General features: G+C 52.7%; 65 protein-coding genes and 1 rRNA gene. 12 read left to right on the top strand and 54 right to left on the bottom strand.

What is annotated here, in order from left to right; genetic code table 11:
• Window positions 1-228: ribosomal RNA gene (locus NWP14_RS17765) — 16S ribosomal RNA — on the bottom strand; the annotation flags it as partial.
• Window positions 229-701: 473 nt separating this feature from the next.
• Between NWP14_RS17765 and NWP14_RS17760 the strand changes: the two genes are divergently transcribed.
• Complete coding sequence (locus tag NWP14_RS17760) at window positions 702-1,256, top strand: gamma carbonic anhydrase family protein (RefSeq protein ID WP_045854074.1); 555 nt, start codon at window positions 702-704, stop codon at window positions 1,254-1,256.
• On the opposite strand, the gene NWP14_RS17755 is transcribed toward NWP14_RS17760, so the two are convergent.
• The 6 genes from NWP14_RS17755 to dprA are packed head-to-tail and all read right to left on the bottom strand — an operon-like array spanning window position 1,232 to window position 5,023.
• Window positions 1,232-1,489, bottom strand: a complete 258-nt coding sequence (locus tag NWP14_RS17755) for a DUF1488 domain-containing protein (protein ID WP_095105689.1) — start codon at window positions 1,487-1,489, stop codon at window positions 1,232-1,234. The genes NWP14_RS17760 and NWP14_RS17755 overlap by 25 nt on opposite strands.
• Window positions 1,486-2,304 (bottom strand): shikimate dehydrogenase, encoded by an 819-nt coding sequence (gene aroE / locus NWP14_RS17750; protein WP_095105690.1) that lies wholly within the window; start codon window positions 2,302-2,304, stop codon window positions 1,486-1,488. Before aroE ends, NWP14_RS17755 begins: the two co-directional genes overlap by 4 nt.
• A gap of 3 nt (window positions 2,305-2,307) precedes the next feature.
• Complete coding sequence (gene tsaC / locus NWP14_RS17745) at window positions 2,308-2,880, bottom strand: L-threonylcarbamoyladenylate synthase type 1 TsaC (RefSeq protein ID WP_375215744.1); 573 nt, start codon at window positions 2,878-2,880, stop codon at window positions 2,308-2,310.
• Window positions 2,873-3,427: a topoisomerase DNA-binding C4 zinc finger domain-containing protein gene (locus NWP14_RS17740; protein ID WP_331833427.1), complete on the bottom strand. Its 555-nt coding sequence runs from the start codon at window positions 3,425-3,427 to the stop codon at window positions 2,873-2,875. The genes tsaC and NWP14_RS17740 overlap by 8 nt, the downstream gene beginning before the upstream one ends.
• A 26-nt stretch (window positions 3,428-3,453) precedes the next feature.
• Entirely contained in the window at window positions 3,454-3,927 is a 474-nt protein-coding gene (smg, locus tag NWP14_RS17735; RefSeq protein WP_041142952.1) for a DUF494 family protein Smg, read from the bottom strand.
• Window positions 3,899-5,023: a DNA-protecting protein DprA gene (gene dprA, locus NWP14_RS17730; RefSeq protein WP_375215743.1), complete on the bottom strand. Its 1,125-nt coding sequence runs from the start codon at window positions 5,021-5,023 to the stop codon at window positions 3,899-3,901. Before dprA ends, smg begins: the two co-directional genes overlap by 29 nt.
• Before the next feature lie 129 nt (window positions 5,024-5,152).
• Between dprA and def the strand changes: the two genes are divergently transcribed.
• From def to mscL, 5 genes are all read left to right on the top strand, one after another.
• Window positions 5,153-5,662, top strand: coding sequence for a peptide deformylase (def, locus tag NWP14_RS17725; RefSeq protein ID WP_041142954.1), 510 nt, complete (start codon window positions 5,153-5,155; stop codon window positions 5,660-5,662).
• 14 nt (window positions 5,663-5,676) lie between these two features.
• Entirely contained in the window at window positions 5,677-6,624 is a 948-nt protein-coding gene (fmt, locus tag NWP14_RS17720; RefSeq protein WP_095105695.1) for a methionyl-tRNA formyltransferase, read from the top strand.
• A gap of 52 nt (window positions 6,625-6,676) precedes the next feature.
• A complete protein-coding gene (rsmB, locus tag NWP14_RS17715; RefSeq protein WP_375215742.1) occupies window positions 6,677-7,972 on the top strand; it encodes a 16S rRNA (cytosine(967)-C(5))-methyltransferase RsmB in 1,296 nt (431 codons plus the stop codon).
• Between the two features lie 13 nt (window positions 7,973-7,985).
• Complete coding sequence (gene trkA / locus NWP14_RS17710) at window positions 7,986-9,362, top strand: Trk system potassium transporter TrkA (RefSeq protein ID WP_041142957.1); 1,377 nt, start codon at window positions 7,986-7,988, stop codon at window positions 9,360-9,362.
• A 144-nt stretch (window positions 9,363-9,506) separates the two neighbouring features.
• Window positions 9,507-9,920, top strand: coding sequence for a large-conductance mechanosensitive channel protein MscL (gene mscL / locus NWP14_RS17705; protein ID WP_095105701.1), 414 nt, complete (start codon window positions 9,507-9,509; stop codon window positions 9,918-9,920).
• Here mscL and NWP14_RS17700 read toward each other — a convergent pair whose 3' ends face one another.
• The 31 genes from NWP14_RS17700 to rpsJ all read right to left on the bottom strand — a co-directional run bounded on the left by NWP14_RS17700 (window position 9,921) and on the right by rpsJ (window position 24,748).
• Window positions 9,921-10,136: an alternative ribosome-rescue factor A gene (locus tag NWP14_RS17700; RefSeq protein WP_095105708.1), complete on the bottom strand. Its 216-nt coding sequence runs from the start codon at window positions 10,134-10,136 to the stop codon at window positions 9,921-9,923.
• Between the two features lie 57 nt (window positions 10,137-10,193).
• Window positions 10,194-10,619 carry a Zn(2+)-responsive transcriptional regulator gene (gene zntR / locus NWP14_RS17695; RefSeq protein WP_095105714.1) on the bottom strand — a complete coding sequence of 142 codons (426 nt, stop codon included), beginning with the start codon at window positions 10,617-10,619 and terminating at the stop codon, window positions 10,194-10,196.
• A 2-nt stretch (window positions 10,620-10,621) separates the two neighbouring features.
• Window positions 10,622-10,990 (bottom strand): DUF1992 domain-containing protein, encoded by a 369-nt coding sequence (locus tag NWP14_RS17690; protein ID WP_095105720.1) that lies wholly within the window; start codon window positions 10,988-10,990, stop codon window positions 10,622-10,624.
• Between the two features lie 107 nt (window positions 10,991-11,097).
• Window positions 11,098-11,484, bottom strand: a complete 387-nt coding sequence (rplQ, locus tag NWP14_RS17685; protein ID WP_002919206.1) for a 50S ribosomal protein L17 — start codon at window positions 11,482-11,484, stop codon at window positions 11,098-11,100.
• Between the two features lie 40 nt (window positions 11,485-11,524).
• A complete protein-coding gene (locus tag NWP14_RS17680) occupies window positions 11,525-12,514 on the bottom strand; it encodes a DNA-directed RNA polymerase subunit alpha (protein WP_002919219.1) in 990 nt (329 codons plus the stop codon).
• Between the two features lie 25 nt (window positions 12,515-12,539).
• The gene (rpsD, locus tag NWP14_RS17675; protein WP_004868345.1) at window positions 12,540-13,160 is read right to left on the bottom strand and encodes a 30S ribosomal protein S4; all 621 of its coding nucleotides are present in this window, start codon (window positions 13,158-13,160) and stop codon (window positions 12,540-12,542) included.
• A gap of 33 nt (window positions 13,161-13,193) precedes the next feature.
• Window positions 13,194-13,583, bottom strand: coding sequence for a 30S ribosomal protein S11 (gene rpsK / locus NWP14_RS17670; RefSeq protein WP_004138423.1), 390 nt, complete (start codon window positions 13,581-13,583; stop codon window positions 13,194-13,196).
• Between the two features lie 16 nt (window positions 13,584-13,599).
• Entirely contained in the window at window positions 13,600-13,956 is a 357-nt protein-coding gene (gene rpsM, locus NWP14_RS17665; RefSeq protein ID WP_004106333.1) for a 30S ribosomal protein S13, read from the bottom strand.
• 146 nt (window positions 13,957-14,102) lie between these two features.
• Window positions 14,103-14,219 (bottom strand): 50S ribosomal protein L36, encoded by a 117-nt coding sequence (gene rpmJ, locus NWP14_RS17660; protein WP_000868187.1) that lies wholly within the window; start codon window positions 14,217-14,219, stop codon window positions 14,103-14,105.
• A 31-nt stretch (window positions 14,220-14,250) separates the two neighbouring features.
• Window positions 14,251-15,582: a preprotein translocase subunit SecY gene (secY, locus tag NWP14_RS17655; protein WP_041142963.1), complete on the bottom strand. Its 1,332-nt coding sequence runs from the start codon at window positions 15,580-15,582 to the stop codon at window positions 14,251-14,253.
• A gap of 7 nt (window positions 15,583-15,589) precedes the next feature.
• Window positions 15,590-16,024, bottom strand: a complete 435-nt coding sequence (gene rplO, locus NWP14_RS17650) for a 50S ribosomal protein L15 (protein WP_041142964.1) — start codon at window positions 16,022-16,024, stop codon at window positions 15,590-15,592.
• A gap of 3 nt (window positions 16,025-16,027) precedes the next feature.
• On the bottom strand, window positions 16,028-16,207 hold the full coding sequence (gene rpmD / locus NWP14_RS17645) for a 50S ribosomal protein L30 (protein ID WP_001140434.1): 180 nt from the start codon (window positions 16,205-16,207) through the stop codon (window positions 16,028-16,030).
• A gap of 3 nt (window positions 16,208-16,210) precedes the next feature.
• The gene (gene rpsE / locus NWP14_RS17640; protein WP_004106339.1) at window positions 16,211-16,714 is read right to left on the bottom strand and encodes a 30S ribosomal protein S5; all 504 of its coding nucleotides are present in this window, start codon (window positions 16,712-16,714) and stop codon (window positions 16,211-16,213) included.
• A 14-nt stretch (window positions 16,715-16,728) separates the two neighbouring features.
• Window positions 16,729-17,082 (bottom strand): 50S ribosomal protein L18, encoded by a 354-nt coding sequence (rplR, locus tag NWP14_RS17635; RefSeq protein ID WP_000358960.1) that lies wholly within the window; start codon window positions 17,080-17,082, stop codon window positions 16,729-16,731.
• 9 nt (window positions 17,083-17,091) lie between these two features.
• Complete coding sequence (gene rplF, locus NWP14_RS17630) at window positions 17,092-17,625, bottom strand: 50S ribosomal protein L6 (RefSeq protein WP_041142965.1); 534 nt, start codon at window positions 17,623-17,625, stop codon at window positions 17,092-17,094.
• A gap of 12 nt (window positions 17,626-17,637) precedes the next feature.
• Window positions 17,638-18,030: a 30S ribosomal protein S8 gene (rpsH, locus tag NWP14_RS17625; protein WP_004106343.1), complete on the bottom strand. Its 393-nt coding sequence runs from the start codon at window positions 18,028-18,030 to the stop codon at window positions 17,638-17,640.
• Window positions 18,031-18,063: 33 nt separating this feature from the next.
• Complete coding sequence (rpsN, locus tag NWP14_RS17620) at window positions 18,064-18,369, bottom strand: 30S ribosomal protein S14 (RefSeq protein ID WP_002919667.1); 306 nt, start codon at window positions 18,367-18,369, stop codon at window positions 18,064-18,066.
• 14 nt (window positions 18,370-18,383) lie between these two features.
• Window positions 18,384-18,923: a 50S ribosomal protein L5 gene (gene rplE, locus NWP14_RS17615; protein ID WP_041142966.1), complete on the bottom strand. Its 540-nt coding sequence runs from the start codon at window positions 18,921-18,923 to the stop codon at window positions 18,384-18,386.
• 14 nt (window positions 18,924-18,937) lie between these two features.
• Window positions 18,938-19,252, bottom strand: coding sequence for a 50S ribosomal protein L24 (rplX, locus tag NWP14_RS17610; protein ID WP_041142967.1), 315 nt, complete (start codon window positions 19,250-19,252; stop codon window positions 18,938-18,940).
• A gap of 10 nt (window positions 19,253-19,262) precedes the next feature.
• Window positions 19,263-19,634 (bottom strand): 50S ribosomal protein L14, encoded by a 372-nt coding sequence (gene rplN / locus NWP14_RS17605; RefSeq protein ID WP_002919748.1) that lies wholly within the window; start codon window positions 19,632-19,634, stop codon window positions 19,263-19,265.
• Between the two features lie 160 nt (window positions 19,635-19,794).
• On the bottom strand, window positions 19,795-20,049 hold the full coding sequence (rpsQ, locus tag NWP14_RS17600; protein ID WP_095105716.1) for a 30S ribosomal protein S17: 255 nt from the start codon (window positions 20,047-20,049) through the stop codon (window positions 19,795-19,797).
• The gene (gene rpmC / locus NWP14_RS17595; RefSeq protein ID WP_002919754.1) at window positions 20,049-20,240 is read right to left on the bottom strand and encodes a 50S ribosomal protein L29; all 192 of its coding nucleotides are present in this window, start codon (window positions 20,238-20,240) and stop codon (window positions 20,049-20,051) included. The genes rpsQ and rpmC overlap by 1 nt, the downstream gene beginning before the upstream one ends.
• Window positions 20,240-20,650 carry a 50S ribosomal protein L16 gene (gene rplP, locus NWP14_RS17590; RefSeq protein WP_002919759.1) on the bottom strand — a complete coding sequence of 137 codons (411 nt, stop codon included), beginning with the start codon at window positions 20,648-20,650 and terminating at the stop codon, window positions 20,240-20,242. Before rplP ends, rpmC begins: the two co-directional genes overlap by 1 nt.
• A 12-nt stretch (window positions 20,651-20,662) precedes the next feature.
• Window positions 20,663-21,361 (bottom strand): 30S ribosomal protein S3, encoded by a 699-nt coding sequence (gene rpsC, locus NWP14_RS17585; protein WP_045854067.1) that lies wholly within the window; start codon window positions 21,359-21,361, stop codon window positions 20,663-20,665.
• A gap of 17 nt (window positions 21,362-21,378) precedes the next feature.
• Window positions 21,379-21,711: a 50S ribosomal protein L22 gene (rplV, locus tag NWP14_RS17580; protein ID WP_002919773.1), complete on the bottom strand. Its 333-nt coding sequence runs from the start codon at window positions 21,709-21,711 to the stop codon at window positions 21,379-21,381.
• 14 nt (window positions 21,712-21,725) lie between these two features.
• Window positions 21,726-22,004: a 30S ribosomal protein S19 gene (gene rpsS, locus NWP14_RS17575; RefSeq protein WP_001138115.1), complete on the bottom strand. Its 279-nt coding sequence runs from the start codon at window positions 22,002-22,004 to the stop codon at window positions 21,726-21,728.
• 16 nt (window positions 22,005-22,020) lie between these two features.
• Entirely contained in the window at window positions 22,021-22,842 is an 822-nt protein-coding gene (gene rplB, locus NWP14_RS17570) for a 50S ribosomal protein L2 (protein WP_041142969.1), read from the bottom strand.
• Window positions 22,843-22,859: 17 nt separating this feature from the next.
• Window positions 22,860-23,162: a 50S ribosomal protein L23 gene (gene rplW / locus NWP14_RS17565; RefSeq protein WP_004868363.1), complete on the bottom strand. Its 303-nt coding sequence runs from the start codon at window positions 23,160-23,162 to the stop codon at window positions 22,860-22,862.
• Window positions 23,159-23,764, bottom strand: coding sequence for a 50S ribosomal protein L4 (gene rplD, locus NWP14_RS17560; RefSeq protein ID WP_015960716.1), 606 nt, complete (start codon window positions 23,762-23,764; stop codon window positions 23,159-23,161). The genes rplW and rplD overlap by 4 nt, the downstream gene beginning before the upstream one ends.
• A 10-nt stretch (window positions 23,765-23,774) precedes the next feature.
• The gene (gene rplC, locus NWP14_RS17555; protein WP_004868374.1) at window positions 23,775-24,404 is read right to left on the bottom strand and encodes a 50S ribosomal protein L3; all 630 of its coding nucleotides are present in this window, start codon (window positions 24,402-24,404) and stop codon (window positions 23,775-23,777) included.
• Between the two features lie 32 nt (window positions 24,405-24,436).
• Window positions 24,437-24,748, bottom strand: a complete 312-nt coding sequence (rpsJ, locus tag NWP14_RS17550; protein WP_001181005.1) for a 30S ribosomal protein S10 — start codon at window positions 24,746-24,748, stop codon at window positions 24,437-24,439.
• A gap of 377 nt (window positions 24,749-25,125) precedes the next feature.
• On the opposite strand from rpsJ, the gene NWP14_RS17545 reads away from it, so the two are divergent.
• Window positions 25,126-25,605 carry an A24 family peptidase gene (locus tag NWP14_RS17545; protein ID WP_095105717.1) on the top strand — a complete coding sequence of 160 codons (480 nt, stop codon included), beginning with the start codon at window positions 25,126-25,128 and terminating at the stop codon, window positions 25,603-25,605.
• Here NWP14_RS17545 and bfr read toward each other — a convergent pair.
• From bfr to fkpA, 11 genes are all read right to left on the bottom strand, one after another.
• Window positions 25,582-26,058, bottom strand: a complete 477-nt coding sequence (gene bfr, locus NWP14_RS17540; RefSeq protein ID WP_041142971.1) for a bacterioferritin — start codon at window positions 26,056-26,058, stop codon at window positions 25,582-25,584. The genes NWP14_RS17545 and bfr overlap by 24 nt on opposite strands.
• A gap of 73 nt (window positions 26,059-26,131) precedes the next feature.
• Window positions 26,132-26,326, bottom strand: coding sequence for a bacterioferritin-associated ferredoxin (gene bfd, locus NWP14_RS17535; RefSeq protein WP_071844856.1), 195 nt, complete (start codon window positions 26,324-26,326; stop codon window positions 26,132-26,134).
• 180 nt (window positions 26,327-26,506) lie between these two features.
• A complete protein-coding gene (tuf, locus tag NWP14_RS17530) occupies window positions 26,507-27,691 on the bottom strand; it encodes an elongation factor Tu (protein ID WP_041143535.1) in 1,185 nt (394 codons plus the stop codon).
• A 69-nt stretch (window positions 27,692-27,760) separates the two neighbouring features.
• Window positions 27,761-29,875, bottom strand: a complete 2,115-nt coding sequence (gene fusA, locus NWP14_RS17525) for an elongation factor G (RefSeq protein WP_095105228.1) — start codon at window positions 29,873-29,875, stop codon at window positions 27,761-27,763.
• Between the two features lie 96 nt (window positions 29,876-29,971).
• Complete coding sequence (gene rpsG, locus NWP14_RS17520; protein ID WP_004106370.1) at window positions 29,972-30,442, bottom strand: 30S ribosomal protein S7; 471 nt, start codon at window positions 30,440-30,442, stop codon at window positions 29,972-29,974.
• A gap of 96 nt (window positions 30,443-30,538) precedes the next feature.
• Window positions 30,539-30,913 (bottom strand): 30S ribosomal protein S12, encoded by a 375-nt coding sequence (rpsL, locus tag NWP14_RS17515; RefSeq protein WP_045854063.1) that lies wholly within the window; start codon window positions 30,911-30,913, stop codon window positions 30,539-30,541.
• Window positions 30,914-31,037: 124 nt separating this feature from the next.
• Window positions 31,038-31,325, bottom strand: a complete 288-nt coding sequence (tusB, locus tag NWP14_RS17510; protein ID WP_095105231.1) for a sulfurtransferase complex subunit TusB — start codon at window positions 31,323-31,325, stop codon at window positions 31,038-31,040.
• Window positions 31,326-31,332: 7 nt separating this feature from the next.
• Entirely contained in the window at window positions 31,333-31,692 is a 360-nt protein-coding gene (gene tusC / locus NWP14_RS17505) for a sulfurtransferase complex subunit TusC (protein WP_095105232.1), read from the bottom strand.
• On the bottom strand, window positions 31,692-32,078 hold the full coding sequence (gene tusD / locus NWP14_RS17500; RefSeq protein WP_375215741.1) for a sulfurtransferase complex subunit TusD: 387 nt from the start codon (window positions 32,076-32,078) through the stop codon (window positions 31,692-31,694). Before tusD ends, tusC begins: the two co-directional genes overlap by 1 nt.
• Complete coding sequence (locus tag NWP14_RS17495) at window positions 32,078-32,800, bottom strand: transcriptional regulator (RefSeq protein ID WP_004868391.1); 723 nt, start codon at window positions 32,798-32,800, stop codon at window positions 32,078-32,080. The genes tusD and NWP14_RS17495 overlap by 1 nt, the downstream gene beginning before the upstream one ends.
• A gap of 368 nt (window positions 32,801-33,168) precedes the next feature.
• A complete protein-coding gene (gene fkpA / locus NWP14_RS17490) occupies window positions 33,169-33,999 on the bottom strand; it encodes an FKBP-type peptidyl-prolyl cis-trans isomerase (RefSeq protein WP_095105235.1) in 831 nt (276 codons plus the stop codon).
• 222 nt (window positions 34,000-34,221) lie between these two features.
• Here fkpA and NWP14_RS17485 point away from each other — a divergent pair, with 222 nt between their 5' ends.
• Window positions 34,222-34,440 (top strand): protein SlyX, encoded by a 219-nt coding sequence (locus tag NWP14_RS17485; RefSeq protein ID WP_041142978.1) that lies wholly within the window; start codon window positions 34,222-34,224, stop codon window positions 34,438-34,440.
• A gap of 82 nt (window positions 34,441-34,522) precedes the next feature.
• Here NWP14_RS17485 and slyD read toward each other — a convergent pair whose 3' ends face one another.
• From slyD to kefG, 4 genes are all read right to left on the bottom strand, one after another.
• On the bottom strand, window positions 34,523-35,116 hold the full coding sequence (gene slyD, locus NWP14_RS17480; protein WP_375215740.1) for a peptidylprolyl isomerase: 594 nt from the start codon (window positions 35,114-35,116) through the stop codon (window positions 34,523-34,525).
• Window positions 35,117-35,210: 94 nt separating this feature from the next.
• Complete coding sequence (locus tag NWP14_RS17475; RefSeq protein ID WP_095105238.1) at window positions 35,211-35,411, bottom strand: YheV family putative zinc ribbon protein; 201 nt, start codon at window positions 35,409-35,411, stop codon at window positions 35,211-35,213.
• A gap of 13 nt (window positions 35,412-35,424) precedes the next feature.
• Window positions 35,425-37,230 (bottom strand): glutathione-regulated potassium-efflux system protein KefB, encoded by a 1,806-nt coding sequence (gene kefB, locus NWP14_RS17470; protein WP_095105240.1) that lies wholly within the window; start codon window positions 37,228-37,230, stop codon window positions 35,425-35,427.
• The gene (gene kefG / locus NWP14_RS17465) at window positions 37,217-37,783 is read right to left on the bottom strand and encodes a glutathione-regulated potassium-efflux system ancillary protein KefG (protein WP_375215739.1); all 567 of its coding nucleotides are present in this window, start codon (window positions 37,781-37,783) and stop codon (window positions 37,217-37,219) included. The genes kefB and kefG overlap by 14 nt, the downstream gene beginning before the upstream one ends.
• A 172-nt stretch (window positions 37,784-37,955) precedes the next feature.
• Between kefG and NWP14_RS17460 the strand changes: the two genes are divergently transcribed.
• From NWP14_RS17460 to NWP14_RS17445, 4 genes are all read left to right on the top strand, one after another.
• The gene (locus NWP14_RS17460; RefSeq protein WP_375215738.1) at window positions 37,956-39,860 is read left to right on the top strand and encodes an ABC transporter ATP-binding protein; all 1,905 of its coding nucleotides are present in this window, start codon (window positions 37,956-37,958) and stop codon (window positions 39,858-39,860) included.
• Window positions 39,861-40,010: 150 nt separating this feature from the next.
• Window positions 40,011-41,033, top strand: a complete 1,023-nt coding sequence (locus NWP14_RS17455) for a hydrolase (protein ID WP_095105246.1) — start codon at window positions 40,011-40,013, stop codon at window positions 41,031-41,033.
• Window positions 41,030-41,248: a YheU family protein gene (locus NWP14_RS17450; RefSeq protein WP_095105248.1), complete on the top strand. Its 219-nt coding sequence runs from the start codon at window positions 41,030-41,032 to the stop codon at window positions 41,246-41,248. Before NWP14_RS17455 ends, NWP14_RS17450 begins: the two co-directional genes overlap by 4 nt.
• 36 nt (window positions 41,249-41,284) lie before the next feature.
• A complete protein-coding gene (locus NWP14_RS17445) occupies window positions 41,285-42,154 on the top strand; it encodes a phosphoribulokinase (protein WP_095105250.1) in 870 nt (289 codons plus the stop codon).
• A 50-nt stretch (window positions 42,155-42,204) separates the two neighbouring features.
• On the opposite strand, the gene NWP14_RS17440 is transcribed toward NWP14_RS17445, so the two are convergent.
• Window positions 42,205-42,615: an OsmC family protein gene (locus tag NWP14_RS17440; protein ID WP_095105252.1), complete on the bottom strand. Its 411-nt coding sequence runs from the start codon at window positions 42,613-42,615 to the stop codon at window positions 42,205-42,207.
• Between the last annotated feature and the right edge of the window lie 107 nt (window positions 42,616-42,722).

The following is a 42,722-nucleotide window of genomic DNA, read 5'->3' as shown; positions in this document are numbered from 1 at the left end:
CATCTGATGGCATGAGGCCCGAAGGTCCCCCACTTTGGTCTTGCGACGTTATGCGGTATTAGCTACCGTTTCCAGTAGTTATCCCCCTCCATCAGGCAGTTTCCCAGACATTACTCACCCGTCCGCCACTCGTCACCCGAGAGCAAGCTCTCTGTGCTACCGTTCGACTTGCATGTGTTAGGCCTGCCGCCAGCGTTCAATCTGAGCCATGATCAAACTCTTCAATTTAAGTTTGATGCTCGTGAATTAAACTTCGTAATGAATTACGTATGTTCACTCAGAGACTTGGTATTCATTTTTCGTCCGAGGACGTTAAGAATCCATGTCACTTTGAGTGCCCACACAGATTGTCTGATAAATTGTTAAAGAGCAGTGCAACGCGGCTTTCGCTCAGCGTTGCGAGGTGGCGTATATTACGCTTTCCTCTTTCAGAGTCAACCCTTTAATTCAGGATTTTTCTCTTCAACCGAACCGGCCATCTGGTGTGAAGTGATTCACATCCGCCGTGTCAGTGGGAGCGCATTATAGGGATCCCATTCTATTGCACAAGTCTTTTATCGATCTTTTTTTCCGGATGATGCTTTTTCGCCCTTTTCGCAGCGTTATTGTTCGATCTGCTCAGTTTTTACCACAATAAAGGGTTGCAGGTGGCAGAGAAAGCCACCAAAGTCTTCGCACAACCCTGACTTATCGAGGTAAACATGTCCGCAAATTTACGTCCCTACAAAGATTTATTCCCACAAACAGGTCTGCGCGTGATGATCGATGCCACCAGCGTAGCGATTGGTGATGTCAGGATGGCTGATGATGTCAGCATCTGGCCGCTGGTTGCCATTCGCGGCGACGTTAACTATGTGCAAATTGGTCCTCGCACCAATATCCAGGACGGTAGCGTGCTGCATGTCACCCATAAATCATCATATAACCCACAGGGTAATCCCCTGATCGTTGGTGAAGATGTCACCATCGGCCATAAAGTGATGCTGCACGGCTGCACTATTGGTAACCGGGTGCTGGTCGGGATGGGGTCAATTCTGCTGGATGGTGTAGTAATAGAGGATGACGTGATGATTGGTGCCGGTAGTCTGGTACCACAGAATAAGCGACTGGCAGGTGGCTATCTTTATTTTGGCAACCCGGTGAAACAAATCCGCCCCCTGACGGAGGCGGAAATAGCGGGTCTGATCTATTCAGCAAACAACTACGTGAAATGGAAGAACGATTACCTGGATCAGGAAAACCAAACCCAGCCCTGATCGTCTTCCTGCTGGTCGCGGATCATCTCATCCGCCTCTTCTTCCAGATCCCAGCGATGTTCGCGAAATGCAGCCAGCCAATGCGCTGGCTCTTTTCCACCAAACCGTTTCTCTAGCGTTACGCTTCTCATTGCACAGGTCAGCTGCATACCATGAACCAATGCGGGAAAAGTAATGCACTGTTTTTCAGTATCCCACTCTTCCCTGTCAGGAAACTGAATAGCCTGATTCACGGGTTCAATTCCTTATGCAAGGTTTGAATCACCGGAGTAATGTCTGGCAGTACGCCATGCCACAGCAGTACAGCATGAGCGGCCTGGGCCACCAGCATACCTAAACCATCAGCGCACTGTTTCGCCCCATGCTGCTGGCACCAGGTCAGAAATGGCGTACTGCCCTGCTGATAAAACATGTCGTAGCAATGGACGTGCGTATTAATTAGCGAAGCGGGTATCGCAGGTACCTCACCGCCAATACCGCTGGAGGTCGCATTAATAATAAGATCGAACTCATGTTCAGCCAGCGCATCCATTTCCAGCGCACGAATACTGCCGGTGTGAGAAAAGAGTGCCGCCAGTTCATGCGCGCGGGAGCTGGTCCGGTTCACAATCGTCACGGCGCAATCGAGGGACAGAAGCGGTAACAGCACGCCGCGCGATGCCCCTCCAGCCCCGATAAGCAGGACACGAAAGCCAGGTTTAATAAAACCGAGCCGCTCCAGATCGCTCAATAGCCCAATGCCATCGGTGTTATCCCCCAGCAAACGGCCATCTTCAAGACGTTTGAGGGTATTCACGGCCCCGGCCAGCGCGGCTCGCTCGGTGAGCTCATCGGCGCGAGCAAACGCTTCCTCTTTAAACGGAACGGTAACGTTGGCGCCTCGCCCCCCTTCATTAAAGAAGGCATTCAGGGTACTGATGAATTCATCTCGCGGCGCCAGAATACGCCCGTACGGATGTGCGATATGCAGCTGCTGCGCAAAAAGCTGATGGATGGCGGGCGATTTGCTGTGGGCGATCGGATTTCCAAAGACTGCGTAGCTTTCCATCACTTACCCCTGGCGGAAAAGTTCGCCCGTCAGGGCGTCGCGAATTTCAGACGGATTCTGACGGCCGCCGGTGGCCCCATTAACCACCGGAAAATCGGCGCCAAACTGGGCGTGAACTTCAGCCGTGGTACGACAGGGAGGCTGGCCGGATAAATTCGCACTGGTCGAGACCAGCGGTTTTCCATAGGCCTCGCATAGCTCAACCACCAGAGGGTGATCGGTAACGCGTACCGCCAGCGAGTCAAAACGCCCGGTCAACCAGCGTGGGGTTGTTTTACGCGCCGGGAAGACAAAGGTCACCGGCCCTGGCCAGCAGCTAAAAATCTCCGCCAGCTGCGCCGCGCTAAGCTGAGAGTCATCTATATAAGGAAGTAACTGTTCAAAGCGGGCGGCGATAAGAATCAGGCCTTTCTCAACCGGCCGCTGTTTGAGGTCCAGCAGACGCATGACGGCGGTTTCGCTGTCAGGATCGCAGCCAACGCCAAAAACGGCTTCTGTGGGATAGGCGATGACGTGTTCATTATTCAGAACTGCCACAGCATGGGCGACGGCTTCTGATTGCAGGTTATTATTCACTGATTTGTTCCGCCGATATCGGCTTTCCACATTGTTTACTGGCACAAAAGCGTTTAACGCCCTGCGCCGTTTTCTTTTCGATTAATAGCGGATAGTGGCATTCAGGACACTCGCCCGCTATCGGTTTGAAGTTAATGACGAACTGGCAATCGGGGTAACGATCGCAGGAGTGAAAAGTTTTGCCGAAACGAGAGCGACGCTGAACCAAATGCCCCTGACCACACTGCGGGCACGCGATAGCTGTCTCATCAGGCTTATCAATAAGTTCAGTATGCTGACATTGCGGATAGCTGCTGCAGCCAATAAACATACCGAAGCGTCCCTGACGCAGCACCATCACGGCGCCACAGGATGGACACTCCTGCCCCTCCAGCACTTTAACGATATGTCCGTCCGCCTGACTTTTCAGGGGACGGACGTAGTTACAGTCCGGATAGTGCGAGCAGCCAAGAAACGGTCCATGCTTCCCGGAGCGGATTACCAGTTCAGCCCCGCACTGTGGACAGGGCTCATTTTTACGCACCTGAAACAGTGCTGATTTGGTCATAAATACTCGACGTTGCCGCAAAAAGATTAATGCAGCATACCTTCATTTACTTCGAAGAGTAATTCTTCCATCTGCTGATAGGCGTTTTCACAGCCCGGAATATTAAACAGCACCATCAGGATCACCCATTTAAGGTCTTCCAGTTCGAACTCTGCAGTATCCAGCGCCAGAACGCGCTCTATTACCATTTCTCGCGTTTCGAGGTTCAACACCTGAATTTGCTCGAGGAATAACAAGAATCCTCGGCAACTAGCATCCAGACGCTGACACTCTTCTTCGGTATAAATCCGTAAAGAGAGCGGATCAGAAGCCAGCTGCATGGGCGCGACAAGGCCCTCCTGATAATCAGCCAGTTTCTCGAGCCACATCAGCGCGTTATAAATATCTTCCCGTTCAAAACCGGCGTCGGTGAGATCCCGGGTCAGCTTATCCTGGTCTACGCGCATTTCTGCTTCGTTATGGATGTAAGTCTCAAACAAATACATGAGTACGTCGAACATGGCTTGCCCTCCTTAATCGGACATAGCCGCCGGGTACAGCTGCGATCCAGCCTGCTAACTCCAGTTCAAGTAGCTGAGCTACGGTCACTGGTACAGATTGGCCGGCACGTTCAGCGACAACGTCAACAGGTGTTACCTCATCTCCTACGTTAGCCAGGAGCTCAGGAAATGGCAATGCTACGGATGGCCGATCCGTGCAATTATTTATGTCGTATGGCGCATCACCCAGCCATAGCAGCTCATGCTGCCAGTATTCGACGATATCCTCTGGCGCCGTAACCGGGACTGCGCCCTGCTTGATGAGCCAATGCGGCCCCTCTGAACCCGGGCTGCCTATCGGCCCGGGTAGCGCAAAAACCTCCCTTCCCTGTTCAAGCGCACAGCGGACGGTAACCAACGAGCCGCTTCTCAATGCGGCTTCAACAACCAATACTCCAATACTTAAGCCACTGATAATTCGGTTACGACGAGGGAAATTTCCAGGTAATGGAAGTGTGGCAAGAGGAAACTCCGAAAGCAGCGCCCCTCCGCTATCCACAATCTGCCTTGCTAAAGCGCTATGCCGACGCGGGTAAATATCGCCTAACCCATTCCCGAGCACCGCAATGCTTTTCCCATCTGCGGCAAGCGCGCCGCGATGGGCAACACCATCAATACCAATCGCCAGGCCGCTGGTAATCGTAACGCCATAGCGTGCCAGAGCTTCGCAAAACACTCTCCCCCAGCGTTCACCGTACCAGGAATGCGCGCGGCTCCCGACAACCGCTAGCTGCCGGCTGTGCAAAATAGCCAGGTCCCCCTTAACCAGAAGCGCGCCGGGATAATCAACGACTGCGCGCAGCTGCGGTGGGTAGAGAGGGCTGTCGGCCGACAGCAGATGATGTTCTGGCTGCTCCAGCCATTCCAGAGTGGCATCGATATCCCGCTGGCCAAAGGTCAAAAATTGCCTCGACTGCGCCGCACTCAGGCCACAGAGACGTAAAGCCTCACTATTAAGCGCGGAAGCCGCGCCTATCCGGCGAGCGATGGTCAACATCGCCTCACCATACAGGCCGTTTACCCTCATCAGGCGTAGCCAAATCTCTGCGGGCGCCATCCATACTCCCCTGCCATAAGCGGCTTTAACAATCCTTGCGATTGGACAGTGAGACTGTCAATTAGAGGGGGTTTTGTCTAGAATAGAGGTAATAATCTTATCCACTCCTGAATACGAATCTGGATCTTTATGGCAGTTTTGCAAGTGTTACATATTCCGGACGAGCGCCTTCGCAAAGTCGCCGAGCCGGTAAAAGAAGTCAATGCAGAAATTCAGCGTATCGTCGATGATATGTTCGAGACGATGTACGCGGAGGAAGGTATTGGTCTGGCGGCAACCCAGGTTGATATCCATCAGCGCATTATTGTTATTGATGTGTCGGAGAACCGTGAAGGTCAGCTGGTGTTAATTAACCCTGAGCTGCTGGAAAAAGACGGCGAAACCGGTATTGAAGAAGGCTGCCTGTCCATTCCGGAACAGCGTGCGCTGGTACCACGTGCCGAAACCGTGAAAATCCGCGCGCTGGATCGCGAAGGCAAGCCATTCGAACTGGATGCTGACGGCCTGCTGGCTATCTGTATTCAGCATGAAATGGATCATCTGGTAGGCAAACTGTTCATCGATTATCTGTCGCCGCTCAAACAACAGCGCATTCGTCAGAAAGTTGAAAAACTGGATCGTTTGCGTACGCGTGCCTGAGGACAAGGATTAACGTGTCACAATCATTACGTATTATTTTTGCGGGTACACCCGATTTTGCAGCGCGTCATCTTGACGCGCTGTTGTCGTCTGAGCACCAGATCGTTGGCGTTTTTACTCAGCCCGATCGCCCCGCTGGCCGCGGTAAAAAGCTCATGCCGAGCCCGGTAAAAGTGCTGGCAGAAGCTAACAATTTGCCGGTATTCCAGCCGGCATCCCTGCGACCACAGGAAAACCAGGAGCTGGTCTCCTCGCTTAATGCCGACGTCATGGTCGTCGTCGCTTATGGGCTGATCCTGCCCAAAGCGGTTCTGGATATGCCACGCCTTGGCTGTATTAACGTCCACGGTTCTCTTCTGCCTCGCTGGCGCGGCGCCGCTCCCATTCAGCGCTCGCTATGGGCCGGCGATGCGGAAACAGGCGTAACGATTATGCAGATGGATGTCGGTCTCGATACCGGCGATATGCTGTATAAGCTCTCCTGTCCGATTACCGCAGAAGATACCAGCGCCAGCCTGTATGACAAGCTGGCCGACCTCGGCCCGCAAGGGCTGCTGAACACCCTGGCTCAGTTAGCTAACGCAACCACTCAACCTGAAGTCCAGGATGAAGCCTTAGCCACCTACGCTGAGAAGCTCAGCAAAGAAGAAGCCCGTATCGACTGGTCGCTTTCTGCCGAACAGCTCGAACGCTGTATCCGCGCCTTCAATCCGTGGCCGATGAGCTGGCTGGAAATTGACGAGCAGCCGGTGAAGGTTTGGCAGGCATCGGCTATCGCCGAAATAAGTTCCGCTGAACCTGGCACCATTGTGGCTGCCAGCAAGCAGGGTATTCAGGTGGCAACCGGCGATGGCATTCTGAATCTGGAATCTCTGCAGCCTGCGGGTAAAAAAGCGATGAGCGCCCAGGATTTGCTCAATTCTCGCCGGGAGTGGTTTATCCCAGGTAACCGTCTTTCCTGACGGTCGTCACTTCTAAAGCCCGGATCTACCGGGCCTTTTTATTTTCGCGGTTATGAAAAAAAATCTTAATTTACGTAGTCTGGCGGCCCAAGCCGTTGAACAGGTTGTCGAGAAGGGGCAGTCGTTAAGCAACGTGCTGCCGCCGTTGCAGCAGAAAGTCGGTGAAAAAGATAAAGCGCTGCTGCAGGAGCTGTGCTTTGGCGTCCTGCGCACTCTTAGCCAGATGGAATGGCTGATCAATAAGCTGATGGCTCGCCCTATGACGGGAAAACAGCGTACCGTTCACTATTTAATTATGGTCGGCTTTTATCAGCTGCTGCACACCCGTATCCCCGCCCATGCGGCGCTGGCGGAAACGGTTGAAGGTGCGGTAGCTATTAAGCGTCCGCAGCTAAAAGGGCTGATTAACGGCGTGCTGCGCCAGTTCCAACGCCAGCAGGAAGAATTGCTTAACGAATTCGCCGAAAGCGACAGCCGCTTCCTGCACCCCGCATGGCTACTCAAACGCATCCAAAGAGCCTGGCCCCAGCAGTGGCAGGCCATTGCGGATGCCAACAACCAACGTCCACCAATGTGGCTACGTGTTAATCGCAATCATCACTCACGCGATGAATGGCTGGTGCTCCTTGAAGAGGCGGGCATGCAGGGGTTCTCTCACCCGGACTATCCGGATGCCGTACGTCTGGCGACGCCGGCACCTGTACAGGCATTGCCCGGTTTTGAGCAAGGCTGGGTCACCGTTCAGGATGCTTCAGCCCAAGGTTGTATGCGCTATCTGACCCCGGAAAATGGTGAAAGGATCCTCGATCTTTGCGCCGCGCCCGGCGGCAAAACAACTCATATTCTGGAAGTCGCGCCACAGGCCAGCGTACTGGCTGTCGATATCGATGACCAGCGTCTGTCCCGTGTCTACGACAATCTGAAGCGTCTGGGAATGAAAGCCCAGGTAAAACAGGGGGATGGCAGATATCCAACCCAGTGGTGCGCTGATGAAAAGTTCGATCGTATTCTGCTCGATGCGCCCTGCTCTGCCACTGGCGTAATTCGCCGCCATCCCGATATTAAATGGCTGCGTCGTGACCGCGATATCGCGGAGCTGGCACAGCTTCAGGCGGAAATTCTTGACGCCATCTGGGCACATCTGAAGCCCGGCGGTACCCTGGTCTATGCGACCTGCTCAATTCTGCCGGAAGAAAATAGCCAGCAAATTGCGGCATTCCTGACGCGCACGCCTGACGCAGAACTTAGTATTACCGGGACGCCTGAGCAGCCTGGACAGCAAAATCTGCCCGGAGCGGAAGAGGGTGATGGGTTCTTTTACGCTAAGCTGATCAAACATCGGAAATAATGGATCACTGCTGATGAAGATTATTATTCTGGGCGCCGGACAGGTTGGCGGGACTCTCGCGGAAAACCTCGTCGGAGAGAACAACGATATTACCCTGGTCGATACCAATGGTGACCGCCTGCGCAGTCTGCAGGACAAGTTTGACCTGCGTGTTGTTCAGGGACACGGCTCCCATCCGCGCGTACTGCGCGAGGCCGGAGCTGATGATGCGGATATGCTGGTTGCCGTCACCAGTTCTGATGAAACCAATATGGTGGCCTGCCAGGTCGCCTATTCCCTGTTTAATACGCCTAATCGCATTGCCCGTATTCGTTCTCCGGACTACGTACGTGACGCCGATAAACTGTTCCACTCCGAAGCCGTACCGATTGACCATCTGATCGCGCCGGAACAGCTTGTTATCGACAATATTTACCGCCTGATTGAGTACCCAGGTGCGCTGCAGGTCGTAAACTTTGCCGAAGGGAAAGTGAGTCTGGCGGTCGTTAAAGCCTACTACGGTGGTCCGTTGGTAGGTAACGCACTCTCGACAATGCGTGAACATATGCCGCATATCGACACGCGCGTAGCGGCTATTTTCCGCCACGATCGCCCTATTCGGCCCCAGGGTTCGACCATTGTTGAAGCCGGCGATGAAGTATTCTTTATCGCCGCATCCCAGCATATTCGCGCCGTGATGAGCGAGCTGCAGCGCCTGGAGAAACCCTATAAGCGCATCATGCTGGTTGGCGGCGGAAATATTGGCGCGGGTCTGGCCCATCGGCTGGAAAAAGATTATAGCGTGAAGTTAATTGAACGCGATCAGCAGCGCGCCGCCGAGCTGGCGGAAAAGCTACAAAATACCATCGTCTTTTATGGCGACGCCTCGGATCAGGAGCTCCTCGCAGAAGAGCATATTGATCAAGTCGACCTCTTCATTGCCGTTACTAATGATGACGAAGCCAACATCATGTCGGCAATGCTGGCCAAGCGGATGGGCGCCAAAAAGGTCATGGTCCTTATCCAGCGAAAAGCCTACGTCGACCTGGTTCAGGGCAGCGTTATCGATATCGCTATTTCCCCTCAACAGGCAACCATTTCAGCGCTGCTCAGCCATGTCCGTAAAGCCGATATCGTTGGCGTCTCTTCCCTGCGCCGCGGCGTAGCTGAAGCTATCGAAGCCGTCGCCCACGGAGATGAAAGCACCTCGCGCGTCGTGGGTCGTTCGATCGATGAGATCAAGCTTCCCCCGGGGACGATCATTGGCGCCGTGGTTCGCGGAAATGACGTGATGATCGCCAATAATAATTTGCGTATTGAGCAGGGCGACCACGTAATTATGTTCCTGACCGACAAAAAATTTATCTCCGATGTCGAACGGCTGTTCCAGCCAAGCCCTTTCTTCCTGTAATTTATTTGGGCGCCGGTAACGCGCCCATGTCCATTAACCTTTATTTAGCAATGGATAATATTTTTATGCAATTATTCAACAATAATGGAAAATGGAAATACATTTGATAAACTTATCCCTGTCAGCTGGTTCAAGGAGAATAGAATGAGTATTTTAAAAGAGTTTCGCGATTTCGCGATGCGCGGGAATGTGGTCGATCTGGCAGTGGGTGTCATCATTGGTGCAGCATTCGGTAAGATTGTATCGTCACTGGTTGCCGATATTATTATGCCGCCGCTTGGCCTGCTTATTGGTGGGATCGATTTTAAATCTTTCGCCGTCACGCTGCGCGATGCTCAGGGAGATATCCCGGCCGTTGTGATGCATTATGGCGTGTTTATTCAGAACGTTTTTGACTTCGTCATCGTAGCGTTTGCCATCTTTATGGCAATTAAACTGATGAATAATCTGAACCGTAAAAAAGCAGAGGCCCCTGCAGCACCGCCGGCACCGACTAAAGAAGAAGTGCTGCTGAGTGAAATTCGTGACCTGTTAAAAGAGCAGAATAACCGTTCTTAATCAGGCTACCGAAAGCAGAAAGCCAGTGGTAAAAAAGTGATTCACTCTCTTGCCACTGGCCTCCCGGTCACTCCGTCCTGCATATTTTTCTTTTCGCTGATAGCTTCCTTTCCCTTTCTTGTTTTTCTCAACGCGTTGTCTGAACAGCGGATCATGAAGCAGTGCCTCAATGGCATTATCTTTTATTTGCCCTTTTGTATGCTGATAGCGACTCATAGTTACTCCTGATGGTGAATGAGATCGACGCGAGTGTAGATCTACACGCGCAAAAAATCAACGCCCTGCATTAGCGCTGCTGGCCCCCTGCTCAAGCGCTTCAAGAATGGAACAGTAGACGCTGCTGTGAGCGCTGCCGCAGCATGCATCGTTAAGTCTCTGTAAGGATCGGCGCATCGCTTGTAATTCCTTAATACGCGACTCAACTTCGCTCAGGCGCGCCTGCACGATTCCCTTTGATTCCTGGCAGGTATGATGCTCCGGATCGATGCGGATCGATAGCAGTTCACGGATCGATTCGAGCGTAAACCCGAGCTGCCGCGCGTAGCGGATAAAACGTAGCCGCTGAAGGTCATTGTCGGTATAAAGACGAAATCCGCCCTCAGTACGAACGTCGTGGGCCATCATCTGCTGCTTTTCGTAGTAGCGAATGGTATCGGGAGTGACATCCGCCAGCTTTGCGAGCTCACCAATGCGATACATACTTACTCCTCACTTATCTTGTGTTGCAGCCTCGCAGAATACTCACCGCGCAGAAAATCAGTATTTAACCCAGCCTGGCGTAGCTTCAGTTCGAGCAAAGCAAGTCTTCGGCTCAGTTCGACATGCTGCGGGTCATCCTGACGAATGACTTTAAGCAAATCAACCAGCGCAACGGCTTCTCTGCGATGTTCCAGCTCAGGAGGTAAACAGCCGGCGTTCTTGAGTAAACGGTAGCTGACGCGTAGTTCAGGTGGCACATGCAGATCGTCATCCAGTGTCAGCGGTTCACCGCGGCCAGGAAGATTATCAAAGTCACCTTTGTTTTGTGCATCAAGGATATGGCGTTCTGCCCACTGATCCAGCAACCACATCATACGGCTCCGGGGATGAACAAAAAGAATACAGATAGTGTAATGAAGCAGAGATGGCGAGGATATAAAAAAACCCGCCGAAGCGGGTTTTTTTACGTTACTACAGATTACTCTGCAGCAGCTTCTGCTTTCGGCTCAGCACGATCAACCAGCTCGATGTATGCCATCGGCGCGTTGTCGCCTGCACGGAAGCCACACTTCAGAATGCGAGTGTAACCACCGGCGCGGCTCGCGAAACGCGGGCCCAGCTCGTTAAACAGTTTTGCCACGATCTCGTTATCACGAGTACGGGCGAATGCCAGACGACGATTAGCTACGCTATCAGTCTTGGCAAGAGTAATCAGCGGCTCAACTACGCGACGCAGTTCTTTCGCTTTCGGCAGGGTCGTCTTGATGATTTCATGACGAACCAGCGAACCAGCCATGTTACGGAACATAGCCTGGCGATGGCTGCTGTTGCGGTTCAGTTGACGACCACTCTTACGATGGCGCATGACCTTATCCTTCTCAGTAAAACCTTAACCTGTGATCCGGTTACTCGTCAGCAATGCTTGCCGGTGGCCAGTTTTCCAGGCGCATGCCCAGAGACAGACCACGTGAAGCCAGCACGTCTTTAATCTCAGTAAGAGATTTTTTACCCAGGTTCGGCGTTTTCAGCAACTCAACCTCGGTACGCTGTACCAGATCACCGATATAGTGGATAGCTTCTGCCTTCAGGCAGTTAGCAGAGCGGACAGTCAATTCGAGATCGTCAACAGGGCGCAGCAGGATCGGATCGAATTCTGGTTTCTCTTCTTTCACTTCCGGCTGACGTACATCACGTAAGTCAACGAAAGCTTCAAGTTGTTCTGCCAGGATGGTTGCCGCACGACGAATCGCCTCTTCAGGATCGATTGTGCCGTTGGTTTCCATTTCGATGACCAGCTTGTCCAGGTCGGTACGCTGTTCTACACGCGCTGCTTCAACATTGTAGGCAATACGCTCTACGGGGCTGTAGCATGCGTCGACCAGCAGACGGCCGATTGGGCGCTCATCTTCTTCCGAATGAATTCGGGCAGAAGCCGGCACATAACCACGACCGCGCTGAACTTTGATACGCATGCTAATAGCAGCGTTCTCATCGGTCAGGTGGCAGATCACATGTTGCGGCTTGACGATTTCGACATCACCATCATGGGTGATGTCGGCTGCGGTCACAGGGCCAATGCCAGATTTATTCAAAGTAAGGATAACTTCATCTTTACCTTGAACTCTCACCGCAAGCCCTTTCAGGTTGAGCAGGATTTCAAGGATATCTTCCTGAACGCCTTCTTTGGTGCTGTACTCGTGCAGTACACCATCAATCTCAACCTCGGTCACCGCGCAACCCGGCATCGATGAGAGCAGAATACGGCGCAGTGCGTTACCCAGAGTATGGCCAAAGCCACGCTCTAAAGGCTCAAGGGTCACCTTGGCGTGCGTCGAACTCACTTGCTCGATATCGACCAGGCGCGGTTTTAGAAACTCTGTCACAGAACCCTGCATTGTGTCCTCTCTTTGGTACTAAGCTTTACTTGGAGTAAAGCTCGACGATCAGGTGTTCGTTAATGTCCGCAGACAGATCAGAACGTTCCGGCTGACGCTTGAACGTACCTTCCATCTTGCCAGCATCAACTTCCAGCCAGGTTGGCTTTTCACGCTGCTCAGCCAGCTCCAGAGCGGCTTTCACGCGAGATTGCTTTTTCGCTTTCTCACGAATGCTGACGACGTCATTCGCTTTAACCTGATAAGAAGCGATGTTAACAACACGACCGTTTACCATGATAGCTTTATGGCTAACCAGCTGACGTGATTCAGCACGAGTAGCGCCGAAGCCCATACGGTATACAACGTTGTCCAGACGACCTTCCAGCAGAGCCAACAGGTTTTCACCGGTGTTGCCTTTCAGACGTGCTGCTTCTTTATAGTAGTTACGGAACTGACGCTCCAGCACACCGTACATACGGCGAACTTTTTGCTTTTCACGCAACTGCACACCATAGTCAGACAGACGCGGTTTACGCGCACCGTGCTGGCCAGGAGCTTGTTCAATTTTACACTTGGTATCGATCGCGCGAACGCCAGACTTAAGGAACAGGTCTGTGCCCTCACGACGGCTCAGCTTGAGCTTAGGACCCAAATATCTTGCCATTTTCTTTCTCCAACAATCCTAGAAACGAGCGCGTTATACGCGACGTTTTTTCGGCGGACGACAACCGTTATGAGGGATCGGAGTCACATCAGTAATATTAGTGATGCGGAAACCAGCGGCGTTCAGAGCACGAATAGTAGATTCGCGACCCGGACCCGGACCTTTGACCATAACTTCCAGATTCTTGATGCCGTATTCTTTTACGGCTTCAGCGCAACGCTCTGCTGCAACCTGAGCTGCAAACGGAGTTGATTTACGAGAACCACGGAAACCGGAACCACCGGCTGTTGCCCAACCCAGCGCGTTACCCTGACGATCGGTAATGGTAACGATGGTGTTGTTAAAAGACGCATGGACATGAGCCACGCCATCAGAGACTTGTTTTCTTACACGTTTACGTGCACGAACTGGTGCCTTTGCCATTATTCAATCACCCCGATTATTTCTTGATCGGTTTACGCGGACCCTTACGGGTACGTGCGTTGGTCTTAGTACGCTGACCGCGAACCGGAAGACCACGACGATGGCGTAAACCACGATAGCAACCAAGGTCCATCAGACGCTTGATGCTCAGGGTGATTTCACGGCGCAGATCACCTTCAACGACAAATTTACCTACTGCTTCACGCAGGGATTCAATTTGTTCCTCAGACAGCTCACTGATCTTAACATTTTCAGCGATACCCGTGTCAGCACAGATGGCTTTAGAACGGGTCTTGCCGATACCGAAAATAGCAGTTAATGCGATTACGGTATGTTTGTGATCAGGAATGTTAATGCCTGCTATACGGGCCACTATGCACTCCTACTATTTAATATGTACGCACCATGCTGAAAAGCCCGTTTTCAGGATACTCAAATGGAAACGCACAGACATACAAAAGATTGGCTGGCTAATCTAGCCAGCTCAATCCAACTTTGCAAGAAAAATATGCGAAAAAATCAGCCTTGGCGCTGTTTATGCTTTGGCTCGGCACTGCAAATCACACGGATGACACCATCACGCTTAACGATTTTGCAGTTACGGCATAATTTCTTGACGGAAGCACGAACTTTCATTTTTACTCTCCGTAACTTCTCAGGCGACCAGTTATCGGCCGTAGCCTTTCAGGTTCGCCTTCTTCAATGCAGACTCGTACTGACTTGACATCATCAGAGTTTGCACTTGAGCCATAAAGTCCATAATCACGACGACAACAATTAGCAGCGAGGTTCCACCGAAGTAGAACGGCACCTTCATTGCATCACGCATGAACTCCGGGATCAGGCAGATAAAGGTAATATACAGCGCACCAACCAGAGTCAGACGAGTCATTACTTTATCGATATACTTCGCCGTTTGCTCTCCCGGACGAATTCCTGGTACAAATGCACCGGACTTCTTCAGGTTATCTGCTGTTTCACGCGGGTTGAAAACCAAAGCCGTGTAGAAGAAACAGAAGAATATGATTGCAGACGCATAGAGTAACACATAAAGCGGTTGCCCAGGCTGCAAATACAGCGAAATTGTTGTCAGCCAGTTCCAACCGGTTCCGCCCCCAAACCATGACGCGATGGTCGCAGGGAACAGAATAATACTGGAAGCGAAGATTGCAGGGATTACACCCGCCATATTCACTTTCAGCGGCAAATGTGTGCTCTGTGCAGCATAGACGCGACGACCCTGTTGACGCTTCGCGTAGTTCACCACAATGCGGCGTTGACCACGTTCAACGAATACAACAAAGAAGGTCACGGCAAACACTAATACTGCAACCAATAGCAACAGGAGGAAGTGCAGGTCGCCTTGACGCGCTTGCTCGATAGTATGGGCGATGGCCGGCGGGAGACCCGCAACGATACCAGCGAAGATAATGATTGAGATACCGTTACCGATACCACGTTCAGTAATCTGTTCGCCGAGCCACATCAGGAACATCGTTCCTGTGACCAGACTTACAACAGCGGTGAAATAGAATGCAAAGCCCGGATTCATCACCAGGCCCTGCATACCAGGCATATTCGGCAGACCGGTAGCAATACCGATCGACTGGAATATCGCCAGCACCAGAGTACCGTAGCGGGTGTACTGGCTGATCTTACGACGACCAGACTCCCCTTCTTTCTTCATTTCTGCTAACGGCTGATAAACAACCGTCAGCAGCTGGACAATAATCGATGCAGAAATATACGGCATGATGCCCAAGGCAAAGATAGAAGCACGGCTGAGAGCACCACCAGAGAACATGTTAAACATTTCAATGATAGTGCCTCGCTGTTGCTCAAGCAGTTTGGCAAGTACAGCGGCATCAATACCAGGGATCGGAATAAAAGAACCAATACGGAATACGATCAGCGCACCGATAACAAACAAAAGTCTGCGTTTCAGTTCGCCAAGTCCACCTTTGGCACTTTGAAAATCTAATCCCGGTTGCTTAGCCATCTGCTACTTATTCCTCAATTTTACCGCCAGCAGCTTCGATAGCAGCACGAGCACCTTTAGTCACACGCAGGCCACGAACAGTTACCGGACGAGCTACCTCGCCAGAAAGAATCACTTTCGCGAACTCAATCTGAATACCGATAATGTTTGCTGCTTTCAGCGTGTTCAGGTCGACTACATCGCCTTCTACGTGAGCCAGATCGGAGAGACGAATCTCTGCAGTGATCATTGCTTTACGAGAAGTGAAGCCGAATTTCGGCAGACGACGGTACAGAGGCATCTGACCGCCCTCGAAACCGCGACGTACGCCACCGCCAGAACGAGAGTTCTGACCTTTGTGACCACGACCACCGGTTTTACCGAGGCCAGAACCGATACCACGACCCAGGCGCTTACCCGCCTTTTTAGAGCCTTCGGCCGGAGACAGAGTATTTAAACGCATCTCTTACTCCTCAACTTTAACCATAAAGGAAACCGCGTTGACCATACCACGAACAGCAGGAGTATCCTCGCGTTCTACGGTGTGACCAATACGACGCAGACCCAGGCCAAGCAGCGTTGCCTTGTGTTTCGGCAGACGACCGATTGCACTGCGGGTTTGAGTAATTTTAATAGTCTTTGCCATGGTTTATTTCCCCAGAATTTCTTCAACGGATTTACCACGCTTGGCAGCGACCATTTCTGGAGAATTCATATTTTCCAGGCCATCAATAGTTGCACGAACCACGTTAATCGGGTTGGTGGAACCATATGCTTTGGCCAGAACGTTATGAACTCCAGCAACTTCCAGAACGGCGCGCATTGCACCACCGGCGATGATACCGGTACCTTCGGAAGCTGGCTGCATGAATACACGAGAACCCGTGTGAACACCTTTAACCGGGTGCTGCAGGGTGCCGTGGTTCAGCGCGACGTTAATCATATTGCGACGGGCTTTTTCCATCGCTTTCTGGATCGCTGCTGGAACTTCACGCGCTTTACCGTAACCAAAACCTACGCGACCGTTACCGTCACCAACTACAGTCAGAGCTGTGAAGGAGAAAATACGACCACCTTTAACGGTTTTAGATACGCGGTTAACCGCGATCAGCTTTTCCTGCAGTTCGCCAGCTTGTTTTTCGATGTGAGCCATCTTACACCTCTACCTTAGAACTGAAGGCCAGCTTCACGGGCAGCATCTGCCAGTGCCTGGACACGACCATGATATTGGAACCCGGAACGGTCAAAGGAAACATCTTTGATGCCTTTTTCCAGAGCGCGTTCAGCAACAGCTTTACCCACAGCTGCAGCCGCGTCTTTGTTACCGGTGTACTTCAGTTGTTCAGCGATAGCTTTTTCTACTGTAGAAGCAGCTACCAGAACTTCAGAACCGTTCGGTGCAATTACCTGTGCGTAAATATGACGCGGGGTACGATGTACCACCAGGCGAGTTGCACCCAGCTCCTGGAGCTTGCGGCGTGCGCGGGTCGCACGACGGATACGAGCAGATTTCTTATCCATAGTGTTACCTTACTTCTTCTTAGCCTCTTTGGTACGCACGACTTCGTCGGCGTAACGAACACCCTTGCCTTTATAAGGCTCAGGACGACGGTAGGCGCGCAGATCTGCTGCAACCTGGCCGATTACCTGCTTATCAGCGCCTTTCAGCACGATTTCAGTTTGAGTCGGACATTCTGCAGTGATACCCGCCGGCAGCTTATGTTCAACAGGATGAGAGAAACCTAAAGCCAGGTTTACTACATCCCCTTTAACCGCTGCACGATAGCCTACACCAACCAGCTGAAGCTTTTTAGTGAAGCCTTCGGTAACACCGATAACTACTGAGTTAAGCAGGGCACGCGCGGTACCAGCCTGAGCCCAACCGTCTGCGAAACCATCACGCGGACCGAAAGTCAGTGCATTATCTGCATGTTTAACTTCAACAGCATCGTTGAGAGTACGAGTCAGCTCGCCATTCTTACCTTTGATCGTAATAACCTGACCGTTGATTTTTACATCAACGCCGGCAGGAACAACGACCGGTGCTTTAGCAACACGAGACATTTTTTCCTCCGATTAGGCTACGTAGCAGATAATTTCGCCACCAAGACCAGCTTGGCGCGCTGCACGATCAGTCATAACACCTTTAGAGGTAGAAATAACTGCGATACCCAGACCCGCCATAACTTTCGGCAGCTCATCTTTACGTTTATAGATGCGCAGACCTGGGCGGCTGACACGCTGAATGCTTTCTACAACAGCTTTACCCTGGAAATACTTAAGAGTCAGTTCCAGTTCCGGCTTGATGTCGCCTTCAACTTTAAAATCTTCAATAAAGCCTTCTTCCTTCAGCACGTTGGCAATTGCCACTTTCAGCTTGGAGGAAGGCATGGTGACCGCAGCTTTATTCGCGGCCTGACCGTTACGGATACGGGTCAGCATATCCGCGATCGGATCTTGCATGCTCATCTGTCTTTACTCCCGTGATTCAATTGGTGACAATTACCAGCTAGCCTTTTTCAGACCCGGGATTTCACCGCGCATAGCGGCTTCACGGACCTTAATACGGCTCAACCCGAACTTCCGCAGGAAACCATGCGGACGACCTGTTTGACGGCAGCGATTACGCTGACGAGACGGGCTGGAATCACGCGGCAGAGTCTGCAGCTTGAGAACAGCATTCCAACGATCTTCGTCGGTTGCGTTCACATCAGAGATGATAGCTTTCAGTTCAGCGCGTTTAGCGAAGAATTTATCAGCTAAAGCCACGCGCTTTACTTCGCGTGCTTTCATTGATTGCTTAGCCATTAAGTAACCCTACCTTACTTGCGGAACGGGAAGTCAAAGGCAGCCAGAAGAGCGCGGCCTTCTTCATCAGATTTCGCAGTAGTGGTAATGGTAATATCCAAACCACGAACGCGGTCGACTTTATCGTAGTCGATTTCTGGGAAGATGATCTGCTCACGGACACCCATGCTGTAGTTACCACGACCATCGAATGACTTAGCGGACAGGCCACGGAAGTCACGGATACGCGGTACAGCAATAGTGATCAGGCGCTCAAAGAACTCCCACATGCGTTCGCCACGCAGGGTTACTTTACAGCCGATCGGATAGCCCTGACGGATTTTGAAGCCTGCAACTGATTTGCGTGCTTTGGTGATCAACGGCTTTTGACCGGAGATTGCTGTCAGATCCGCTGCTGCGTTATCCAGCAGTTTCTTGTCAGCGATCGCTTCACCAACACCCATGTTCAGGGTGATCTTCTCGACCCGAGGGACTTGCATGACAGAATTGTAGTTAAACTCAGTCATGAGTTTACCAACTACTTCGTCTTTGTAGTAATCATGCAGTTTCGCCATCGTACTACTCCAAATTACTTGATAGTTTCGCTGTTAGACTTGAAGAAACGGACTTTTTTGCCGTCTTCGAATCTAAAGCCTACACGGTCAGCCTTGCCGGTTGCCGCATTGAAGAGTGCAACGTTAGAAACCTGAATTGCTGCTTCTTTTTCAACGATGCCACCTGGTTGGTTCAGGGCCGGAACCGGCTTCTGATGTTTCTTAACCAGGTTGATACCTTCAACAATGAGCTTGCCGGAAGACAAGACATTCTTAACTTTACCGCGTTTACCTTTATCTTTACCGGTTAACACGATAACTTCGTCATCACGACGGATTTTCGCTGCCATGATTCGCTCCTTAGAGTACTTCTGGTGCCAGAGAGATAATTTTCATGAACTTCTCGGTACGAAGCTCACGAGTTACCGGCCCAAAAATACGCGTACCGATGGGCTGCTCGCTGTTATTGTTGAGAATAACGCATGCATTACCATCGAAGCGAATGACAGAACCGTCCGGGCGACGAACACCCTTCTTGGTGCGCACCACTACCGCCTTCAGCACATCACCTTTTTTGACCTTACCACGCGGAATTGCTTCCTTGATGGTGATCTTGATGATGTCGCCTACGCCTGCGTAGCGACGGTGCGAGCCACCCAGAACCTTGATACACATTACGCGACGTGCACCGGAGTTGTCGGCGACGTTCAGCATAGTCTGTTCTTGGATCATTTTAGTGCTCCGCTAATGTCAACTACTACTGAGACCCAAAATCGGGCCGTTAAATATCCCCATATCGAGGGCGCGGCATTATAACACCGGAAATCGGATATGGGTAGAAAAAATAAACGGCTCATCGCTGAGCCGTTTATTCGTTGAGAATACAGCTCTATTAAAGAACCGCTTTCTCTACGACGCGAACCAGCGTCCAGGACTTAGTCTTGGACAGCGGACGGCATTCGTGGATTTCGACCACGTCACCGATACCGCATTCGTTGTTCTCGTCATGTACGTGCAGTTTGGTCGTACGCTTGATGAACTTACCGTATACCGGGTGTTTCACCACACGTTCGATAGCAACAACGATGGATTTCTCCATTTTGTTGCTAACTACGCGACCTTGCAGAGTACGGATTTTATCGGTCATTACGCACCCGCCTTCTGAGTCAGTAAAGTCTTAACGCGTGCAACATCACGACGCACTTGCTTCAGCAGATGAGTCTGTTGCAGCTGGCCACTTGCAGCCTGCATACGCAGGTTGAACTGCTCACGCAGCAGGTTCAGCAGCTCAGCGTTCAGCTCTTCAACGCTTTTTTCACGCAGCTCTTTTGCTTTCATTACATCACCGTCTTAGTTACAAAGGTGGTTTTGATCGGCAGTTTCGCTGCTGCCAGGCCGAATGCTTCACGGGCCAGCTCTTCCGGTACGCCGTCCATTTCATAAAGGACTTTACCCGGCTGAATCAAGGCAACCCAGTACTCCACGTTACCTTTACCTTTACCCATACGAACTTCCAGCGGCTTCTCGGTAATCGGTTTGTCCGGGAAAACACGGATCCAGATTTTACCTTGACGCTTAACTGCACGGGTCATAGCACGACGTGCTGCTTCGATCTGACGTGCAGTCAGACGACCACGGCCAACAGCTTTCAGACCGAAAGTGCCGAAGCTAACATCCGTACCCTGCGCCAGACCACGGTTGCGGCCTTTGTGCACTTTACGGAATTTTGTACGCTTTGGTTGTAACATCAGCGACGCTCCTTATTTACGGCCTTTACGCTGCTGCTTTTTAGGTTGAGCAGCCGGTTCCGGTTGTTCAACAGCAGCCATACCACCCAGGATCTCGCCTTTGAAGATCCATACCTTAACGCCGATTACACCGTAAGTGGTGTGCGCTTCAGAGGTGTTGTAGTCGATGTCAGCACGCAGAGTGTGCAGCGGTACGCGACCTTCACGGTACCATTCGGTACGTGCGATTTCCGCGCCGCCCAGACGGCCGCTAACTTCAACTTTGATACCTTTAGCGCCCAGACGCATTGCGTTCTGTACAGCACGCTTCATAGCACGACGGAACATAACGCGACGTTCCAGCTGAGAAGTGATGCTGTCAGCAACCAATTTAGCGTCCAGTTCTGGCTTACGAACTTCGGCGATATTGATCTGTGCAGGAACGCCAGCGATATCCGCTACGACCTTGCGCAGTTTTTCTACGTCTTCGCCTTTCTTACCGATGACGATGCCCGGGCGAGCAGTGTGAATAGTCACACGAATGCTCTTAGCCGGACGCTCGATAACGATACGAGATACGGACGCTTTAGACAGTTCCTTAGTCAGGAACTGACGTACTTTAAAATCGCTGTCCAGGTTGTCAGCGAATTCTTTGGTGTTCGCGAACCAGGTAGAGTTCCATGGTTTGACAATACCCAGGCGAATACCATTAGGATGTACTTTCTGACCCATTGCTAGTCTCCAGAGTCTCAGCGATCGGACACAACCACAGTGATGTGGCTGGTGCGCTTCAGGATGCGATCTGCACGACCTTTCGCACGCGGCATAATGCGCTTCATGCTCGGGCCTTCGTCTACGAAAATTTTCGCAACTTTCAGATCGTCAATGTCAGCGCCATCGTTGTGTTCAGCGTTAGCAATGGCAGATTCCAGTACCTTCTTGACCAGTACAGCAGCTTTCTTGTTGGTGTAGGTCAGAATATCCAGGGCCTGCGACACTTTCTTACCGCGAATCAGGTCAGCTACGAGGCGAACCTTCTGAGCAGAAGAACGAGCATGGCGATGTTGAGCTAAAGTTTCCATCTCTTCCTCCTACCTTATTTCTTCTTCGCTTTTTTATCAGCAGCATGGCCGCGATAAGTACGAGTCGGTGCGAATTCACCCAGTTTGTGACCAACCATTTCGTCGGAAACAAAAACTGGAACGTGCTGACGACCATTATGGACAGCGATGGTCAAACCGATCATGTTAGGAAAGATCGTTGAACGACGGGACCAAGTGCGCAGGGGCTTCTTGTCTCCGCTTTCCACCGCTTTCTCTACCTTCTTCAGCAAGTGCAGGTCAATAAAAGGACCTTTCTTGAGAGAACGTGGCATGGCTTATCCTCTAAAATTATTTGCTACGGCGACGTACGATGAATTTATCAGTACGCTTGTTGCTGCGGGTCTTCTTACCTTTGGTCTGCAGGCCCCACGGGGAAACCGGGTGCTTACCAAAGTTACGACCTTCACCACCACCATGTGGGTGGTCGACTGGGTTCATCGCAGTACCGCGAACGGTAGGACGAATACCACGCCAGCGTGCAGCACCTGCTTTACCCAGAACGCGCAGCATATGCTCAGCATTGCCAACTTCGCCCAGAGTAGCGCGGCAGTCTGCTTCGACTTTACGCATTTCACCAGAACGCAGACGCAGGGTGACATAAGCACCATCACGAGCAACGATCTGAACGTAAGTACCAGCGGAACGTGCCAGCTGACCGCCTTTACCTGGTTTCATTTCTACGTTATGAACGGTAGAACCAACCGGGATATTGCGCATCGGCAGGGTGTTGCCTGCTTTGATTGCAGCATCAACGCCAGACTGAATCTGGTCGCCAGCTTTCAGGCCTTTAGGGGCCAGGATGTAACGGCGCTCGCCATCTTTGTACAGAACCAGCGCGATGTTCGCGGAACGGTTCGGATCGTACTCAAGACGCTCAACAACTGCCGGGATACCATCTTTGTTGCGTTTGAAGTCAACAATACGGTAAGCCTGCTTGTGGCCACCACCGATATGACGGGTGGTGATACGGCCATTGTTGTTACGACCACCGGATTTGCTGTTTTTTTCCAGCAACGGAGCAAAAGGTTTGCCCTTGTGCAGCTCAGGGTTAACCACTTTAACAACGTGGCGACGACCCGGAGATGTCGGTTTACATTTAACAACTGCCATTGTATTACTCCTCCGACTTACTCAGCGCCGCCAACGAAGTCCAGATTCTGGCCTTCCTTCAGGGTGACGTAAGCTTTTTTCCAGTCGCTACGACGACCGATACGCTGTCCGTGACGTTTAACTTTCCCTTTAACTACCAGGGTGTTAACGACTTCGACTTCGACTTCAAACAGTTTCTGCACAGCAGCTTTGATTTCTGCTTTAGTCGCGTCTTTAGCAACTTTGAGAACGATGGTATTTGTTTTTTCCATCGCAGCAGACGCTTTTTCAGAAACGTGCGGTGCACGCAGCACCTTCAGCAGACGTTCTTCACGAATCATGCCAGCATCTCCTCAACTTGCTTAACAGCATCAGCAGTCATTACGACTTTGTCGAAGGCGATCAGGCTAACCGGGTCGATACCAGTTGCATCGCGTACGTCAACCTTGTGCAGGTTGCGCGCAGCAAGGAACAGGTTCTCGTCCAGCTCACCGGTGATGATCAGCACATCTTCCAGAGCCATGTCTTTCAGTTTCTGTGCCAGCAGCTTAGTTTTAGGCGCTTCTACAGAGAACGTCTCGACAACGATCAGACGATCCTGACGTACCAGTTCGGACAGAATGCTTTTCAGCGCGCCGCGGTACATCTTTTTGTTAACTTTTTGACTGTGGTCCTGCGGGCGAGCAGCGAAGGTTACGCCACCGGAACGCCAGATCGGGCTCTTGATAGAACCTGAACGCGCACGGCCGGTACCTTTCTGGCGCCACGGCTTTTTGCCTGAACCAGTTACTTCAGCACGAGTCTTCTGAGCACGAGTACCCTGACGAGCACCAGCTGCATAAGCAACAACAACCTGGTGTACCAGCGCTTCGTTGAAATCACGACCGAAGGTAGTTTCGGAAACAGTCAGCGCGCTCTGCGCGTCTTTCAATACTAATTCCATTGCTATCTCCTCACGCCTTCACAGCTGGTTTAACGATCAGGTCGCTACCGGTAGCACCCGGGACCGCACCTTTAACCAGCAGCAGGTTGCGCTCAGCGTCAACACGTACTACGTCCAGGCTCTGAACGGTGACACGTTCGTTACCCAGCTGACCTGCCATTTTCTTGCCTTTGAACACTTTGCCCGGAGTCTGGTTCTGACCGATAGAACCCGGAACGCGGTGAGACAAGGAGTTACCGTGAGTAGCGTCCTGGGTACGGAAGTTCCAGCGCTTAACGGTACCAGCAAAACCTTTACCTTTAGAGGTACCGGTTACGTCAACTTTTTTAACGTCAGCAAACAGTTCAACGCTAATGCTCTGACCTACGGTGAATTCTTCACCGTCGGCAAGACGGAATTCCCACAGGCCGCGGCCAGCTTCAACGCCAGCTTTAGCGAAGTGACCAGCTTCCGGCTTGGTTACACGGTTAGCTTTTTTAGCACCGGTGGTAACCTGGATTGCGCGGTAACCATCGTTAGCCAGATCTTTAACCTGTGCAACACGGTTTGCTTCAACTTCGATTACGGTTACTGGGATAGATACGCCATCTTCAGTGAAGATGCGGGTCATACCCACTTTTTTACCGACTAAACCAATCATTGTTTCAACCTCTCAATCGCTCGATGACCTGATTAACCCAGGCTGATCTGCACGTCTACACCGGCAGCCAGATCCAGACGCATCAGAGCATCAACGGTTTTCTCAGTTGGCTCAACGATGTCAACCAGACGCTTGTGAGTGCGGATCTCGTACTGATCGCGCGCATCTTTGTTGACGTGCGGAGAGATCAGAACGGTAAAGCGCTCTTTGCGGGTCGGCAGCGGGATCGGACCACGGACCTGCGCACCAGTGCGCTTAGCAGTCTCGACGATTTCCGCGGTTGATTGATCGATCAGACGATGATCAAACGCTTTAAGACGGATACGGATTCTTTGGTTCTGCATGAGACCAGAGCTCCAATTATTTATAGACGAAATGATTACTCCTCATACCCATTACGATTGATGGGAGAGTGTAACCGTTCTTACATAGTTCCCCGATTGGGAACATTGTTTGATAGCTAAAAGCTCTATCAGGGTTCATATCGAACCGGCCTGCCAATTTTGACAGGCCCGCGCATTATACGCAAATTCGGACCCAACACAAGGGCTGCGTAGAAAATCGTCATTTATATTTGCGAGGCTGCCGGGAAGAGCGGTGTTGCCGGCTGAAAAATAGCAAACTAAGCAGATTGCCGCGCGCAAAACCAGCTATCGTTCTTTGCCGCTCGCTCCTCGCCGGGTCAAAATCGGCGCATACGACTCATCTGTCGGGGTATCCCATGTACATGACTCTCCCCTTCCTGCTTTTCTACTGCGGGTTTTCTCTGGCGCTCTGCTGGCATGACCTGCGACATGGGCTGCTTCCCGACCGTTTAACCTGTCCCCTACTCTGGGTTGGCCTGCTTTTTTATCTTTGTCGAATGCCGATCGGTCTGGAAAATGCCGTCTGGGGTGCTATCGCGGGGTATCTGGCTTTTGCTTTAGCCTACTGGCTTTACAGAGGGATTCGCGGGTATGAGGGGTTAGGCTATGGCGATGTGAAATTTCTTGCGGCTCTTGGTGCCTGGCACGGCTGGCAGTCGCTGCCGCAGCTGGTGTTCATGGCGACGCTAATCGCCTGCGCCACGCTACTACTGCGCATCGTTATCTGGAATCGCCGGGAGGTCCTGAACAACCCGCTGCCGTTTGGCCCTTTTTTGGCTGCAGCGGGTTTTTACTGTGGATGGCAAACGTTGTCAGTCAGCAACTTTAATCTGTGACTGGAGATAATTCTGCAGGCCAATTTTACCGATAAGGTCCAGCTCGGTTTCCAGCCAGTCAATATGGCCTTCCTCATCGGCAAGGATTTCAATCAGCATATCGCGGCTGACATAATCATGGACGCTGTCGGCATAGGCGATTGCCTCTCTCAAATCTTTGGCGCCTTCCAGCTCCAGCCTTAAATCGGATTGCAGCATCTCCTCGACATCTTCACCGATACCCAGCTTGCCGAGATCCTGCAGATTGGGCAATCCTTCAAGAAACAAAATACGCTCGATATATTTATCGGCGTGTTTCATTTCATCAATGGATTCATGGTATTCGACGTCATTGAGGCGCATCAGGCCCCAGTTCTTGAACATCCTGGCATGGAGAAAGTACTGATTTATTGCGACAAGCTCATTTCCCAATAATTTATTGAGATAACTTATGACTTTGACATCACCTTTCATTATATAGTCCCTCCGCTTCCACTCATTGAAGCGTAGTTCGCACTATATAGATGTCAAAGAAAAGCCGGAGGTCTCAGGCGATCTCTTTATATTCCGGCATGCGAGTTAATTCATCTTCCATGATCTCGCGGGCGGCGCGGACACATTTACCGCATTGATTTCCAACGGGAATAAACTTACGTAACTGCTGAAAAGATTGAGGGTGAAATTGACGCACGGCCTGACGAATTTTTTTATCGTTTACACCATTACACAAACAAACGTACATATTCACTCCCGTTCAATTTATGCTCAAAGTGTAAATGAGAATAGTTATGATTACAATAGGCTGTCTATATAATAGATCTGATAACGCACTTTTATATTGCTCACTCTCGGGCCTATCGGGTCTAAATGACAGGCAGCAAAAAGGGCGCCGAAGCGCCCTTTTTAATTCAGAACTAAAGAATTAGCTCAGAACTTTAGCAACAACGCCCGCACCTACAGTACGGCCGCCTTCACGGATTGCGAAACGCAGACCGTCGTCCATCGCGATCGGGTGGATCAGGGTAACAACCATTTTGATGTTGTCGCCCGGCATTACCATCTCTACGCCTTCCGGCAGTTCGATGGTGCCAGTCACGTCAGTTGTACGGAAGTAGAACTGCGGACGGTAGCCTTTGAAGAACGGAGTATGACGGCCGCCTTCATCTTTGGACAGAATGTACACTTCAGATTCGAATTTGGTGTGCGGCTTGATAGAACCCGGCTTAGCCAGTACCTGACCACGTTCGATTTCTTCACGTTTGATACCACGCAGCAGAACGCCGACGTTCTCACCAGCACGGCCTTCGTCCAGCAGTTTGCGGAACATTTCAACGCCGGTACAGGTAGACTTAGCAGTCTCTTTGATACCAACGATTTCAACTTCTTCGCCAACTTTAACGATACCGCGCTCTACACGACCGGTAACAACGGTACCACGGCCGGAGATGGAGAATACGTCTTCGATCGGCAGCAGGAACGGCTTGTCGATGGCACGTTCTGGTTCCGGGATGTAAGAATCCAGGTAGCCAGCCAGTTCAACGATCTTAGCTTCCCACTCTGCATCGCCTTCCAGCGCTTTCAGAGCAGAACCACGGATGATCGGAGTGTCGTCGCCCGGGAAATCGTACTGAGACAGCAGTTCACGAACTTCCATCTCTACCAGTTCCAGCAGCTCTTCGTCATCAACCATGTCGCATTTGTTCAGGAACACGATGATGTACGGAACGCCTACCTGACGACCCAGCAGGATGTGCTCACGAGTCTGCGGCATCGGGCCGTCAGTCGCAGCAACAACCAGGATCGCGCCATCCATCTGAGCAGCACCGGTGATCATGTTTTTAACATAGTCGGCGTGGCCCGGGCAGTCTACGTGCGCGTAGTGGCGAGTCGGGGTGTCATATTCAACGTGGGAAGTGTTGATGGTGATACCACGAGCTTTTTCTTCCGGTGCGTTATCGATCTGGTCGAATGCACGAGCAGAACCACCGTAGGTTTTAGCCAGAACGGTAGTGATTGCAGCGGTCAGAGTAGTTTTACCATGGTCAACGTGGCCGATAGTACCGACGTTGACGTGCGGTTTTGTACGTTCAAATTTTTCTTTAGACACGGCTATATTCCTTACTATAGCGCTCTCCCCTTCAGGAGAGAGCACGGGATTTTGGTTTTACCCTACGGCTTATTTACCACGGGCTTCGATTACGGCCTGAGCAACGTTGTTCGGCGCGTCATCATACTTCAGGAACTCCATGGAGTAAGAAGCACGACCTTTGGTCAGGGAACGCAGCTGAGTTGCATATCCGAACATTTCAGACAGCGGAACTTCAGCGTGAATCACAACGCCAGTAACGTTGGATTCTTGACCACGCAGCATACCACGACGACGGCTAAGGTCACCGATGACGTCACCAGTGTTCTCTTCCGGAGTTTCTACTTCAACCTTCATGATCGGCTCAAGCAGAACTGGTTTCGCTTTCTTAAAGCCATCTTTAAAGGCAAGAGAAGCGGCCAGTTTAAACGCCAGTTCAGAGGAGTCAACGTCGTGGTAAGAACCGAAGTGCAGACGCACACCGAGATCAACTACCGGGTAACCAGCCAGCGGACCAGCTTTCAGCTGTTCCTGGATACCTTTATCAACGGCAGGGATGTATTCGCCAGGAATTACACCACCTTTGATGTCGTTGACGAACTCGTATCCTTTCGGATTTGAGCCCGGCTCCAGCGGGTACATGTCGATCACAACGTGACCATACTGACCGCGACCACCAGACTGCTTAGCGTGTTTACCTTCGATATCGGTAACTTTAGCGCGAATTGCTTCGCGGTAAGCAACCTGAGGTTTACCGACGTTCGCTTCAACGTTGAATTCACGCTTCATGCGGTCAACGATGATGTCGAGGTGCAGTTCACCCATACCGGCGATAATGGTCTGGTTAGATTCTTCGTCAGTCCATACGCGGAAAGACGGGTCTTCTTTAGCCAGACGGCCCAGAGCCAGACCCATTTTTTCCTGGTCAGCTTTGGTTTTCGGTTCTACAGCGATGGAGATTACCGGCTCAGGGAATTCCATACGCTCCAGGATGATCGGCGCATCTGGGTTACACAGGGTGTCACCAGTAGTTACGTCTTTCAGACCGATTGCAGCAGCGATGTCGCCCGCACGAACTTCTTTGATCTCTTCACGTTTGTTGGCGTGCATCTGAACGATACGGCCAAAACGCTCACGTGCAGATTTCACGGAGTTCAGGATGGTATCACCAGAGTTAACCACACCGGAATACACGCGGAAGAAGGTCAGGTTACCCACGAACGGGTCGGTAGCGATTTTGAATGCCAGAGCAGCAAACGGCTCTTCATCGCTAGCGTGACGTTCAGCCGGAGTATCTTTACCGTCGTCCAGAATACCGTTGATCGCAGGTACGTCAACCGGGGATGGCAGGTAGTCAACTACCGCATCCAGCATCGCCTGAACACCTTTGTTCTTGAACGCAGAACCACAGGTTACCAGGATGATTTCGTTGTTCAGAACGCGCTGACGCAGAGCTTTCTTGATCTCTTCTTCAGTCAGTTCTTCACCCCCCAGGTATTTTTCCATCAGCTCTTCTGAAGCTTCCGCTGCGGACTCGATCAGGTTCTGGTGCCATTCTTCGGCCAGGTCCTGCATGTCAGCTGGGATATCTTCATAGGTGAAGGTTACGCCTGCGTCTTCTTCGTTCCAGTTGATGGCTTTCATTTTCACCAGGTCAACAACACCGGTGAAACCTTCTTCAGCACCAATCGCCAGCTGCAGCGGAACCGGGTTCGCGCCCAGACGGGATTTGATCTGACCAACAACTTTCAGGAAGTTCGCACCCATACGGTCCATTTTGTTAACGAACGCGATACGTGGAACTTTATATTTGTTTGCCTGGCGCCATACGGTTTCAGACTGTGGCTGAACACCACCAACTGCGCAGTAAACCATTACTGCACCATCAAGCACACGCATGGAACGTTCAACTTCGATAGTGAAGTCAACGTGCCCCGGGGTGTCGATGATGTTAACGCGGTGCGGTTCATACTGCTTAGCCATACCAGACCAGAATGCAGTAGTCGCTGCGGAGGTGATAGTAATACCACGCTCCTGCTCCTGCTCCATCCAGTCCATGGTTGCTGCGCCGTCATGAACTTCACCGATTTTGTGGTTTACACCGGTGTAGAACAGAATACGTTCGGTAGTAGTGGTTTTACCGGCGTCGATGTGCGCACTGATACCGATATTACGGTAGCGTGCGATGGGTGTTGTACGAGCCATTTGATTCCTCGTTTGTTTCTTTAGGCGTTCAGTTAAGTTATCCAAAACGGGCGACTTATCTGAAGCGCCCGTCTGGTGACTATGACTCCGAAGGGATTACCAACGGTAGTGAGCGAACGCCTTGTTGGCTTCTGCCATACGGTGAACGTCTTCACGTTTCTTAACTGCAGTACCTTTGTTGTCTGCAGCATCAGAAAGTTCGTTCGCCAGACGCAGAGCCATGGATTTATCACCACGTTTACGAGCAGCTTCAACGATCCAACGCATTGCCAGAGCATTACGACGAACCGGACGGACTTCAACTGGAACCTGATAAGTAGAACCACCAACGCGGCGGGACTTAACTTCTACAGTCGGGCGAACGTTGTCGAGAGCGACTTCGAAAGCTTCCAGTTCATTTTTACCAGAACGCTGAGCCAGGGTCTCCAGCGCGCTGTATACGATAGCTTCTGCAGTAGATTTTTTACCATCTACCATCAGGATATTTACAAATTTTGCCAGCAGTTCTGATCCGAACTTAGGATCCGGAAGAATTTTACGCTGACCAATGACGCGACGACGTGGCATGGGAATACTCCGTTGTTAATTCAGGATTGTCCAAAACTCTAAGAGTTTAGTTTGACATTAAGGTAAAACAGTTTGGCCTTACTTAACGGAGAACCATTAAGCCTTAGGACGTTTCACGCCATACTTGGAGCGAGATTGCTTACGGTCTTTAACGCCGGAGCAGTCAAGCGCACCACGAACGGTGTGGTAACGAACACCCGGAAGGTCTTTAACACGACCGCCACGGATCAGGATCACGGAGTGTTCCTGCAGGTTGTGACCTTCACCACCGATGTAGGAAGTCACTTCAAAACCGTTGGTCAAACGCACACGGCATACTTTACGCAGTGCGGAGTTTGGTTTTTTAGGAGTGGTAGTATATACGCGAGTACATACGCCACGTTTCTGCGGGCAGGCTTCCAGTGCAGGCACGTTGCTCTTTGCAACTTTGCGTGCGCGTGGTTTGCGTACCAGCTGGTTAATTGTTGCCATTAAATAGCTCCTGGTTTTAGCTTTTGCTTCGTAAACATGTAATAAATCGCCTCAGATAATATGAGGACGCAGAATTCTAGGGCGGTGCCGAAAAGGTGTCAAGAAATATACAACAATCCCGCCATTACCAGGCCAACTGTCCAGGGTGTTTGAGCGCCAGTCTGACGAAATCAGTATAGCCAACCCTGATGACACTGCCCGCAATTTGCCCCGTCAGCCCGCGGGCTTCGATATCATCCTGCAGCGCATGGATGGTTATGGGGGCGGAAAGCAGGATTTCAAGGAAACGCCCGCCGGCGGCTGCCGCGATGACACCATCGGAAAGCAGCAGAAGATCGTCGCCATCCTTTACCAGACGCAGCATCGCTGCCAGATCGGTATGCCATGGAGAAACGCTGAGAGTGTGGAGCATAGTGGCCTCAGAAGCGCAGTATCACGTTGAAATCATCGAGTCGGGCACGCAGCGCCTCTGGCTCCAGCCACTCGCCTTCTATGACCCACTGCGTGGAGGGCGACAGGCCGCGCTCGCGGGCAGAAGCGGCGCACATCCAGCACTGTTCAATATCATACAGGGAGAGGAGCTTAAACGTGGCGATATAGTCGCGGGCCAGAATTGCGCCAGGCCGCTGCTCCGGTAGCAGCTGAAACACGCCGTCGCCGATAAAGAAAACGCCGAGCTCATCGGTCAGCGCTGAGGTAGCCAGCAGCGCATCCAGGCCTTCTCTGCCTGACGCGGAGCCATGAGGAGCGGAGGAAAAAACAAAGGCAACGCGTTTCATCAGAACTGCACCATCCGATCGCAGGTTAATGCAGCTTCCGCCAGCGCTCCAAGGCCGCTGAGCGTGAATCCGGGTTGCAGATTATGCGCGGACAAACCAAGCTGCTGCGCCTCATGCTCGTCCGTCACCCCGCGTCTCAGCGCCGCCGCAACGCAGATATGCAGCGAAACAGCATGCGTTTCGTATAATTTTTGCCATGCCCGCACAAGGTCAAACTCATCGCTGGCGGGGGCGCTCAGCTGATTCGCGTTATAGACGCCTTCGCGATAGAAAAAGACGCAAATCAGCTCATGCCCCTCCTCCAGCACGGCCTGCGCAAACTGCCAGGCGCTGCTGGCCTGCTGCGTACCGTAGGCCGGGCCCGTCACCGTAATGGCAAAACGCATTACTTATCCAGCCCCTGGAAATCACCGCTTTTGAACTGACGGATATAGAGATATACCGTGTGCTTCGAGATATTCAGGCGATCGGCAACCTGGTTGATAGCATCTTTGATATCAAAAATGCCTTTCTCGTAAAGATTCAGGACGATCTGACGATTTTTGGCGTTATTGGAAACGTTGCGATCGGCATTTACTTCTTCAATCGTAAACTCGAGGGTTTGCGCGACCAGATCGTCAACCGATGAGGCAAAGTTGACCTGCGAGTTCACTTCCGGCGTTTCCGGCGGAATAAAGGTGCTCATGATCTGGGAGAACGGGACATCGAGGTTCATGTTAATGCACAAAAGGCCGATAACCCGGTGCTCACGGTTGCGTATCGCAATCGTCACCGACTTCATCAGCACTCCGCTTTTAGCGCGAGTAAAATAGCATTTGGAAACGCTGCTATCAGCTCCAGTCATATCGTGCAGCATACGCAGCGCCAGGTCAGTGATTGGCGAGCCGATTTGACGACCGGTATGTTCACCGTTGGCGATGCGAATGGCGGAACATTTCAGATCCTGTAAAGAATGCAGCACGATTTCACAGTGGGAACCAATGAGCATCGCTAACCCGTCCACCACCGCTTCATAGGATTTTAGGATATCGAAGTCGGTCTGGTCGAAAGGACGTTGATCCAGCAGGTCAAGCTCGCTGGTTTCGTTGGTTAAAAGCGACCTGGACATGAAAAAAAGCACTCCTTTTCAGGAGCCTGTCATTTTTTACACAAAACCGTTCAAGGTACGCCAAGGCGGCAAATCTGAGACAAATTCGTCAGCAGCGAATTTGACCAGCCGAAGGCTGGCTCTTGTAAGAGACAAGGTTATCTCTTATCGATACCCAGGACCGAATCCAGTAAGAGGCTGGAGTCAGCAAATGCAGCCAGCTCAGAGGCAGCTTGAAGGATGAGGTGTAGCTTGTCAGGGCAGGCTCATCGTCATTAATAAGATTAAGCTATCTAAAGTAATACAGCGCTTGAGGCACTTTCCAGTTTTAATTATATCTGCCCCAAATAAAAAAGCCGCCGCCTTTGAGGGCGGCGGCGGCAATTCGATTACTTCTTAGCGTCTGCGCTCGGTGCATCCGCTTTTGCATCAGCGGCAGCTTCAGGCTTCGCGTCAGCTTTCGGCGCCGGTTTGATATCCAGCAGCTCTACGTCGAAGACCAGAGTAGAGTTAGCCGGGATGCCCGGAACGCCGGTTTTGCCGTATGCCAGATCCGGTGGGATGACCAGCTGGATTTTACCGCCTTTCTTAATATTCTTCAGGCCTTCAGTCCAGCCCGGGATCACGCCGTCCAGGCGGAAAGAGAGCGGCTCGCCGCGGGTATAGGAGTTATCGAACTCTTTACCGTCGATCAGCGTCCCTTTGTAGTTCACAACGACGGTATCGCTGTCTTTCGGTGCGTCACCGGTACCGGCTTTCTCGACTTTATACAGCAGGCCAGATTTAGAGGTTTTCACGCCCTTCTCTTTAGCGAAGGTGTCGCGATAGGCTTTGCCTTTAGCATCGTTCTCAGATGCATCTTTTTCCATTTTTTGCTGAGCAGCAGTTTTCACACGGGTTTCAAACGCTTGCAGAGTCTGTTCGATTTCCTGATCGGACAGTTTGCTCTTATCGGCAAATGCGTCCTGAACGCCAGCGATCAGCTGATCTTTATCCAGTTTAATGCCCAGTTTTTCTTGTTCTTTCAGGGAGTTTTCCATGTAACGTCCCAGCGATGCACCCAGCGCATAAGCAGATTTCTGATCGTCATTTTTAAATGCCGATTTGCTTTCCGTTGCAGGTGCCGTCTTTGCAGCGGTATCAGCGGCAAAGGTCAGCGGTGCATTCAGCGCGACGGCCATCGTGGTCGCCAGCAGCGTTACTTTAAACAGTGATTTCATCCATTTCTCCAGGGCCGGGGCATCTCACCCCAGGGTTAGCGTAAAAAGCAAAAAATGTACTATAGAACGTTGCAGGACAAATCTACATACGGACGTTCCTGAATATCGCCTCTTTTCAGACTATTTTTGTATAAATTAGTTTCCTGTCCGCCGTTACGATGCTGCACGGATGCTGAAAATTCAGTAGAATCCGCCCGCGAGATAAGACAGAAGAGGTTACTCATGCACGATAGCAAACTGGAGACTCGCCTGGCGGAGCTGGAAAGCCGGCTGGCGTATCAGGAAATCACCATTGAAGACCTCAACAAGACCGTCACCGCCCATGAGATCGAAATGGCAAAGATGCGTGAACATATGCGTCTGATGGTAGAAAAGCTGAAGGCGACGCAGTCATCGTATATCGCATCGCAGTCTGAAGAAACGCCTCCCCCACATTATTGAGGCGTAAAAAAAGCGGGTTTCCCCGCTTTTTTATAGCCGGCAGCGCTAGCCAACGCGCCTGCGGCTTGAAAGACGATGGGTCTTAGTGACAGCCGCAGCCGCCGTTCCCGCCACAACCGCCTTTGCCATGTTCGTGACCGTGGTCGTGGTCATGGCTGTGACCGTGGCCGCCGCAGCATCCGTCATGATCGTGGTCGTGATCGTGACCATTCGCGCCGTGTACATGACCGTGCTCCAGCTCTTCAGCGGTCGCTTCACGAATCGCCACCACTTCAACGTTGAACTTCAGGTTCTGGCCAGCCAGCATGTGGTTACCGTCAACAACAACGTGCTCGTCGTCAACTTCGGTGATTTCAACCGGAACCGGACCCTGATCGGTTTCCGCCAGGAAACGCATGCCAACCTGCAGTTCATCAACGCCCATGAAGACGTCTTTAGGAACGCGCTGAACCAGGTTTTCGTCGTACTGGCCGTACGCATCGTTCGCGCCGACCGCAACGTCAAATTTGTCGCCCACTTCATGACCATCCAGCGCAGTTTCCAGGCCGGAAATCAGGGAGCCGTGACCATGCAGGTAGTCCAGCGGCGCGCTTACCGGAGACTCATCAACCAACACACCGTCTTCTGTACGTACCTGATAGGCCAGGCTGACCACCAGGTCTTTTGCTACTTTCATGATATCTCCTGAGCATGGGAAGAATAGTGGCGCAGATTGTAGCGGAATTCTGCAGCCGTGTACCCTCTAGCTTAAAAAAAGGCGACAGATAACGCTAGTCGGGATGAAAAATGCCGATCACTTGTTCGTCTTTACGAACATGCTCGCGGGCCTCTTTATCCGCCTCGCGCATCTGGTGCCCGCACTTAACACACTCAACAATATCGATATTATTTTCACGCCACATCGCCAGCGAATCCTGGGCCTGGCACGCCGGGCATTTTGCTCCGGCAATAAAACGTTTACGCACTGCCATAATGATTTACCCTTTATTCAAACTCATCCCAGCCGTCAAGCTGCCTGCTCTCTTTCTGCATTTCACGCTGAAAAATCTCCTCCAGCTCCCGTCGAGCTTCCCGCACGCGCGATATCTGCAGAGTATCAGTATGCACCGGCATCAACTCTCGCAGCATTCGCATATCCAGACGACGAAAGTGCAGCTGCGCGCGCTGCGCCTGATGCGGATGCATTCCGACGCTGACCAGCGCCTTGCGCCCCAGATCCAGCGCGCTGGAGAAGGTTTCGCGCGAGAACTGAGCCACGCCGGCCTGCAGGAGCTCATGGGCCTCTACGCGGCCCCGCGCTCGCGCCAGAATATGCAGATGCGGGAAATGCTGCTGGCACATCTCAACCAGCTTCATGGTATCTTCCGGCTCGTTGCAGGTAATTACGATTGACTGCGCATCTTCCGCGCCCGCCGAGCGCAGCAGCTCCAGCTGCGTTGCATCGCCGAAGTACACCTTATAGCCATATTTGCGCATCAGGTTAACCGCGCTGATATCGCGCTCAAGAACGGTAATACGCATTTTGTTGGCCATCAGCAGACGACCAATAACCTGACCAAAGCGCCCGAAGCCGACGATAATCACCTGCGGTTTATCATCCTCAACCCACGGCGCTTCATCCTCTTCCTCCGGCTGGTTAAAGCGTCGGGAGAGAACATAATCAATCAAGGTCATCAGCAGCGGCGTGGTCATCATCGACAGCGTAACCGTGACCAGCAGCAGCGCCATCTGGTCATTTTCGAACAGCCGCAGCGAAGCCGGTAATGAGAACAGCACAAAGGCAAACTCCCCGCCCTGGCTCAGAACCCCGGCAAACTGCATTCGCTCCGAGCTGCGAAGGCCGTACACCCGCGCCAGAACGTACAGCACGAGGGCTTTCACCATCACCAGCGCCGCGACGCTGGCGGCAACCCACAGCAGATGGGTGTAGAGAACGCCGAGATTCAGCGCCATGCCAACGGAGATAAAGAACAGGCCAAGCAGGAGGCCTTTAAACGGCTCAATGGCGATTTCCAGCTCGTGGCGATACTCGCTTTCAGCCAGCAGCACCCCGGCGATAAAGGTCCCTAGCGCCATCGACAGGCCGAGCGCATCCATAAACAGCGCCGAGCCCAAAACCAACAGCAGCGTCGCGGCGGTAAAGACCTCACGCACGCCGGAGGCAGCGATGAAGCGGAACACCGGTCGTAGCAAAAAGCGGCCGCCGATCAGCATGCCGGCAAAGGCCAAAACCTTCATCCCGATCGTGACCCAATCAAAGCGATCGTCGCCGGAACCCGCCAACAGCGGCACCAGCGCCAGCGCGGGGATCACCGCCAGGTCCTGAAACAGCAGAACGGAGAACCCCAGCTGACCGGATTCACTGCGGCTCATCCCCTTCTCGCGCATCAGCTGCAGCGCCATCGCCGTGGAGGACATCGCTAAACCAATTCCGCCGACCACCGCCGCTTGCCACGTAAATCCGGTAACCATCAGCAGGCCGCCGAGGATCGCCGCGCTGCACAAAACCTGAGCCGCCCCAACGCCAAAGATAGAGCTTCGCAGACGCCAGAGCTTAGACGGGTTGAGCTCAAGCCCGATGATAAACATCAGGAACACCACGCCCAGCTCGGAGAAGTGGAGAATTTCATCGACGTCGCTGATAAACCCCAGCCCCCACGGGCCAATCGCGATCCCCGCGAGCAGATAGCCGAGTACCGCGCCAATGCCCAGCCGGGCGGCCAGCGGTACCGCTACGACGGCGGCGAACAGAAACAGAACGCCAGCCAAAAGCAGATCAGCTCCCTCCATTTATAACTCCTCCTGCCGAGATGGGGTTGGCCAGCCAGTCGCGATAAGCGCGCGCGTGGCTTTTCAGATCGGCTGGCGATTGCCGACGGGCCCAGTAGACAATAATCGGGCTCATCCAGTGCATCCGGCACATGCCGGCGGTCAGTTCGAAAGGACGGAGAATATCGTTCATTGGATAGCGGTTAGCGTCGCGGCGGTAGGCGCTTTCCGGCTCACCGGTGGTGATCACGCTACGCCAGTACTTTCCCGCCAGCTGGTTCCCCCCGGCGCCGCTGGCAAAGCCGCGGGTCAACACTCTGTCCAGCCACTCTTTTAGCAGCGCCGGGCAGCTCCACGTATACAGCGGATGCTGGAAAACAATCACCTCATGCTGACGCAGGAGATCCTGCTCCCAGGCAATATCGATAAAAAAATCTGGATAGTGCGCATAAAGATCGTGCACGGTGACGTTCGGCAACTGTAAGGCCGGTTCAAGCAAAACCCGGTTGGCCACGGAATCCTGAGATTCTGGGTGGGCATACAGCAGCAAAACCTTCGCTGTCTGAGACATCATTCCCCTCCCAACGTCTTCTGGCGGCCTGAACAACGGCTGCGCCTCAGCGCAACCAGAATGACTTTGTGTATCGTCTTCATTTTGGGCTACCATTGCGGCCCGGTGGAGCTATTTGCTACCACATTACATTATCATAATGACAAATTAACATAGTCTGAACATACGGCGCCTTATGATTGTTTTCTCCTCGTTACAAATTCGTCGCGGCGTACGCGTCCTGCTGGACAACGCCACCGCTACCATCAACCCTGGCCAAAAGGTCGGTCTGGTGGGCAAAAACGGCTGCGGTAAATCCACGCTGCTATCGCTTTTGAAAAACGAGATTAGCGCCGACGGCGGCAGTATGACCTTTCCGGGCAACTGGCAGCTGGCGTGGGTTAATCAGGAAACCCCTGCGCTGGCACAGCCGGCTATTGATTATGTTATTGACGGCGATCGTGAATATCGCCAGCTCGAGGCCGATTTAAATCAGGCCAACGAGCGCAATGACGGTCACGCGATTGCGACGGTTCACGGCAAGCTGGATGCCATTGACGCCTGGACGATCCGCTCACGCGCCTCCAGCCTGCTGCACGGTCTGGGCTTCAGCAACGAACAGCTGGAGCGCCCGGTGAGCGACTTTTCCGGCGGCTGGCGCATGCGCCTGAACCTGGCGCAGGCGCTGATTTGCCGCTCTGACCTGCTGCTGCTGGATGAACCGACTAACCACCTCGATCTCGATGCGGTGATCTGGCTGGAAAAATGGCTTAAAAGCTATACCGGTACGCTGATTCTGATCTCGCACGATCGCGATTTTCTCGATCCAATCGTCGATAAAATTATTCATATCGAACAGCAAAACATGTTCGAGTACACCGGCAACTACAGCTCGTTCGAAATACAGCGCGCCACCCGTCTGTCGCAGCAGCAGTCGATGTATGAAAGCCAGCAGCTGCGCGTCGCCCATCTGCAAAGCTATATCGATCGCTTCCGCGCCAAGGCCACCAAGGCGAAGCAGGCCCAGAGCCGCATTAAAATGCTGGAACGCATGGAGCTTATCGCCCCGGCTCACGTCGATAATCCGTTCCACTTTAGCTTCCGCGCGCCGGAAAGCCTGCCCAACCCGCTGCTGAAAATGGAAAAAGTCAGCGCCGGCTACGGCGAACGCATTATCCTCGACTCGATCAAGCTGAATTTGGTTCCCGGTTCGCGCATCGGCCTGCTGGGGCGCAACGGCGCCGGTAAATCGACGCTAATCAAACTGCTGGCCGGCGAGCTGCAGCCGCTGCAGGGCGAAGTGGGGCTGGCCAAAGGAATTAAGCTTGGCTACTTCGCCCAGCATCAGCTGGAGTTCCTGCGGGCGGATGAATCGCCGCTGCAGCACCTGGCTCGCCTGGCGCCGCAGGAGCTGGAGCAGAAGCTGCGCGACTATCTTGGCGGCTTCGGTTTCCAGAGCGATAAGGTCAACGAAGCAACCCAGCGTTTCTCCGGCGGCGAAAAGGCGCGTCTGGTGCTGGCGCTTATCGTCTGGCAGCGGCCTAATCTCCTGCTGCTCGATGAACCGACTAACCACCTTGACCTCGATATGCGCCAGGCTTTAACCGAAGCGCTGATTGATTTCGAAGGCGCGCTGGTGGTGGTCTCGCACGATCGCCACCTGATACGTTCGACCACCGACGATCTCTATCTGGTCCACGACGGCAAAGTTGAGCAGTTCGATGGCGATCTGGAAGATTATCAGCAGTGGCTGAGCGACTCGCAGAGGCAGGAAAGCCAGTCGTCCGACGCGATAAAAGATAACGGCAACAGCGCCCAGTCCCGCAAGGACCAGAAGCGCCGGGAAGCGGAGCTGCGCACGCTGACGCAGCCGCTGCGTAAAGAGATTACCCGCCTCGAAAAAGAGATGGATAAGCTCAACGCCCAGCTCGCGCAGGCGGAAGAGAAATTAGGCGACAGCAGCCTGTATGACGCATCCCGCAAGGCAGATCTGACCGCGTGTCTGCAGCAGCAGGCCAATGCGAAATCAGGACTGGAAGAGTGCGAAATGGCCTGGCTGGATGCGCAAGAACAGCTGGAGCAGATGCTGCAGGAAGGCTAAGCCCTGCTGGTTGAGCGCGCGGCCTCGACGGTTCACAGACAATGAGCTTTCGGGGCTTCTCTGACAGCTGGCCACAAGACCACATATTGGCTAACCTGCGCACTTCATGCGCGGTATAGTATTTATAAGATTCTTAATTGTTCTGGTGCTATGGTTGAAATCACCCCCACAGAAATGACGCCCCCCGTAGACGATTCGCGCGATTTTCATCCAATGCGCGGCGTGGGGAATCGTCATCTGCAAACCATGCTGCCGCGACTGATCCGCCGCAAACTGGGCTTTACTCCACACTGGCAGCGCCTTGAACTCCCTGACGGCGATTTTATCGATTTGGCCTGGAGCGAAGATCCCGAATCAGCCCGACATAAACCGCGGCTGGTCGTTTTTCACGGTCTGGAAGGAAGCCTGCACAGCCCTTACGCTCACGGTCTGATCCACGCCGCAATGCAGCGCGGCTGGCTGGGCGTGGTGATGCATTTCCGCGGCTGTAGCGGCGAGCCTAACCGTAATAACCGCATCTACCACTCCGGAGAGACGGAAGACGGCACCTGGTTCCTGCGCTGGCTGCAGCGCGAATTTGGTACCGCGCCTACGGCCGCCGTCGGCTATTCGCTCGGCGGTAATATGCTGGGCTGCCTGCTGGCAAACGAGGGCGATAGCATCCCGCTCGACGCGGCGGTCATCGTGTCGGCCCCGTTCATGCTGGAAGCCTGCAGCTACCATATGGACAAAGGCTTCTCCCGCGTCTACCAGCGCTATCTGCTTAACCTGTTAAAAGCTAACGCCGCGCGCAAGCTGAAAGCCTATCCGGGCTCTCTGCCGGTTGATTTACGCCAGCTAAAAGGCATGCGGCGCATTCGCGAGTTTGACGATACCATCACCGCCAAAATTCACGGCTTTGCCGATGCGCTGGACTACTATCGCCAGTGCAGCGCGATGCCGCGTCTGAGCGATATCACTAAACCCACGCTGATCATTCACGCGAAAGACGATCCGTTCATGGACCATCATTCCATTCCACCGCAGGAGCAGCTGCCGGCCAACGTCGAGTACCAGTTGACCGAACAGGGCGGGCACGTCGGATTTGTCGGCGGCACGCTGCGCAAGCCTGAGATGTGGCTGGAAAGACGGATCCCGGACTGGCTGACGCGCTGGCTGGAAGGAAAAAAATGATTATTCCCTGGCAGGATCTGGATCCCGAAACCCTGGATAGCCTGATTGAAAGCTTTGTGTTGCGCGAAGGCACCGATTATGGTGAACATGAACGTTCGCTGGCCGATAAGGTCGCCGATGTCAAACAGCAGCTGAAAAGCGGAGAAGCCGTACTGGTGTGGTCAGAGCTGCACGAGACGGTCAACATCATGCCCCGCAAGCAGTTCCACGGCTAAGGCGGCGCCACACCATCGTTTAATCTGGGAGTTGATATGTCTGCCAAACATCCGGTGATTGCAGTCACGGGCTCCAGCGGCGCGGGAACCACCACCACCAGCCTCGCCTTTCGCAAAATCTTCGCCCAGCTGAACCTGCGTGCCGCCGAAGTCGAGGGCGATAGCTTCCATCGCTACACTCGCCCGGAAATGGACATGGCGATCCGCAAAGCGCGGGATCAGGGGAAACACATCAGCTATTTTGGTCCGGAAGCGAACGACTTCGGCCTGCTGGAAAATACCTTTCTCGAATACGGGCGCAGCGGAACAGGCCAGTCGAGAAAATATCTGCATACCTATGACGAGGCCGTGCCGTGGAATCAGGTGCCGGGCACCTTCACGCCCTGGCAGCCGCTGCCGGAGCCAACCGACGTCCTGTTTTACGAAGGGCTGCACGGCGGCGTTGTCACGCCACAGCACAACGTTGCGCACAATGTCGATCTGCTGGTGGGGGTAGTGCCCATCGTCAACCTGGAGTGGATTCAGAAGCTAATCCGCGACACCAGCGAACGCGGGCATTCTCGCGAAGCGGTGATGGATTCGGTCGTCCGTTCGATGGAAGATTATATTAACTTCATCACCCCGCAGTTCTCGCGAACCCATATCAACTTCCAGCGGGTTCCCACCGTTGATACTTCGAACCCCTTCGCCGCTAAAGGCATTCCCTCGCTGGATGAAAGCTTTGTGGTGATCCACTTCCGCAATCTGCAGGATATCGACTTCCCGTGGCTGCTGGCGATGCTGCAAGGCTCGTTTATCTCGCATATCAACACGCTGGTGGTACCGGGCGGGAAAATGGGGCTGGCGATGGAGCTGATCATGACGCCGCTGGTTGAACGGCTGATGGCGGGGAAAAAGATCGGTTAAGCCGTTAAAAACCCGGCAGCGCTACGCATGCCGGGGCGACGGGCTGGCCATCAGGCCTGGCCCTCGATAACCTCGTACGAATGCGTGATATTTACCGCTTTTTGCAGCATCAGCGCCACCGAGCAGTATTTCTCCGCCGACAGGTCCACCGCCCGCGAAACGGCCGCATCCTTCAGCTCACGGCCGGTGACGATAAAATGCAGGTTGATGTGGGTAAACAGGCGCGGCGCCTCTTCCCGACGCTCTGAGGTCAGCTTCACCTCACAGTTGGTCACATCATGACGCCCTTTTTGCAAAATTGAGACCACGTCGATGGCGCTGCAGCCGCCGGCGGCCATCAGCACCATTTCCATCGGACTCGGCGCCTTATCCCCGGAGTTGCCGTCCATCAAAATCTGGTGGCCAGAAGCCGACTCACCGATGAAGGTTAACCCTTCAACCCATTTCACACGAGCTTGCATAAAATTTAACTCCAAGGTTGCAATTTTCCTGACAGATTACGCGCACATAACAAATCTCGCAACGGAAGGCGACCTGCATCATGCTGAAGCGAGACACCAGGAGACAC

Source organism: Klebsiella sp. C349492, from assembly GCF_042055345.1.
GTDB lineage: Bacteria > Pseudomonadota > Gammaproteobacteria > Enterobacterales > Enterobacteriaceae > Klebsiella > Klebsiella scottii.
Note: the sequence above shows the minus strand (reverse complement) of the source record. Positions and strands in the feature narration are given on the sequence as shown.

What these genes read in the sequence shown, in the direction of transcription:
- NWP14_RS17760 (WP_045854074.1), top strand. Translation starts at nt 702, where the DNA reads ATGTCCGCAAATTTACGTCCCTACAAAGATTTATTCCCACAAACAGGT.
- aroE (WP_095105690.1), bottom strand. Translation starts at nt 2,304, where the DNA reads ATGGAAAGCTACGCAGTCTTTGGAAATCCGATCGCCCACAGCAAATCG.
- NWP14_RS17740 (WP_331833427.1), bottom strand. Translation starts at nt 3,427, where the DNA reads ATGACCAAATCAGCACTGTTTCAGGTGCGTAAAAATGAGCCCTGTCCA.
- smg (WP_041142952.1), bottom strand. Translation starts at nt 3,927, where the DNA reads ATGTTCGACGTACTCATGTATTTGTTTGAGACTTACATCCATAACGAA.
- dprA (WP_375215743.1), bottom strand. Translation starts at nt 5,023, where the DNA reads ATGGCGCCCGCAGAGATTTGGCTACGCCTGATGAGGGTAAACGGCCTG.
- def (WP_041142954.1), top strand. Translation starts at nt 5,153, where the DNA reads ATGGCAGTTTTGCAAGTGTTACATATTCCGGACGAGCGCCTTCGCAAA.
- rsmB (WP_375215742.1), top strand. Translation starts at nt 6,677, where the DNA reads ATGAAAAAAAATCTTAATTTACGTAGTCTGGCGGCCCAAGCCGTTGAA.
- trkA (WP_041142957.1), top strand. Translation starts at nt 7,986, where the DNA reads ATGAAGATTATTATTCTGGGCGCCGGACAGGTTGGCGGGACTCTCGCG.
- mscL (WP_095105701.1), top strand. Translation starts at nt 9,507, where the DNA reads ATGAGTATTTTAAAAGAGTTTCGCGATTTCGCGATGCGCGGGAATGTG.
- NWP14_RS17700 (WP_095105708.1), bottom strand. Translation starts at nt 10,136, where the DNA reads ATGAGTCGCTATCAGCATACAAAAGGGCAAATAAAAGATAATGCCATT.
- zntR (WP_095105714.1), bottom strand. Translation starts at nt 10,619, where the DNA reads ATGTATCGCATTGGTGAGCTCGCAAAGCTGGCGGATGTCACTCCCGAT.
- NWP14_RS17690 (WP_095105720.1), bottom strand. Translation starts at nt 10,990, where the DNA reads ATGTGGTTGCTGGATCAGTGGGCAGAACGCCATATCCTTGATGCACAA.
- rplQ (WP_002919206.1), bottom strand. Translation starts at nt 11,484, where the DNA reads ATGCGCCATCGTAAGAGTGGTCGTCAACTGAACCGCAACAGCAGCCAT.
- NWP14_RS17680 (WP_002919219.1), bottom strand. Translation starts at nt 12,514, where the DNA reads ATGCAGGGTTCTGTGACAGAGTTTCTAAAACCGCGCCTGGTCGATATC.
- rpsD (WP_004868345.1), bottom strand. Translation starts at nt 13,160, where the DNA reads ATGGCAAGATATTTGGGTCCTAAGCTCAAGCTGAGCCGTCGTGAGGGC.
- rpsK (WP_004138423.1), bottom strand. Translation starts at nt 13,583, where the DNA reads ATGGCAAAGGCACCAGTTCGTGCACGTAAACGTGTAAGAAAACAAGTC.
- rpmJ (WP_000868187.1), bottom strand. Translation starts at nt 14,219, where the DNA reads ATGAAAGTTCGTGCTTCCGTCAAGAAATTATGCCGTAACTGCAAAATC.
- secY (WP_041142963.1), bottom strand. Translation starts at nt 15,582, where the DNA reads ATGGCTAAGCAACCGGGATTAGATTTTCAAAGTGCCAAAGGTGGACTT.
- rplO (WP_041142964.1), bottom strand. Translation starts at nt 16,024, where the DNA reads ATGCGTTTAAATACTCTGTCTCCGGCCGAAGGCTCTAAAAAGGCGGGT.
- rpmD (WP_001140434.1), bottom strand. Translation starts at nt 16,207, where the DNA reads ATGGCAAAGACTATTAAAATTACTCAAACCCGCAGTGCAATCGGTCGT.
- rpsE (WP_004106339.1), bottom strand. Translation starts at nt 16,714, where the DNA reads ATGGCTCACATCGAAAAACAAGCTGGCGAACTGCAGGAAAAGCTGATC.
- rplR (WP_000358960.1), bottom strand. Translation starts at nt 17,082, where the DNA reads ATGGATAAGAAATCTGCTCGTATCCGTCGTGCGACCCGCGCACGCCGC.
- rplF (WP_041142965.1), bottom strand. Translation starts at nt 17,625, where the DNA reads ATGTCTCGTGTTGCTAAAGCACCGGTCGTTGTTCCTGCCGGCGTTGAT.
- rpsH (WP_004106343.1), bottom strand. Translation starts at nt 18,030, where the DNA reads ATGAGCATGCAAGATCCGATCGCGGATATGCTGACCCGTATCCGTAAC.
- rpsN (WP_002919667.1), bottom strand. Translation starts at nt 18,369, where the DNA reads ATGGCTAAGCAATCAATGAAAGCACGCGAAGTAAAGCGCGTGGCTTTA.
- rplE (WP_041142966.1), bottom strand. Translation starts at nt 18,923, where the DNA reads ATGGCGAAACTGCATGATTACTACAAAGACGAAGTAGTTGGTAAACTC.
- rplX (WP_041142967.1), bottom strand. Translation starts at nt 19,252, where the DNA reads ATGGCAGCGAAAATCCGTCGTGATGACGAAGTTATCGTGTTAACCGGT.
- rplN (WP_002919748.1), bottom strand. Translation starts at nt 19,634, where the DNA reads ATGATCCAAGAACAGACTATGCTGAACGTCGCCGACAACTCCGGTGCA.
- rpsQ (WP_095105716.1), bottom strand. Translation starts at nt 20,049, where the DNA reads ATGACCGATAAAATCCGTACTCTGCAAGGTCGCGTAGTTAGCAACAAA.
- rpmC (WP_002919754.1), bottom strand. Translation starts at nt 20,240, where the DNA reads ATGAAAGCAAAAGAGCTGCGTGAAAAAAGCGTTGAAGAGCTGAACGCT.
- rplP (WP_002919759.1), bottom strand. Translation starts at nt 20,650, where the DNA reads ATGTTACAACCAAAGCGTACAAAATTCCGTAAAGTGCACAAAGGCCGC.
- rpsC (WP_045854067.1), bottom strand. Translation starts at nt 21,361, where the DNA reads ATGGGTCAGAAAGTACATCCTAATGGTATTCGCCTGGGTATTGTCAAA.
- rplV (WP_002919773.1), bottom strand. Translation starts at nt 21,711, where the DNA reads ATGGAAACTTTAGCTCAACATCGCCATGCTCGTTCTTCTGCTCAGAAG.
- rpsS (WP_001138115.1), bottom strand. Translation starts at nt 22,004, where the DNA reads ATGCCACGTTCTCTCAAGAAAGGTCCTTTTATTGACCTGCACTTGCTG.
- rplB (WP_041142969.1), bottom strand. Translation starts at nt 22,842, where the DNA reads ATGGCAGTTGTTAAATGTAAACCGACATCTCCGGGTCGTCGCCACGTT.
- rplW (WP_004868363.1), bottom strand. Translation starts at nt 23,162, where the DNA reads ATGATTCGTGAAGAACGTCTGCTGAAGGTGCTGCGTGCACCGCACGTT.
- rplD (WP_015960716.1), bottom strand. Translation starts at nt 23,764, where the DNA reads ATGGAATTAGTATTGAAAGACGCGCAGAGCGCGCTGACTGTTTCCGAA.
- rplC (WP_004868374.1), bottom strand. Translation starts at nt 24,404, where the DNA reads ATGATTGGTTTAGTCGGTAAAAAAGTGGGTATGACCCGCATCTTCACT.
- rpsJ (WP_001181005.1), bottom strand. Translation starts at nt 24,748, where the DNA reads ATGCAGAACCAAAGAATCCGTATCCGTCTTAAAGCGTTTGATCATCGT.
- NWP14_RS17545 (WP_095105717.1), top strand. Translation starts at nt 25,126, where the DNA reads ATGTACATGACTCTCCCCTTCCTGCTTTTCTACTGCGGGTTTTCTCTG.
- bfr (WP_041142971.1), bottom strand. Translation starts at nt 26,058, where the DNA reads ATGAAAGGTGATGTCAAAGTCATAAGTTATCTCAATAAATTATTGGGA.
- bfd (WP_071844856.1), bottom strand. Translation starts at nt 26,326, where the DNA reads ATGTACGTTTGTTTGTGTAATGGTGTAAACGATAAAAAAATTCGTCAG.
- fusA (WP_095105228.1), bottom strand. Translation starts at nt 29,875, where the DNA reads ATGGCTCGTACAACACCCATCGCACGCTACCGTAATATCGGTATCAGT.
- rpsG (WP_004106370.1), bottom strand. Translation starts at nt 30,442, where the DNA reads ATGCCACGTCGTCGCGTCATTGGTCAGCGTAAAATTCTTCCGGATCCT.
- rpsL (WP_045854063.1), bottom strand. Translation starts at nt 30,913, where the DNA reads ATGGCAACAATTAACCAGCTGGTACGCAAACCACGCGCACGCAAAGTT.
- tusB (WP_095105231.1), bottom strand. Translation starts at nt 31,325, where the DNA reads ATGCTCCACACTCTCAGCGTTTCTCCATGGCATACCGATCTGGCAGCG.
- tusC (WP_095105232.1), bottom strand. Translation starts at nt 31,692, where the DNA reads ATGAAACGCGTTGCCTTTGTTTTTTCCTCCGCTCCTCATGGCTCCGCG.
- tusD (WP_375215741.1), bottom strand. Translation starts at nt 32,078, where the DNA reads ATGCGTTTTGCCATTACGGTGACGGGCCCGGCCTACGGTACGCAGCAG.
- NWP14_RS17495 (WP_004868391.1), bottom strand. Translation starts at nt 32,800, where the DNA reads ATGTCCAGGTCGCTTTTAACCAACGAAACCAGCGAGCTTGACCTGCTG.
- fkpA (WP_095105235.1), bottom strand. Translation starts at nt 33,999, where the DNA reads ATGAAATCACTGTTTAAAGTAACGCTGCTGGCGACCACGATGGCCGTC.
- NWP14_RS17485 (WP_041142978.1), top strand. Translation starts at nt 34,222, where the DNA reads ATGCACGATAGCAAACTGGAGACTCGCCTGGCGGAGCTGGAAAGCCGG.
- slyD (WP_375215740.1), bottom strand. Translation starts at nt 35,116, where the DNA reads ATGAAAGTAGCAAAAGACCTGGTGGTCAGCCTGGCCTATCAGGTACGT.
- NWP14_RS17475 (WP_095105238.1), bottom strand. Translation starts at nt 35,411, where the DNA reads ATGGCAGTGCGTAAACGTTTTATTGCCGGAGCAAAATGCCCGGCGTGC.
- kefB (WP_095105240.1), bottom strand. Translation starts at nt 37,230, where the DNA reads ATGGAGGGAGCTGATCTGCTTTTGGCTGGCGTTCTGTTTCTGTTCGCC.
- kefG (WP_375215739.1), bottom strand. Translation starts at nt 37,783, where the DNA reads ATGATGTCTCAGACAGCGAAGGTTTTGCTGCTGTATGCCCACCCAGAA.
- NWP14_RS17460 (WP_375215738.1), top strand. Translation starts at nt 37,956, where the DNA reads ATGATTGTTTTCTCCTCGTTACAAATTCGTCGCGGCGTACGCGTCCTG.
- NWP14_RS17455 (WP_095105246.1), top strand. Translation starts at nt 40,011, where the DNA reads ATGGTTGAAATCACCCCCACAGAAATGACGCCCCCCGTAGACGATTCG.
- NWP14_RS17450 (WP_095105248.1), top strand. Translation starts at nt 41,030, where the DNA reads ATGATTATTCCCTGGCAGGATCTGGATCCCGAAACCCTGGATAGCCTG.
- NWP14_RS17445 (WP_095105250.1), top strand. Translation starts at nt 41,285, where the DNA reads ATGTCTGCCAAACATCCGGTGATTGCAGTCACGGGCTCCAGCGGCGCG.
- NWP14_RS17440 (WP_095105252.1), bottom strand. Translation starts at nt 42,615, where the DNA reads ATGCAAGCTCGTGTGAAATGGGTTGAAGGGTTAACCTTCATCGGTGAG.